Below are 55,501 nucleotides of genomic sequence, written 5' to 3' on the forward strand. Positions count from 1 at the left end.
CGGCATCGTGGCCTGCGCCGTCGCCGCCGGAGTCCTGGCCGCCGTCGTGCTGCCGGAGCGCAACGCCGGCATCGGGACGGCCCTGGTGTTCGCGGCGATCGCCGGCACCGTGCTCGGGGCGCGAGCGTGGCGCTCCCGTGGCGCGTCACCCGTCGACGCCACCAGACCGGGCGAGGTCGGTGCAGGCGGCTCCGTGGCAGCCCACGGGCGGCGGTGGAGTCGGCTCGACACGCTCGACGCCGGGCTCGTGGGCCTGCTGATCGCCACCCTGTTCGTCCGCGACGCCCACTGGATCACCATCCTGTGCCTGCTCGCGGGCCTCGCCCTCGTGGCGGTCAACTCGACCCGGGCGGCCTCGGTCCTGGCGCTGCTGGCGACGGCTGCGGCGGTGCCGCTCGCCGCCATACGGGGTCTGCCCTGGCTGGGGCGCACCCTCAAGCCGCGCAGCAGCATCCAGACGTGGATCCCCGCTGCCCGGGCGACGGCGCTCTCGATCGTGCTGCTCCTCGTCTTCGGGGCACTCTTCGCCTCCGCGGACGCGCTGTTCGCCTCGTGGGTCGACGCGATCACACCCGACATCACGTGGAACGACCTGCCGGCCCGGTTCGTCCTGGCGGTCTTCACCGCGTCCGGCACCCTCGCCGCGGCCTTCGTGAGCCTCGCCCCGCCGGCTGTCGACCGGGTCCGCCTGCCGGGAGCGCCGAGCCGCCGCACGTTCGAGTGGCTCGCGCCGGTCATGGCCGTCAATGCCATGTTCGCGCTGTTCCTCATCGCCCAGGCGACCGCGCTGTTCGGTGGGCACGACTACCTCCAGCGCACCACCGGGCTGACCTACGCCGACTACGTGCACCAGGGCTTCGGGCAGCTCACGGTCGCCACCATCCTGACCCTGACGGTGGTCGGCTGGGCAGCGCGCAAGGCCGCTCCGGGCCGGGTCCGCGACCTCGCCCTCGGCGCCCTGTGCGCGATGACGATCGTCGTCGTCGTGTCGGCCCTGCACCGGATGAGCCTGTACGAGGAGGCCTACGGCTTCACCCGCCTGCGCCTGCTGGTGTCGGTGTTCGAGGGCTGGCTCGGGGTCGTGGTCCTGCTCGTCATGGCCGCGGGTGTCGTGCGCGCCCGCGGCTGGCTCGTCCCCGTGGCGGTGCGGCTCGGCGCGGTCGGCCTGCTCGGCCTCGCGGTGTTCAACCCCGACCTCTACATCGCGGAGCACAACCTGGCCCGCGACACCTCGACCGTCGGGATCGACTGGCAGTACCTCGGCGACCTGTCGACCGACGCCTACCCGGCCATCTGGCAGCTCGGCGACACCGAGTTCGCGTGCGTGACGCGGTTCCGCGACGCGGGGTCGAGGGACGACTGGCTGGAGTGGAACCTCTCGCGCGACCGCGCCGCCGACCTCGTCGCCAGCCGTCCGCCGGCGGGCCGGAGCGGTGACCCGACCACAGTCGCCTGCCCTGGCACCGGCGGCTGACGCCGGATGCCGCTACGCGTCTCCCAGTCCCGCGCGAGCGGCGGCGATGGCGGCGAACTCGCTGATCCCGAGCTGCTCGCCGCGGGTCCGGGGGTCGATCCCGGCCGCGCGCAGGCACTCCTCGGCCCGGGGCGCCGACCCGGCCCAGCCCGACAACGCGGCACGCAGGGTCTTGCGCCGCTGGGCGAACGCGGCGTCGATGCAGGTGAAGGTGTCGCGCCGGCTCGCCGTCGTGTCGGGCAGCGCCCGGCGCTCCATCAGCACGAGCCCGGACTCGACGTTCGGGACCGGCCAGAACACGCTGCGGGGCACGGTCCCCGCGAGCCGCACCGCGGCATACCAGGCGGCTTTGACGCTGGGCACGCCGTAGGCCTTCGACCCCGGCACCGCGGCCAGCCGTTCGGCCACCTCGAGCTGCACCATGACGAGGACCCGCTCGAGCGTCGGGAACGCCTCGAGGAACGACAGCACCACGGGCACGGAGACGTTGTACGGCAGGTTCGCGACCAGGGCCGTGGGTTGCGGGTCGGGCAGCTCGCGCACCTGCATCGCGTCCGCCTGCACGAGGGTGAGCCGTGAGGCGTATGCCGGGGCGAGCCTGGCCACCGTGCCCGGCAGCGCCGCCGCGAGGGTCGGGTCCACCTCCACCGCCGTGACGTGTCCGACCTCGGGGAGCAGGGCGAGGGTGAGGGACCCCAGCCCGGGGCCGACCTCGACCACGCTGTCGTGCGGTCCCACACCGGCGAGCCGCACGATCCGCTTGACGGTGTTGGCGTCGACGACGAAGTTCTGGCCCCACTGCTTGGTGGGTCGCACGCCCAGCGCGGCCGCGATCTCACGGATCTGGGCGGCGCCCAGGAAGCCGCTCGGCTCGTGCTCGGACATGGACGGAAGCCTAGGGCCCGGCGCGGCGACGCCCGGAGGAGGGCATGCGACGGCGCCCCGGACCGAGGTGGTCCGGGGCGCCGTCACGGTGCCGTCAGGCGAGGTCACGCAGCGTGCGCGCAACCCCAGGGGCCGAGGCCCGCCTTGGCGTAGTAGCGGTTGGCGACGGTGATCTGCTCGGCGCGCGACGCGAGGTCGGCGCGCGGGGCGAAGTCGGCGCCACCGTTGGCCAGCCAGGACGACGTCGCGAACTGCAGGCCGCCGTAGTAGCCGTTGCCGGTGTTGATCGACCAGTTGCCACCGGACTCGCACTGGGCGATGCGGTCCCACATCGCGGCGTTGGAGAGGTTGATGCCTGCGCCGGAGGTGTTGCCGGCGCTGGGGGCCGGGGTGCTCGGGCGCGACTTGGTGCCCACCGCGAGGACCCTGGCCACCGGCTGCTCGGTCACGGTGGAGCCGATCGCCTTCTTGCTCTCGACCTTGCCGTCGACCTTGATGATCTTGTAGGTCACGACCTTGGCGCCGTCGGAGCCGGCCTTGAGCGTCTTGGTCTGGCCCTTGTAGAGCGTCGAGTCGGACTTCCTGGTGACCGGGGCCGGGACGACCTGCGTCGCCTTGACCTGGGAGGCGGTCACGCGCTGGACGGCGATCTTGAGGCCGTCGGTGACCGCGGTCGTGAGGCCGGGCTTCACGCGGTCGTCGGAGTCCTGACGCACGCCGAGCTCGGTGAGGACGTCACCCACGGTGGCGCCGGTGGAGGTGCCGGTGAGGTTCTTGCCGTCCACCCGGACGACGACGTCCTTGGGGGTGGTCACGGAGAGGACCAGGCCCTGGCGGCCCAGCGTCTGCGAACGCGACGCGGAGAGCTTGGCGGAGTCGGCACGGATGCCGAGCTCCTGGAGGGCTGCGTCGACCGTCGTGGCAGTCGTCCAGTACTCACGGGTCGTGCCGTCGATGGTCACCGTCAGCTTGCGGCCGTAGCGGACGACGACCTTCTGGCCGTCCGACACCGCAGCGCCCGGGGCCGGGACGACGACGTCGTGCGAGCCGACGCGGATGTCCTGCTTGCTGAGGATGTCACCCACGGTGCTGCCGAAGGCGTGGACCGTGGAGGTCTTGCCATCGACGGACAGGGTGACGGACTTGTCGAGGTGCGAGACGCCGACGGCGCCGGCGACGAGGGTGGTCACCACAGCAGCCTGGGCGATACGCCTGACGGGACGATTGATCACGATGCTCCAGAGTTCGTGCTCCCCGGGCATCGGTTCGGGCGTCGTGTCCCATGCGGATGCGGCTCGGGCCGCTACATGGTGAGGGGGCGGATCAGGCCTGCCGTCGTGGCAGTCTGAGCGCCCCCGCTCACGTCGCCCGAGGTCTCCGACCCCGGCCAACAGTCATCAACCATGACGTGGTAGCGGACAAAGGTCAAATTTCGATAACGGAATCCCCAGTCCTTGGCCAAGTCCTGGCGTCCATCCGGTAGATGGTCGCCGCGGGGTCGCCGCGCCGGCGTCCGGCGGCGTCCGGCGGCGTCCGGCGGGCTCAGGAGCCCGTCACCAGGGCCCGTAGACCGCCTCGGAGTTGGCGCTGACCGCCTCGCACAGCGTCGGCACGGCGACCCCCATCACGCCGGCCATGGCCCGCACGGTGAGGGGCACGAGGTAGGGCGCGTTCGTGGCTCCCCGCCACGGCGCGGGGGTCAGGTAGGGGGCGTCGGTCTCGACCAGGACCCGGTCGAGCGGCGTGACCGACAGGGCGTCCCGCAGCCCGCGCGCGTTCTTGAACGTCACCGTGCCCGCGAACGACAGGAAGTAGCCGCGGTCCGCGCAGGTGCGGGCCATCGACACGTCGCCGGAGAAGCAGTGCATGACCGTCCGGTCGGGCGCCCCCTCCTCCTCGAGGATGCGCAGCACGTCGTCGTGCGAGTCGCGGTCGTGGATCTGCAGGGCCTTGCCGGTGCGCTTGGCGAGGTCGATGTGCCAGCGGAACGAATCCTGTTGCGCCCCAGCGCCCTCAGGGCCCGTGCGGTAGTAGTCCAACCCCGTCTCGCCGATGACCCGCACCCTGGGGTGGGCCGCCAGCACCTCGATCTCCGCGTAGGCCGCGTCGAGCTCCCCCCTCGCGGCGAGCCTGGGCGCCTCGTTGGGGTGGAGGGCCACGCCGCCCAGCATCGCCGGGTGCTGGTCCACCATCTCGACCGTGAACCGTGCGCCCGGCAGGTCGCACCCGATCTGGACGACGCGGTCGACGCCGACTGCCCTGGCTGCGGCGAGCGCGGCGGCCACGTCGGGGGCGTCCTCACCGTCGCGCGCGATGTCGAGGTGCGTATGGTTGTCGACGACCGGGATGGGCAGCGCGTCGGGGGCGTCGGGCACCCGCCCGTGACCGCTGCGGCCGCCGCTCTCCCTGCCCTGCTCCGGTGCCATCTCGTCCGCTCGCCAGCTCTGCTCGGGGGCCCCGGTCGTCAGCTCTGCTCGAGCCGGGCGAGCTCGTCCTCGACCACCGACTCGTCGAGCTTGGTGAAGATCGGTGTGGGCTTTACCACAGTGGCCCCGACGACGACCGGCACGGACGCCCACTGCGGGGTCCCGGAGTACTCGCCGGTGATGATCGGGTAGGTGCGCCCAGCGTCGGAGTCGTCGAGCCCCTGGACGTCGCGCAGCTCGGGCATGGGCATGAACCCGCCCTCGCCTCCGAACGCCGCATGCACCTGGTTGGACGAGTGGGGCAGGAACGGCGCCAGCACCCGGTTGAGGTCGGCCACGCACTGGGCCAGCGTGTGGAGGACCGTCGCCAGCCGCTCGCGCTGGTCGTCACCCTTGAGCTTGAACGGCTCGGTGTCGGTGACGTACTTGTTGACCTCGCCGACGGTGCGCATCGCCTCGGCGACCGCCGACTTGATCCGCTGCTTGGCCAGCAGGCCGCCGACCGTGTCGAAGGACGCGAGCACCTTGGCGCGCACCGCCTCGTCGACAGGCTCGAGCGCCCCGGGCTTCGGGACCTCGCCGAAGTTCTTGGCGATCATCGCGGCAGTGCGGTTGACGAGGTTGCCCCAGCCCGCGACGAGCTCGGAGTTGTTGCGCTGGACGAACTCCGCCCAGGTGAAGTTCGCGTCCTGGTTCTCCGGGCCCGCAGCGCAGATGTAGTAGCGGATCGCGTCCGGCCCGTATCGGTCGAGGACGTCGCGAATGTAGATGACGTAGCCGCGCGAGGTGGAGAACTGCTTGCCCTCCATCGTGAGGTACTCGCTCGACACGACCTCGGTCGGCAGGTTGAGCACCCCGAACTCACCGGGCTCTCCCCCACGACTGCCGCGACCGGCATACCCGAGGAGCTCTGCCGGCCAGATCTGGGAGTGGAAGGTGATGTTGTCCTTGCCCATGAAGTAGTAGGACAGGGCCTCGGGGTCGTTCCACCACTCGCGCCAGCGGTCGGGCTCGCCCTGGCGCCGAGCCCACTCGACCGACGCCGAGAGGTAGCCGATGACCGCGTCGAACCAGACATAGAGGCGTTTGGCCGGCTGGTCGACCCATCCCTCGAGCGGCACCGGGATGCCCCAGTCGATGTCGCGGGTCATCGCGCGCGGGCGGATCTCGTCGAGGATGTTGAGGCTGAACTTGATGACGTTGGGGCGCCACGTGCCCGACTCGGCGCGACCCTCGAGCCACTCGCGCAGCGCATCCGCGAGCGCCGGCAGGTCGAGGAAGAAGTGCTGGGTCTCGATGAACTCCGGGACCTCGCCGTTGACCTTGGACCTCGGGTTGATGAGGTCGGTCGGCTCGAGCTGGTTGCCGCAGTTGTCGCACTGGTCGCCGCGGGCCTCGGGGTAGTCGCAGATCGGGCAGGTGCCCTCGATGTAGCGGTCGGGCAGGGTGCGCCCGGTCGACGGCGAGATGGCTCCGCGCGTGGTCTGCTCGACCATGTAGCCGTTCTTCCAGACCTGGGTGAACAGCTCCTGCGCGACCGAGTAGTGGTTGGCCGTCGTGGTGCGCGTGTAGAGGTCGTAGGAGCAGCCCAGGTCGGCGAGCTCCGCCGCGATGATCGCGTGGTTCTTGTCGACGAGCTCCTGGGCGGTCACGCCCTCCTTGTCGGCGAGGACGAGGATCGGGGTGCCGTGCTCGTCCGACCCGCTGACCATGAGGACGTCGTTGCCTGCCATCCGCATGTACCGACTGAACACGTCGGAGGGCACGGCGAACCCGGCCACGTGGCCGAGGTGCCGCGGGCCGTTGGCGTACGGCCAGGYGACGGCGGAGAGGACCTTCATGGCTCGAATCCTAGGGGTGGGTGCCAAGCGGGTTTCCGGCCCGTCCGTATGCAGCCCACTCGCCGAGGTGCCGAAAGGAGCGTGTCGCGGCCGTGATCCACGTACCCTGTGACCGCCATACTCACGCCCCAGGGGGATCCACAGCCATGCCGCGCCACCGCCCGTCCCGCATCCTTGCCCTCGCGACGCTCGCAGCCGTCGCCACCGCCCTTGTCGCCGCACCGTCCCAGGCCGCGACCTCGAAGGGCTCGATGACCTCGACCGCCAGCGCCGACCAGCGGCGGGACTCGCTCGTCGCAGCGTCCGCGGCGGAGCCTGCCCTCGGCCGCCTCGGCGGCGCCAACCGCTACGCCACCGCAGTCGCGATCTCCAGCAGCGTCTGGGACGACGGCGCGGCCTACGGCCAGCACGTCTACGTGGCATCGGGCGAGAACTTCCCCGACGCCCTGGCTGGTGGGCCCGCGGCGGCGAGCCAGGGCGAGCCGCTGCTGCTGGTCCCGAGGAGCGGCACGCTGCCGACCGTGGTGGCGACCGAGCTGAAGCGGCTCAAGCCCAGCTACATCACGATCTTCGGCGGCACCGGCGCCGTCAGCGCGGGCATGGCCACCCAGCTCAAGGCCCTCGCGGACACCAAGGAGGTCTATCGCGAGGCCGGTGGCGACCGGTACGAGACCGCGATGCGCCTGGCGAACTACGCCACCACCTGGGTGGGTAACACCCCGAACTACCCCGACGTGGTCTACGTCGCGAACGGCGCGACCTTCGCCGACGCCCTGAGCGGTGGAGCAGCGGCAGCGCTCGACGGCGCACCGCTGCTGCTCACCCCGCGGGACCGGCTCAACGACTGGACCGCGGGCGCACTGGCCCAGATCAAGCCGGCCAAGATCGTCGCCCTCGGTGGGACGGGCGCGATCTCGACCGCGGCCTTCACCCAGCTCAAGGGGTACGCGCCGACCGTCGTCCGGATCGGCGGGGTGGACCGATACGACACCTCGGCGCGGCTGTCGAAGGCGTCGTTCCCGGTGGCCACCGATGCCACCGAGGTCTTCCTGACCAACGGGCTGTCCTACCCCGACGCGCTGGCTGCGACGCCGGCGGTGGGGGTCCTCGGGGACGTCTCGCTGCTGCTGACCCGGCCGACCTGCGTTCCCGCGAAGCCGTACGCCGAGGTCAACCGCATCCAGCCCGACTTCATCACCGCGATCGGCGGCAAGGCTGCGGTCTCCGACGACGCCCTCAGCGGGCGCCCCTGCTGACGGCGTCCCGCTCGGCTCACGTCGGTGCGCCTGGCCCACACCTCGGGGGATCGCCGACACGTTGTTGCGCACCGTCTTGGGTGCGAGGAACAGCTCGCTGGCGATCTGCCCGTTGGACCGGCCGGCGGCGATGAGGTCCAGCACCTCACGCTCACGCTCGGTCAGCATCGGGAACTGCGTGGCCTCCCGGGCGGCCGACGGCGCCAGCAGCTCACCGATCCGCGAGGCCAGCGAGGCCCCGAACACGACGCCCCCCGCGTGGACCGCGGTGATCGCCCGGGTGACCTCGTCCTGCGACGCTCCCTTGACGAGGTAGCCGCGGGCCCCGGCCCGCATCGCGGACAGCAGGGTGCCGTCGTCCTCGCCCATGGTGAACACCAGGATGCCGACCCCCGGCTGGCTCGCCACGATCTGCCGGGTCGCCTCGATCCCGTTGAGGTTCGGCATCTGGATGTCCATCACCACCACGTCGGGGTGGACCGACGCGGCCAGCGCGACCGCCTCGACCCCGTCTGCCGCGCGACCGACGACCTCGATGTCGGGGTGCGGTTCGAGCAGCGTGGCCAGCCCGTCGCGGAAGACGGGGTGGTCGTCGGCGACCAGCACGCGGATCGGCCCGCCGTTCATGCCCTGCCCTGCGCCATCGGCAACCACGCCCTCACTGTCGTCCCACCCTGCGGCGGGCACACCACGTCATACCGTCCGCCGAGCTCGTCGACCCGCTCACGCATCGACCGCAACCCGACCCCTGCCACCACATCCTCCGCGATGCCGCCGCCGTCGTCACGCACCTGCACGGCCAGCTCTCCGTCGACCACCCGCAGGGTGACCGTGCACGCGGCGGCGGCTGCGTGCCGCCCCACGTTCGTGAGGGCCTCCGACACGATCCGGTATGCCGCGACCTCCACGGCCGCGGGCAGCCCCGAGACCTCGTCGGCCTCGACCCGTACGTCCAGGCCCGACGTGCGCAGCCGCTCGGCCTGCTGCTGGACGGCCGCGAGCAGGCCGAGGTCGTCGAGGGCCGGGGGCCGCAGCCCGTGGACCAGCCGTCGCACGTCGGCGAGCGCCTCGGTGATCTCGGCGCGCGACTGCAGGACCAGCCGGCGGGCGGTCTCGGGGTCGCTGTCGACGGCGTTGCCCGCGGCGTCCAGCCGCATCGCCACCCCGCCGAGGACCGGGCCGAGCCCGTCGTGCAGGTCCCGGCGGATCCGTCGGCGGTCGTCCTCGCGGGCGAGCACGAGCTGTTCGCGCGACTCCTGGAGGTCGCGAGCCAGCAGGCTGCTGCGCACGGCGATGGCGGCCTGCCGGACGACGTCGACGAGGAGCACCTGGTCGCGGCGCGACAGCATCCCCCGGATGCCGCCGTCGGGCAGCTCGATCGACCCGATCCGCTCGCCGCGGTACGAGATCGGGAACGACCGGGTCGCCGACGGGGTGCTGCCGTGCGTCGCCGCGACCCCCTCCCCGCCGCGGCCGAGGACCTCGACCCTGACCCAGGGCACCCGGAAGGCCTCCGCCACGGCCGTCGCCAGGGTCGGCAGCTGCTCCTCCAGCCCACCGGACTGCTCGAGCCGCTCGGCCAGTGCCGACACCACCTCGTACCGCTGGCCGCGTCGACCGAGCACCCGCCGGCGCACCTGCGCGGTGAGCCACGACCGCAGCGGGCCGTAGGCCGCCACGGCCAGCACGAGGACGAGCACGGTGACCTGCCGCTCCTCGAACCGGTCCCCGAGCAGCGCGGCGGCACCGGCGAGGACCAGCAGGTCGAGCACCACGAACCCGGCCGCGATGCCGCCGTAGACGAGCGTGCCCCCGACGAGCGCGTCGATGTCCCCCGTCTGGGGCCGCACCACGCCGATCACGAGGGAGACACTGGTGGCGACGAGGGCCAGCACCAGGGCGGCGAACCCGACCGGCCCGTTCACGTCGAGGAGCATCACGCCGCCGGCCAGTAGGCAGACGATCGCCGCCCAGAGCAGCCAGCGCAGCTGGGTCCGCTCCTCCCCGGTCGACCGCGCGTGCCGGGCGAAGACGACCGCGGCGGCCAGCGGCATCGCCAGCATCGTGAGCACCTGGCCGACCCGGATGGTCACGACGGCGGCGGCGTCCGACAGGGGCAGCGCCACCCCGGGCAGCAGCGCCACCACGTCGTCGGGCAGCCTCCCGTCGTAGATCGCGCTGTCGGGCGCGAGCACCAGGCTGAGCGGCAGCGCGAGCGACATCGCGAGGGCAGCCACGCCCACGGGGCGCCAGCGCCCCTCGGGAAGCCGGCCGCTCGGGTAGAGCACGAGCAGCACGGGCAACGCGACGAGGAGGAACGACCCCGCCTCCGAGACGACCCAGAAGGCCAGCCCACTCAGGGGCAGCACCGGCCGCTCGTGCAGGCCCACCACGGCATACGACTCGCACAGTCCGTCGACCGCCCAGAAGGCGCCGGTCGCGGCGAGGACGACCCCCACGACGTGCCGCGGCCGGAAGGCGAGGATCGCCGCTCCGCAGAGCCCCACGAACGCACCGATCGACCCGCTGACGGCCCCGCGCTCGGACACGTAGGTCGCCCGCTGCGCGTCGGTGGCCATCGCGTCCAGGACGAGACAGCCGACCACGACCCCGAGGAGGCCGGCGACCAGGAGCGTCGGCACCAGGCGGCCGCGCACCCGCAGCGCCGATGCGGGCGCGACGAGGTCGGTGGCAGCGGTCACCGCGCCAGTCTGCCCGCGAGGCTGTCCCGTCGTCAGGGGATTGCCGTCCCGACCTCACGGGACACGACGACGGGACGAGATCAGGGACACCGCTCCCTGACTCCCGGGCCGGCGGGCGCCGGACAGTTCTGGTCAGCGGCACCGACCGGGTGCCGAGAACCGTTCGAGGAGAACACCATGTCGCTCACCCAGACCCCGGCTCCGGCCCGCTCGGACCTGGCCACCCCCACGACGTCCGGCCGCCCCGGGCGCACCTACCCGTACCGCGTCCACGGCACCATCCTCACCGCCGGCGCCGTCGCGTGGTCGATCGCCATCGCCCTGTTCGGCGCCGACCCCGGCGACAAGACCGTGCCACTCGTCGGGTTCGCGATCGGCTCCGGCTTCTTCCAGCTCGGCGTCATGGCGCTGCTCCGCGTGCTGTGGCGCTCGCAGGCACTCGGCTCCGGCCGCCTGGCCCGCTTCTTCCTGCGCGCCGAGGCCGTCGTCCTCAGCCTGGCGATCGGCTCGACCACCGTCGACGCGCTGCGTCTGTCGGACCTGACCCAGCCCGGCTGGCTGATGTTGGACCTGTGCTGGCCGCTGTCGATGCTCGGCATGTTCGCGATCGGCGTCCGGATCGCCATCGCCGGTCGCTGGCAGGGCGTCTCGCGGTTCTGGCCGATGGTCGCCGAGAGCTGGGCCGTCGTCACCGTGCCGTCCCTCGCGATCGGTGGCCCGTCGCTCGCCCGCGTCGTGGGAGCCCTGCACCTGCTCGTCGGCTACTCGGTGCTCGGCCAGATCGTCGCCCGCAAGCGTGGTGACGCCTGAGCTGGAGTGCCAGCCAAGACCCAGACAGAGGTGTGCCGGGTGCGGACGTGCGCACCCTCGGTGATGATCCCGTCGACGCCCCACGAGATGCCGCGGCTCATGTCGCCACCGAAGTTCACGGTCCAGACGTGGGTCTGCATCCCCAGCTCGTGGATGCGGTCGACCATCGCCTCGTTCATGTTGCCCAGGGCCGGGTTGAAGGCGTCCAGCCACAGGCTGCCGGCCACCAGCTCCTCGTCGGTCGGGACCCCGTAGTGCAGCAGCGCGACGGGCACGTCGGGTGCCAGGTCGTGGTACGCCCTGAGCCAGGGCTGGTCCCCGGCCTGCATGAGGACCCGACCGGACGCGAGCGCCTTGCCGAACGCGGGGATGGAGCGCAGCTCCTTGTCGATGTCGCGCTCGATGCCGGGGAAGGCCCACGGGTCCTTGGCCTCCAGCAGCATGCTGGCGCGGCCACCGATCGCCTCGACCCACTCGCGCAGCGTCAGGATCCGCTGTCCGGCGTACGCCGAGCTGAACCACGACCCCGCGTCGAGCTGCTTGATCTCGGCCAGCGTGAAGTCGGCGACGTTCCACGGCGCGCGGTCGGGGAAGACCTGCTCGACGTCGGTGGTGCGGGTGAGCTGCCGGTCGTGCGTGATGACCAGCGCGCCGTCCTTGGTGCGCATGATGTCGTTCTCGATGTAGTCGGCGCCCTGCTTGAGCGCCAGCTGCACCGAGGCGAGGGTGTTCTCGGGAGCCATGGCGCCGGAGCCGCGGTGGGCGATGACCGCGACGTCAGTGGAGCCGGAGCCTGCCCCGGATCCCGTCTGGGAGCCTGTCTGGGAGCGGTCACCGGAGTCGGCGGCGAGTGCCGACGGTGCGGCCCCGACCACCGCCAGCAGGCAGGCCACCAGGACGGCCAGGACACGTGGGGACGTCATCGAAGTTTCCTCCTCGAAATGCCGTGTGTGCGGACACAGCGGGATGTAAGCGGTTACATCGGACAGTCCACGACTCAAGCAGACTCGGCCGCCCGACGGGCCGGTAACCAGCACGCAATCGGTGAACGGTCCTGGCCGGGCTGCCCCGGCACTCCCTGCTCCCCCGCGCGGAACCCGGCACCGCGGCCCGGCGTCCAGTAGACATGTCTCGACAGGTGCACCGCACCACGACTGGAGGTGTCCGATGATCGCCGCACTGACCGGCATGGGGCTGTCCGCGGCAGCGGGGCTCAACGCCTACATCCCGTTCCTCATCGTGGCGCTGGTCGCGCGCTTCACCGACTTCCTCACGCTCCCCCAGTCGTACTCGTGGATCGAGTCGTGGTGGGCCATCGGCGCGGGGGCCGTCCTCCTGCTGACCGAGGTCGTCCTCGACAAGGTCCCTGCGGTCGACACCGTCAACGACGCCGTGCAGACGTTCATCCGCCCGAGCATGGGCGGGCTGATCTTCGCCGCCACCTCGGCTGCCGAAGGGCTCGACCACTCCACGTGGATGACCCAGAACCCCTGGGTCGGCGTCGTGCTCGGCATCATCACCTCCGGGCTCGTCCACACCGGCAAGACCGTCGCCCGCCCGGCGATCAACGCCGGGACCCTCGGCTTCGGCGCACCGATCGCCTCGACCGTCGAGGACGGCGCCTCGGTCGGCCTCAGCCTCGTGGCGCTGTTCATCCCGGTCCTCGTCGTGGTGGCGCTCGTCGCCCTCGCCTGGCTGCTCATCTGGCTCTGGTTCAAGGTCCGTCGCTGGCGTCGTCGACGGGACCAACGGGCCGCCCTCGCGTGAGCGGGTCAGCCGCCACCGCGACACTGGTCGCATGACGGTGCCCGTGTCCGCGCCCTCGCGGCGCACCCTGCTGGCCGAGACGGTGCTCGTGCTCGGGGTGAGCCTCGGCGCCTCGGCGGTCTGGTCGGTCCTGTCGATCGTCAACAAGCTCACCCAGAACGTCGCGCTCAACCAGCAGACGACGGGCATGAACAACTCGGTCACGCCGGACCGACCCTGGCTCGACCTCGCCTACCAGCTCGTGGGGATCGTGGTCGCGCTGGTGCCGGTCGCCCTCGCCCTGCACCTGATGACCCGAGACCGCCCGGACGCCCGGCACGCGATCGGGTTCGACTGGCGCCAGCCGGCCCGCGACCTGCTGCGTGGCGCCGCCCTCGCTGCGGCGGTGGGCCTGCCCGGGCTCGGTCTCTACGCGGCGGCCAAGGCCGCGGGCCTCAACACCACGATCGCCGCCGCCAACCTGACCGACCACTGGTGGACCATCCCGGTGCTGGTGCTGGCGGCCGCCCAGAACGCGGTCCTCGAGGAGGTCGTCATGGTCGGCTACCTGTTCTCGCGCTGGCTGCGCGCCGGCTGGTCCGTGCCGACCGTGATCGTCGTGTCAGCGCTGATCCGCGGCTCCTACCATCTCTACCAGGGCTTCGGCGGCTTCGCCGGCAACCTCGCGATGGGGCTGCTGTTCGGCTGGGTCTACACCCGCACGCGGCGCGTGGGTCCCCTCGTCGTGGCGCACACGCTGCTCGACGTGGTGGCCTTCGTGGGCTACGCCCTGCTCAAGGACCACCTCGGCTGGCTCACCTGAGGCGGCCAGCCTCCACGGCCGCGTCGTACAGCGCCTTCTTCGACAGGCCCGTGCTCGCCGCCACGTCGGACGCCACGTCCTTGAGCCGCTCGCCTGCCGCGACCCGCTCCCGTATGCCGGGCAGCGCCTCCTCGAGCGAGGTCGCCCTGGGCGTCGCCCCGGCGACCACGACGGTGATCTCACCGCGCACCCCCTCCGCGGCCCAGGTGGCCAGCTCGGCCACCGGGCCGCGGCGCACCTCCTCGTAGGTCTTGGTGAGCTCACGGCATACAGCCGCTCGCCGGTCAGGGCCGAACGCCTGCGCCATCGCCTCCAGGGTGGCGTCGATGCGGTGGGGCGCCTCGAAGAACACCATCGTCCGGCGCTCGTCGGCGAGGCCTGCGAGCATCCGCGCCTTCTCCCCCGGCTTGCGCGGCAGGAACCCCTCGAAGCAGAACCGGTCCACGGGCAGGCCCGAGACCGCGAGCGCCATCAGCACGGCGCTCGGGCCGGGCACGCACGTGACCCTCACCCCGGCGTCCACCGCCGCGGAGACCAGGCGGTAGCCAGGGTCGGACACCGACGGCATACCGGCGTCCGTCACGACCACGACCCGGTCACCGGCACGCAGCCGCTCGGCGAGCTCTGGTGTCCGGGAGGCCTCGTTGTGCTCGTGGTAGCTGAGGACCGTCCCACGTGGCTTCACGCCGAGGTCGGCGCACAGCCGCCGCAGCCGTCGCGTGTCCTCGGCGGCGACCACGTCCGCGGCCTCGATCTCGGCCGCGAGCCGGGGGGCCGCGTCCCGGGGGTCGCCGATCGGCGTCGCAGCCAGGACCAGGACGCCGGGGTCGGTACTCACCGGGCCATCCTGTCAGCAGTCGAGTGACCCCCACGGTGCCAGGGAGCCGTGTCACGCACACGACCTGCTCTCGCCACCGCGTCGTCCGGCCCCACCGCGGCGTTGCATACGATGGCGCGCATGACCCGGGTCGAGGAGCTGCGATCTCGGCTGCTCGGACTCCAACCCACGGATGCGCTCTGGGGCTGGCTCGGGCCGCTGTTCTTCGCGGTCGTCGGCGGGCTCATGAGGTTCTGGTCGCTGGGCCGGCCCCACCAGCTGGTCTTCGACGAGACGTACTACGTCAAGCAGGGCGTCTCGATGCTGGAGTACGGCGTCGAGATGCGGGTGCCCGGCACCCTCAAGAAGCCCGACGAGCTCTTCACCGCCGGCACACCCGATGTCTTCGGCACCGAGGGCGACCTGGTCGTGCACCCGCCGGTCGGCAAGTGGGTCATCGCCGCCGGAGAGCAGCTGTTCGGGCAGACGTCGTCGGTCGGCTGGCGGTTCTCGGTGTGCGTGCTGGGGACGCTGTCGATCCTCATGATCGGCCGCGCGGCGAGGCGGATGTTCGGCTCGACGCTGCTCGGGACGCTGGCCGCGTTCCTCGTCGCGTTCGAGGGCCACCACTTCGTCCAGTCACGGACGGGGCTGCTGGACCTCATCGTCATGTTCTGGGCCCTCGCCGCCTTCTGCGCCCTCCTGATCGACCGAGACCGGTCCCGGGCGATCCTCGCCGAGCGGGTCGCCGCCCTGCCACCGGCCGACCTCACCCGCCGGTTCGGTCCGTCGATGGGGCTGCGGCCGTGGCGCTGGGTTGCGGGCGTCTGCCTCGGCCTGTGCGCCGGCACGAAGTGGTCGGGGCTGTTCTTCCTCGTCGCGTTCGGCCTGATGACGGTGCTGTGGGACCTCGGCGCCAGACGGGCCGTCGGCGTGCGGCACTGGTTCTGGGCGATGATCCTGCGCGACGGGCTGCCCGCGGCCATCGTCATGTGCGGCCTGGCCCTGGTCACGTATGTCGGGTCGTGGGTGGGATGGTTCCTGTCCAGCACCGGGTACGACCGGCAGTGGGGCGCCATCCACCCGTCCCGCGACACACCATGGGTCCCGGACGCGCTGCGGTCCCTGTGGCACTACCACCAGGAGATCCTGAAGTTCCACGTCAGCCTGCACGACAACCACCCGTACCGGACCAACCCGTGGTCGTGGGTGGTGCAGGGCCGGCCGACGTCGTTCTTCTACGAGGGGCCCAAGCGCGGTGCCGACGGGTGCATGGTGGAGCAGTGCTCCAAGGCGATCACCTCGATCGGCACGGTCACGACGTGGTGGCTCGGCGCGGTGGCGATCGTGTTCGTGCTCTTCTGGTGGGCCGCGCGGCGCGACTGGCGAGCGGGCGCGATCCTCGCGGGGCTCGCCGGGGGCTACCTGCCGTGGTTCAGCCTCGAGGAGCGCACCATCTACTCCTTCTACACGGTGGCGTTCGAGCCGTGGGTCATCCTCGCGGTCGTCTTCCTCCTGGGCCTGGTGCTCGGGAAGCGCACCGACCCGTGGCGGCGCCGTGAGCTCGGCCTCTACGTCGTGGGCGGCTACTGCCTCCTCACGCTCGCCGTGTTCGCGTTCTTCTGGCCGGTCTACACCGCGCAGGTGATCCCGCAGAGCCAGTGGCACCTGCGGATGTGGTTCCCCAGCTGGGTCTGACCCAGCCGGGGAACCACACGCCATACGGCGCCCTGTGGTGGGCGCCCAGTGGTGGGCGCGAGCGGCCGTCAGGCCTTGACGGCGAACCCGCCCGTCCAGCCGACCTTCTCGGCGGCGGCCAGGGTGATCTGCAGGAAACCGAGCGACTCGAGCTCACGAGCGCGCCGCAACGAGCCGGAGTCGGTCGCCACGAGGCCACCAGCGGTCACGATCTCGGCGAGCGACGCCTTCGCGTCGGCGTCGTCACCGGCGATGAGGACGGTCGTGGCCGCGTCGCCGACGGTGCCCGACGACAGGGTGGCGGCGAAGTTGGTGTTGAACGCCTTGAGGACGTGCGAGGTCGGCAGCGCGGCGGCGATCTCAGCTGCGGCCGAGGAGTCTGGCGCGACCGTGAGCGAGTCGAAGGTCTCGAAGTCCAGCGGGTTGGTGATGTCGACGACGATCTTGCCGGCGAGCTGGTCGGCCCGCTGCGTCAGCACGTCCTTGACGACGGGGTACGGCACGGCCAGCACGACGACGTCGCCGGTCACGGGCTTGTCGGTGTCCTTGCTGTCGAACGACTCCGCGACGTTGCCGCCCCGCTCGACGATGCCTGCGATCGCGGTGCCCATGGTGCCCTTGCCGAGGATGCTCACGGTGGTCATGTCGTACTCCTTGTGTCTGGGGGTTTAGTTGATGCTTCAAGTAACGCTAGCACAGGATTAGTTGTTCCGACAACCGATGTGGGATCATGGTCGGATGGACACGAGATGGCTGACCCAGCGGGAGCTGGCTGCCTGGGTGCGGCTCGCCGCCGTGGTGGAGCTGCTGCCCGGGGTGCTGGACTCCCAGCTGCGCCGCGACGCGGAGCTCACGAACTTCGACTACTACGTGTTGGCCATGCTGTCCGAGGCCCCGAGCCGGACGCTGCGCATGACGGCGCTGGCCGGGCAGACCAACGCGACGCTGCCCCGGCTATCGCACGTGGTCAAGCGGCTCGAGGACCGCGGCCTGGTCGAGCGGTTCCCCTGCCCGCAGGACGGGCGTGCCACCAACGCCCGGCTCACGGCGTCGGGGTGGCGCAAGGTCGTCGCCGCCGCGCCAGGCCACGTCGAGGCGGTGCGTGAGCACGTCATCGACGCCCTCACCCCGGAGCAGATCGGACAGCTGACGGAGATCGCCGACGCCGTCCTCGGCCGACTCGACCCGAACGGGACCATGACGGCGATGTACCGCCGCCACGACCAGCCGCAGGTCGGCTAGCGGCCCGCGCCGGTGAGCTCGGGATGGCTGCCGGGGTCGGTGATCACGGCCTGCGCGACCTCGCCCAGACGGTGGTGGTTGTTGCGGGCATAGCGCCGCATGACCTCGAACGCGGTGCCGACGTCGACGCCGAGCATCCTGGCCAAGGCTCCCTTGGCCTGCTCGATCATGATCCTGCTGTTGAGCGCGCTCTGCAGCTGCTCGGTGAGCACCTCACCGCTGCGGATGGTGCGCTCCTGCAGCAAGGCGATGGTCGCGATGTCCGCCAATGCCTGGATGACCCGGGCGTCCTGGGCGTCGAGGGGCCCGGTGTCCCTGCTGAAGAGGTTGAGGGCACCGATCACCTTGCGCTGGTGCCGCAGCGGGAAGGCGTGGACGGACTGGAAGCCGGCGTCCAGGGCGTGCGGGGCGAACAGCGGCCACTGCGCGGTCGCCGAACGGAGGTCGGCGTTGACCACGGGTTGACCGGTCCGGAAGCAGTCCAGGCAGGGGCCCTCGTGGTGCTGGAGCTGGAAGAGCTCCAGCAGCTTGACGGACTCGGCCGAGGACGCCATGTACTGGAGCTGACCGCTCGGGCTGGCCAGGAGCAGGCCGGCGAACGCAGCGCTGCTGACCTGCGCCGTGTGGTGCGTGAGGGTCTCGAGGAACTCGACGACGTCGAAGTCGTCGACCAAGGTGTCGGCGGCGTCGAGGAAGATCTCGGCAAGGCGCTCAGCGGCGATCATCGTGCGATCCCTTCCGGCCCGGGCCCGGCCGTGGTGCCCGTGACCTGTCACAGCTGGTCACGGCTCGTCCCGAGTCAGTCTCAGGCTACCCGCGACGATGTCGGCGGCGACATCGTTCAGGGTGCGTTCGTTGGCAAAGGCGTGGGCCCGGAGGACCGCCATGGCCTCCTCGATGCTCACGCCGAGGTCGACCATGACCATGCCCTGGGCGTGGTAGACCTCGAGGCGGTAGGCCAGCGCGTCGTCCAGGTCGGTGTGGGTGTGTCCGTCCCTGGCCACGGCCTGGTTGTCGAGCAGCAACCGCATGGCGATCTCGGCGAACGTCTCCGCCTGGGCGAACGCCACGGTCGTGAGCGAGCCCGGCTCGTCCCTGTAGATGTCGAGGGCTCCTGCGCGGGCAGCCCCGATCTGCAACGGGAAGGCGAACACTGCCCGGACCCCCTCCTGGTGCGCCGCGGCCGCATAGCCGGGCCAGCGCCGGACCCCGTGGCCGACGAGGTCCGGCTCGAGGACGGGCTTTCGCGAGGCGTAGGCGTCGATGCAGGGCCCCTCCCCCAAGGTGAACTGGAGCTCTTCGAGCCGGCGGCTGCCCGCGCCGTGCGCCGCCACGGTGCCACCGCGATAGCTGTCACCGGTCAGCACGCTGACCCCCGCGCCTGACGCCGGCAGGTTCCGGGTCAGGGCCGAGCAGAGTCGTTGCATCCGCCCGAAGACCCCCGTCGCGCCCGTGGGCGACTCGGGTTCGGCGTCGATCAGCCGGTTGGCACTGTCGACCCGTCTCTCTGCCTCACCCATGACATGGTGCCCTTCGCTGGACGGTCGGCTTCACGCGCGTGAACGCACCAGCGCCTCCGAGCGTGGTGGTCGTTCAGTGCCAGCCTAGTCGCCCGACCGCGGGGAGGCCGGGGCATGGCGACAGTGACCACTGCCCAGGGGTGGCCCCTTTGAGCCAGTGTGCTCGGCCTCCGTCAGGCGTAGGCTGGCTCTGCTCGGCCGCCCCGGACCCGGTGGTTCACTGCGAACCGGGGAGCCCAGGATGAACCAGCCCGATGCACATGACCGCCCCTCGCTGACGGTGGTCCCACGTCTGCAGGCCTCGCCAACGCCCGCCCGCGACCCCATGCGCGAACGGAGAGCGTCAATGTCCGAGCGCCCTAACCTCCTGACCGTCACGCATCGCGACGAGGGTTCGGTGTGGGTGGTCGAGCTCGCAGGAGAAGCCGACCTCAGCACGCAGTCCACGGTGGAGCGTGCGCTCAACCTGGCCCTGACGCACCACCGCACCGCTGTCGTCGTCGACGTCTCCCGGCTCACGTTCTGCGACTCGACGTGCGTTTCCGCGATGCTCGACGCCAACCGGGAAGGCTGCCTGGTGCTGGCCGGTGACCAGGGGATCGTCAGCCGCGTCTTCGACCTGCTCGACCCGGACCAGCAGATCGCCCGCAAGGCCTGACCCAGGCCACGTCGCGCAGCCGCTGGACCCCCTCCCTGATGACGGCGAGGGGGTCCGTGGCGGTGCTCAGGGGGTGGTCGTCGCCACGCGGGGCACCAGCCTGCTCCCTGCGGGGACCGGGAACGGATGGCCGAGGACGGCGAGCCGACCGCGCACCTGGTTCTGTGCCTGGCAGTCAGTGGTGCACGTGGTCGGCGGGTTGGCGACCTCGGTCGCATCCTCACCGGTGACGAAGCCCAGGCGACCGCCGCTCGCGACGTCCCATACCGACATACCGCCGCAGTGCCGGACGCTTGGACTCACCGGGGTGGCCGTGTTGCACGCCGACTGGGGCACGCGGGTGGCGACCTGGGCACTGTCCCGGGCTACGAAGCGGGGCGACAGGTCGTTGGCGATGTTGACCCGCGGGGTCACCTGGACGCAGAACTGTCCGGGGGGGCCGGTCGTGACGCTGGTGCAGCCCGAGCCCAGGAACTGGCCGGCCCGCGACCGGCAGTTCGGGTTGTCGAAGTAGAAGGGCGTGAGCCCGGCGACCGACGACGAGGCCAAGGTGTGGGTGACGCGCGTGGTGGTGCGGTCGCCGCGCTCGGGTTCCATCTGGAAGATCCCGCCCTGGGCGCAGTCCTTGGCCTGGATCTTCATCGACAGATCCGTTCCGGTGCGCTGCAGGGCCGGGCCGAGGTGTCTGGCGCCTAGCCCTCGATGCCCGTCGCCTCGTGCGACTCCCCCACCGGCTTGGACTCAGGGGACCCGCGCTCTCGCAGGTAGATGCTCAGCACCACCATGCTGCCGACGGCGAGGAACTCCGACTGCCAGTTCTGGAAGGTGCGGTTCCAGAAGTCGGCCGCGTGCAGGTAGCCACCCCACCCCAGCGGCTCCTGGAGGTCGTTCAGCTGTTCGGCGTTGTAGGCGCTGCGCCCGGCGACCAGCTGGGCACCCCAGGAACCGGCGAAGATCACACCCATGGTGAGCCCCAGCGAGCGCGAGTACACCGCCGTGACCCAGCCGCCGACCTTCGCCAGGCGCGGAGACCGTGCGTCCGCGTAGCGGCCGACCTTCTGGTCCTTGTCCGACTCGCGTCCTGCCTTGTCGAGGGGCTTGGACTCCGGCGAGCCCTTCTGCACCAGCCACACCGTCAGCAGGATGTAGAGCAGGAACTGCAGGTACTCCGACTGCCAGTTCTCGGCGACGTCGACGGCGAACTGCGACGACGTGAGGTACTCGCCCAGCCCGAGGCCGGGCAGGCCCGCGTCGAGGGCGGACTCGTTGTAGGACGCCTGCCCCGTCAGGGCCTGGCCGACGAGGGCCACCACGAGCAGGACGCTGAAGGCGAGGGTGAGGCTGTTGCCGCGAACCCAGGCCTTCACCGGTGCAGCACCCCCATCGTGACGCAGAAGGTGAGCCCGGCGGCGATGAACAGCAGGTAGCCGATGAACAGTGGTCGCACGTCAGGCTCCCTTGACCTTGCAGTCGTACGGGCGGCCGGCCTCTCGCGCGGTGCAGCCCGCCGCGGTCACCCGCCAGCCGTCCCGGAACCTCGCGAGGAAGATCGTGTCGGTGGACAGGTGGACGATGGCGGCCTTGCCGTAGACCTCCGTCGACCGTGGCGCACCGGTCGAGGCCTTGACCTCGTCGGGCACCTCGTCGGGCAGGGCGTCGGGCAGGGCACCGGCACAGGCACCATCGGTGGCCTCGAGCTCCTCGAGCGTCTGGGGTGCCAGCAGGCCGCAGGCCGTCTGGGGCGCGGTGCCGACGGACCGGCTGAACTCGACAGCGGCAGCACCCGCGTTCTCGTCCTCCACGCTGCCCTGACCGCTGCACGCGCCCACGAGCAGCACAGCGGCCACCAGGCCGACCACCCTCCAGCGCAGTCTCGGCTGCTCGCCCACGATCACGAGAGCGCACTCTAGCCCCGGTTCTCTTCGAGCGCCGACTCGCATCGTTGCTGGTCACGGGCTTGCCCCTTGCGCTGCCGTGGTTGACGATGGCCCGATGGCCTTCCTGACCCGGTACACCGACGACCCTTCGACACCGCGGGTCGGGTCGGCGGTTCGCGACCTGTTCGTGCGGGCCGTGGCACCGGCCGTCGCGCTCTGGGCGGCGATCGTCGGGATCGGGCTGTTCATCCGGGGTCCGCTCAACGGCATCCCGTCCGAGGACGACCTGAGCAAGGACGTCCAGAAGACGCGGACCCCGACCTGGGACAGCGTGACGATGGTCTGGTCCCACATCGGCAACACCGAGATCGTCATCGGCGTCTGCGTCCTGGCGGTTGCCCTCCTCTGGTGGCGCACGCGCCAGTGGTGGGTGGCCGTCATACCGGCGATCGCGATCGCCCTCCAGGCCACGGTCTTCGTGATCGCGACAGCGGTCGTCGGCAGAGGCAGGCCGCACGTCGCCCACCTCGACCCGGCCCCGCCGACGTCCAGCTACCCGAGCGGGCACGTCGGCGCCGCCACGGCGCTCTACGTCAGCTTTGCCCTACTGGCACAACGGATCCAGTCAGCGCTGGTGCGCCGCGTGGTGACGACCCTCTTCCTGCTGGTGCCGTTCCTGGTGGCGTGGGGACGCCTCTATCGCGGCATGCACCACCTCAGCGACATCGGAGTGGGCGCCTTGAACGGCCTGGCCTGTGCGCTCCTCGCGTGGGCCTACCTGAGCCGCCGGGCGCGACGCGCCGACTGACGGGAGACAGGGCCGGTCAGGCCCGGACGACGCGGAGGCTGGCGAGCGTCGGGTCTGACGCGTAGGCGATGCGCACCCCCGCGTCCCGCGCCTGGTGCAGTGCCGCGACGGCAGGCGCCGTGACCTCCTCGCCCGGAGCGATGACGGGGATGCCGGGCGGGTACGGCGCGATGAGCTCGGCACTCACGCGCTCCATCGCGTCGCCGAGGGCGACGGTCTCTGCCGCAGCGAAGAAGGCGTGCCGCGGTGGGACGGCGATGACAGGGTCGACCCGGTAGGACGCCGCCGCGACGACGGGACGCGGCCTGCCGCGGTGGCGTGCGATCGAGCGTGTCGTCGCGGTCGCCAGCCGGTCGAGGGTGTCCGGCGTGTCGGCCAGCGAGACGACGGCGATGAGCACGTCCCGGTCAGCCGACTCGACCGCCAGCCCTTCCGCGAGCAGGTCCAGCTCGACGAGGTTCCCGTCGGCGCCGGTGCCGGGCAGCACGAGGACGAGCTTCAGCGGGTCGACCCCGGGGCCGTCGAGCACCGTCAGCCCGTCGACGGCACGCAGCCGCTCGCGAGCGACGGTCGTCGCGGCGAGCGCCCCGGCGAGCAACGCCTCCCCCTCGCGCTCGAGCAGGGCACGGGAGGCGTCGATGCTGGCGAGGATGGCCCCGGCCGGGCTGGTCGTGGCCGTCGCCTCGACCCCCGCGTCGAGCCGAGCAGCGTCGATCCGCTCAGTGCGTGCGAGGACGAGTGCGGCCTGGCTCCAGGCAGGCAGCGTCTTGTGGGCACTGGTCACCATGGCGTCGGCGCCGAGCTGGAGCGCGTGCGCCGGCAGGTCCGGGTGGAAGCCGAAGTGCGCGGCCCAGGCCGCGTCCACAACGAGCGGTATGCCGTGTGCGTGCGCCGCGTCGGCGAGCCCGGCGATGTCGCCGACCGTCCCGACGTACGAAGGGTCACCGACGAAGACGGCTCGCGCGCGGGGATGCGCCTCCAGGGCGGCACGCACCGTGGCAGGCGCGACACCGAGCGGCAGACCCGTGGCCGCGTCGACCTCGGGCCTGACCCACACCGGCGTGAGACCCGCCAGCACCAGGCCGAGGAGCATCGAGCGGTGCAGGGTGCGGCTCACGACGACCTCGTCGCCGTCCCCCGCCACCGCCAGCGCGAGTGCCTGGTTGGCATGGGTGGCCCCGCCGGTGGAGAAGCGGCAGACGTCCGCACCCCAGAGCCGGGCAGCCCTCGACTCGGCTTCGGCGAGGACACCGGCCGTCAGCTTCATCGTGTCGAGGCCCGCATAGAGCGGGACGTCGCCCGCCACGACGTCACCCACGAGGTCGTGCCGCTGCTTGTGGCCGGGGATGGTGAACGGCGTCTGGGCTGACTCCTGGAAGCGCAGCCACGCGTCGAGCAGTGGCGCGTCGCCCCGCAGGTCCCGGGGGTCAGTCGGCATCAGGCACCCAGGTCGACAGGACCGTGGCGAGCGCAGCCGTAAAGGCACGCACCTGATCGAGGTCGACCCACTCGTCGACGGCGTGGAGCCCTCCGCCGGTCGGGCCGCAGATCAGGGTGGGGCAGACCGCCTGCCACAGCGGCGCCTCCATCCAGTAGGGCGCGTCGAAGGTCGGTCCCGTCCCGAGTTCCGCGCCGAGCAGTGCCGCGAGGTCGGCCGCGGGACCGGTGGTGTCGAGGCGCCACCCGTCACGCGAGGCAGCGAGCTCTGCGTGGGCGAACCACTCGGGCAGCAGCAGCGCAGTCACCTCGCGGAGGGCCTCGGCGCCCTCGGTGTCGGGCGCCGTCCGGAGCTCGACGCTGCACTCGGCGGCGTCCGGGACGACGAACGGGGACGACCCACCACGCGCGACCGTGACCATGAGGTCACCCCCGCCCTCGTGGACGGCGCGTGAGCGCTCGTCGACCGCGTGGAGGAACCTGCCGAGGTGGGTCAGGGCGTTGACGCCGAGGTGGGGCTGCGAGCTGTGCGCCGCCCGGCCCGGGAAGGTCACGGTCACGACGCCGAACCCGCGCAGCGATCGACACAGCTCGAGCCCCGTCGGCTCGGCGACCAGGCAGGCAACCGGCCGGATCCCGAGTCCTGCCAACGCGGCAATGACGGTCTCGCTGCCCAGGCTGGCGTCCTCCTCGTCGGCCACGAGCGCGAGGACCGGTCGGACTCGCGCACCACTGGCGGCGAGCTGCTCGGCTGCGACGACCATGGCCGCGACGCCGCCCTTCATGTCGGCGGCACCGCGGGCCGCGAGGCGGTTGCCGTCGACATGTGGCGTGAAGGGGTCGGTCATGCCGGCCACCCCGACGGTGTCGAGGTGCCCGTTGAGGATGACCGTGGGCGCATCCTCCGGACCGGGACCGACCGCGACGAGACTGGGACGGTCGGGCCGGTCCACCGGGCACAGCACCGTCGTCGCGAAGCCGGACCGCTCCAGCCGCGAGCGCAGCCGCTCGACGATCGCCACCTCACCGGCCGCGCCCTCGACGAGGCCGGGGTTCACGCTGTCGATCCCGACCAGCTCGGAGAGCAGCTCCACGGCCTGCGCCTCGAGCCCGGGAGAGCTGGTCATGCGCGCAGCCTACGGTCGGCCCCGCTGGCCGCGACGCACTACCCGCCGACCTGCTGGGGGTACACGACCGACTTGAGGCTGTCGGGGTCCTGGTCGGACTCCAGCGCCTCGGCCGCGTGGGCGAGGTCGAACCTGCCGGTGACCAGGGAGTCGAGGTCGACCTGGCCACTGGCGACCAGGTGGATCGCGGCCGGCCAGGTGTCGGTGTACCGGAAGATGCCCGTGACCGTGATCTCGAGGTTCTGGATGTGCTCGATGGGCAAGGTCATCTCCGAGGCCCCCAGTCCGACGAGGACCGCAGCGCCGGCCGGGCGGACGGCCTTGATCCCGCTGACCACGGCCCGGGGCGAGCCGGTCGCGTCGATGAAGGCGTTCACGTCCAGGCCGGCCTCGGCCACGTCGACCTCGACGGGGTCGACCACGCGAGTGGCGCCATAGTGCAGGGCGCGCTCGCGGCGCTCCGCGACCAAGTCGGTCACGATGACCTCCGAGGCCCCGAACGCCTTGGCCGCCTGCGCGCAGATGATGCCGATGGGTCCCGCGCCCGCGATGAGGACGCTCGAGCCGGGGACGATGCCGGCCTTGCGCATCGCGCTGATCGCCACCGAGAGCGGCTCCAGCAGTGCGGCCGCCTCGTCCGAGATCGAGTCCGGTATGCGGTGCGCGAACTCCGTGCGGATCGCCGCGTACTGCGCGAAGGCCCCGTCGACGGGCGGGGTCGCGTAGAACTCCATGTCGGGGCAGAGGTTGTAGCGGCCGGCGCGGCACTCGCGGCAGCGGCGGCAGTTGCGCTGTGGCTCGACGGCGACGCGCTCCCCGATGCGCGAGCCGGGGACGTCGGCTCCGACCGCGACGATGGTGCCCGAGCACTCGTGGCCGAGGATCAGTGGCGCGTCCACGACGAACCCGCCGATCCTCCCGTGCCGGTAGTAGTGGGTGTCCGAGCCGCAGACACCGACCGCGGCGACCTGCACGAGGACCTCGTCGTCGGCGACCGACGGCACGGGCACCTGCTCGACCCCGAGCGACCTGGCGCTCGTGAGGACGCTGGCCTGCATGCTTTCCGGTACCTCGAACGGGGTCGTGGTCGTGGTCATGACGCTCACCTTCCTGACGCTGGACTGGCCGGTCCGCGCCATACTCTCCCGCCTGCCGGCAAAAGGCATCCGGCACTCCAACCCTTGGGCGGGAGCATCCCCGGGTGTGCTGGACACCGAAGTGGGGTAGTCCTTGCACAACACAACGGAAGGCTCGTCGATGAGGTCGTGGCGCAAGTCCGAGGCCGGCTCACTCACCAGGTTCTCCGCCTGGCTCGTGGTCACCCTCCGCTGGTTCGTCGTCGTGGGCTGGGCCGCCGGTCTGCTGGCGGCCGGCGTGTGGCTCCCGGCCACGGTCCCCAACGCCGACCTGGGCGGGTTCGCACCCCCCAACAGCCGCGCCATCGCGACCGAGACCGCCTCCGCCAAGGCCTTCGGGTTTCCGGTCCTGTCCCGCACCATGCTCGTGCAACGCGACGACCAGGGCCTGTCGCCGGCGGCGCAGCAGAGGGCGGTGGAGCGCGCTGTCGCGGTGGCCAAGGGCAAGGCCGGTGACATCGGCCCCGTCGTGGGCGTGGTTCCCGTCATCAACGCGCAGGGCGCCTTCCCGGCGTCGTCGGAACAGGGCACCACGGCGCTGAGCTACGTCTTCTTCAAGCCGGGCACCAAGTTCGGCGCCGAGGTCGCGGCTGCGAGCAGGTTCGGCCGGGAGCACGTGGACCAGCCGGACGACCACCTCGTCGGGGTGACCGGGACGGTCCCCGCACAGATCGCGCAGTCGAAGATCCTCTACGGACACCTGATGCTCCTCGAGGGCGCCACCCTGGCGGTCGTCATCGGGATCGTCGCCCTCAAGTTCCGGTCGGTCGTGGCTCCGCTCGTGGCCCTGTTGACCGCCGCCCTGTCGTACTTCATGGCCGTGCGGGTGACCAACTACGCGGGCGGCTTCGTGAAGGGCGGGGTACCGGATGAGCTGAAGCCGCTGGTGCTCGCGCTGGTCCTGGGCATCGTCACCGACTACGCCATCTTCTACCTGTCCAGCATGCGCACGGGCCTGGCGGACGGCCTCGACAAGCTGGAGGCGGCCAAGGCCTCGGCAGCGCAGACCAGCCGGATCGTGCTCGTCGCGGGGATCGCGGTGGCGGCAGGCAGCGCGGCGATGCTGGTCGCCCGGTCGCCGTTCTTCCGCGCCTTCGGTCCGGTGCTCTCGCTGTCGGTGCTCTGCGCGGTCGTCGTCTCAGTGACGTTGCTGCCGGCGCTGCTGGCCATCCTCGGTCGCGTGCTGTTCTGGCCGACCCGACCGCACGGGAGCGGCATCCCTGTCCTGGCACGGGTCGCCGCGCGCGTGATCACCGTGCGGGTGGTGGCGCTGGTCCTCGGAGGAGCCTGCGTCGTCGGGCTCGCGGCGCTGGGCGCCAACGCCGACCGCCTCCGCCTCGAGGTGTCCTTCGTCGCCGCGCTGCCTGCAGACAGTGAGCCGCACGCCGCCGCCGACGCGGCGGCCTCGGGTTTCGCGCCGGGGATCGTCGCGCCGACGGAGCTGTTGCTCCAGGGCGCTGGCGTCGGCAGCGACCGGGACAAGCTCACCCGCCTCGGCCGTGAGCTGGAGAAGCAGCCGGGGGTCGCCGGAGTCGTGAGCCCCAGCATGCTGCCGGACGAGGTGGTGCGGGGAGCACTGGTCACCCGCACCGGCGACGCAGCGCGGCTGCTCGTCATCCTCGACCACGACCCCCTGGGCGCCACGGCCATCCATGATCTGGACCGGCTCGGCTCGACCATGCCCACCCTGCTCCAGCGCGTCGGGTTCGACGACGCCCGCTTCGGACTGGCCGGCGACACCGCCCTGGCCGGCGAGCTCGTGGATGCCACCAACTCCGACCTGCGGCGCATCGCGGTCGCGGTGCTGGTCGTGAACCTGGTCCTGCTGCTGGGGTTCCTGCGGGCCCTTGTCGCGCCGGTGCTCCTGCTGGGCTGCAGCGTGCTCGCCCTCGCCGCAGCACTCGGTTGCCTGACGCTCGTCTTCCAGGACGTGCTCGGGCACGGGGGCGTCGCCTTCTACGTCCCGTTCGCTGCCTCCGTCCTGCTCCTGTCCCTCGGGTCCGACTACAACATCTACGGGGTCGGCCACGTCTGGACCCGCGCCAACCACACGACCCTGCGCAAGGCGATCGCGGAGCGCGTCCCGGAGACGTCCGGCGCCATCACCGCGGCCGGCATCACGTTGGCGGCCAGCTTCGGGATGCTGGCCCTGGTGCCGCTGCGGCAGTTCCGCGAGCTGGCGTTCGTCATGGGGCTCGGTGTCCTCCTCGACGCCTTGGTCGTGCGTTCGGTCCTGGTGCCGGCCCTGCTCACGCTCCTGGGTGGCTTCAGCGCCTGGCCGCGAAAGCTCAAGGGTGCCCAGGTCGAACGGGAGGCCGCCGAACGAGAGGCCGCCGAACGGGAGGCCGCCGAACGGGAGGCCGCCGAGCGCGCCTCGTGAGCTGACCCGCCCTCGCCATCCCCCTGTGGCGTCCGCCGCCGGTCAGGGCAGGTGCCGGTCCAGACGTCGCAGCAGCGGTCCGACCACCGGCCAGTCCTGGGCTCCGGCACGCATCACCCGACCCCGCACCGCCGCGACGGTGCGACGTACCGCGGCGCCCGGCGTCCGCCGACCGGAGTCAGAGGCGGAGCGCGCGCGGCGGTGCAGCCACTGGGCGCACCCGGCACACACCCCGACCTCCGGTCGGGTGCCCAGCCGGGTCAGGTCCTGCTCGTCGAAACCGTTGCCGCAGCACCAACAGAAGAGTCGGTCGACCTGCTCGTGCTCCACCGCCACCGATGCCGTCATGACCCCATCGTCTCCCCGTGGCGCCGACATGACCAGAGGTCAGCACCGCACTTCACCCGCAGCAGCCGCCAGTTCCCTGAGGTGTCACGTCCGCCAGTCCAAGTGCCGTTCGCTGCCCGGTCACGACGGCTCCGACGGCGAGCTCGGCGTCGGACAGCGCGTTGCTCGAGGAGCACACCCCGGTCTCGGGCAGGACGAGCTGGACCTCGTCGGCCGAGGCGTCGTCACCGGCCAGGTGAGCCACGATGGACCGGACCTGCTCGTTGCCCGTCGTGACGAGGAACGTCGGCGCCCGCCCGTACGACTTCATCCCGACCACGAAGAAGCCGGGCTCGTTCTCGTGCGCGAGCTCGCGCCAGCCGTGCGGGGCGACCGTCCCGCACGAGTGGAAGGCTGGGTCGATGAGCGGACCGAGGACCCGGGGCGCCTGCACGCCCGGGTCGAGGTCCAGCTGGAGCTCGGAAAGCACGGTCAGGTCGGGGCGGAACCCGGTCGCTGCGGCGATGTTGTGCACGCCGGCGATGACGCGCTCGCCGTCGGCGGTGCCACCGACGACCGAGGCCGTCTGGCCGTCGCCGTCGATCGTGACCCGGCTCGTCGCGAAGCCAGTGACGTACTCCAGCGCCCCCGAGGCCACCAGGTCCTGAAGATCCGAGCCGAGGCGCCCGCGGTCGGCCAGCTGGTCCTGGGACCCCCCGCCGAACACCCGCCGCGCGGAGGTGCGGCGAATGGCCCACACGATGCGCGTCCCTGGCACCTCGCGAGCCAGCTGGGCGAGCGCCACGAGGGTGTTCGCCGCCGAGTGGCCCATGCCGACGACGAGGGTGGTGCGGCCGGCGAACCGCTCTCGGTCCACCCCGAGGACGTCGGGGAGTGGGCCCACGAGGAAACCGGCTGCGCGAGCCTCTTCCTCTCCCAGTGCGGGCAGGCCCGACGATCCGAGGGGGTTGTGCTGCGCCCAGGTGCCTGAGGCGTCGATGACGGCGCGGGCCCGCAGGTCCTCGACCGCACCGTCGGCGCGCTGGACGCGAACCACGAACGGGCGATCGGCCCGCCCCACTCCGCCGGAGCGGTCGAGTCCGTCGCGGGCGACCGCGAGGACTCGGGCGCCAGTGTGGACCATCTCCGGGCCCAGTGCGCCGGCCAGCGGCCGCAGGTACCGGTCCACGATGTCGGCCCCGGTAGGCGACTGCCGCTCGGCCGGACGGGTCCACCCCGTCGGGGCCAGGACCTTCTCCGCGGTCTCGTCGACGATGTACTGCCACGGGGTGAAGGTGCGGATGTGCCCCCACTCGCTCATGGCGGCACCCACCGCGTCGCCGGCCTCGAGGACGAGGACGGGCAGGTCACGCTGGACGAGGTGCGCAGCCGCGGCCAGCCCGACGGGCCCGGCACCGACGACGACGACGGGCAGGTTTCCGCGGCCGGTGGTGGTGGATGGGGCGGTGTTGCTCATCAAGGTCTCCCTCGGGGTCGCGGGCGGCTCGCCGGATTTGATCGACGAACGTCTATGTCCTGAGGATGGCGGCAACATAGACCGTTGTCAATATGAATCCTGGACGTCTGCTTCAGGCGCCGAACTGGGACCGCGTCAGGCCGTGACGGGTTCCACGCCGAGCTCGTCGAGCAGCCCGATGATGCGGCGCTTGATCTCGTCGCGGATCGGTCGCACCGACTCGACGCCCTTGCCTGCCGGGTCCTCGAGCTCCCAGTCCTCGTAGCGCTTGCCCGGATAGAACGGACAGGTGTCGCCGCAGCCCATCGTCACGACGACATCGGAGGCCTCGACGGCCTCGTTGGTCAGGACCTTGGGCTTCTCGGTGTGGATGTCGATGCCCTCCTCGGCCATGGCCTCGACGGCGGACGGGTTCACCGTCTCGGCCGGGGCGGAGCCTGCCGACCGGACCTCGACGGCGCCGCCGGACAGGTGGTGCAGGTACGCGGCGGCCATCTGGGACCGGCCGGCGTTGTGCACGCAGACGAACAGCACGCTGGGTTTGTCACTCACGGCACGGGCCGCCTTCCATGGGAGGTGTCGTCAGGCAGGTCACGGGTGGCGGCCGACATGCACGGCCTCCGGGAGGTCGAGCGGCACGGAGGACCCGGGCCGCGGGAACAGGAACCCGGTCAGCACAGCACCGAGGAGGGCGCCGACGACCTGGGCGAGGACGAAACCCGGCACGCTGGCCGGAGCGATGCCGGTGAACGTGTCGGAGGTGGACCGGGCCAGCGCCACGGCCGGGTTCGCGAACGAGGTCGAGGACGTGAAGAAGTACGCGGCGCCGATCCATGCCGGGACCAGCACCGGCCCGAGGTGGCCCCGGCCGGTGCGGGTGATGGCTCCGATGGTGAAGAGCAGCCCGGCGGTGGCAACGACCTCACCGAGCCACAAGGCCGGCCCACTGCGCTCGTGCGCCGACGCGTGCCATGCGGGCAGCTCGAACATCAGGTTGGCCACGGCCGCGCCGAGCAGCCCACCGCCGACCTGGGCGAGCACGTAGCCGGCAGCCTCCGCGGGCGCCATGTCGCGCCGGGCCGCCTCGACGAGGGTGACCGCCGGGTTGAAGTGGGCCCCAGACAACGGGCCGAGAGTGGCGATGAGGACCCCGAGGGCAGCCACGGTCGCGAGCGCGTTGACGAGGAGCTGCAGGGCAACGTCGTCGGTGAGGTTGGTGGCCATGATCCCCGAGCCGATGACCGTGGCCACGAGGACGGCTGTCCCGGTGAGCTCGGCCACCAGGCGACGCACGAGTGGCAGGGAGAACGGCATGATGAGCGACGAGCCTTTCCAGTGTTCAGGAGACGTCCTCGACAGTGACAGGCTGCATCGACGCATGTCAACATAGGCCGTAGTCGATTCACCGAGTGTTCACCAGGGAGCGTCATGACGGGTACGAACCTGCTCGCCGAGCAGCCCGCGCAGGAAGCCGACGCGTGCGAGTGCGCACCCACGCCGGCGACGGCGATGTCGCGCGAGGACGCCGACGAGCGAGCCGGCCTGCTCAAGGCGGTCGCCGACCCGGTGCGGCTGCAGCTGTTGTCCATCGTGGCGAGCGCGCCTCGACAGGAGGCCTGCGTGTGTGACATGACCGAGGTCGTCGGGGTGTCGCAGCCGACCGTGTCTCACCACCTCAAGGTGCTGGTCGAGGCGGGCATCCTGACCCGGGAGCGGCGCGGCACCTGGGCCTGGTTCACGCTGGTGCCCGGGCGACTCGAGGAGATCACCCGGATCTTCGGCTGAGCCCGCCCGCTTCGGGTGCAGCCCGCCCGCTTCGGGTGCAGTCCGCCCGCTTACGGTGCAGCTCGCCCGCTTCCGGTGCAGCTCGCCCGCCGACCTACTCCAGTGGCCTGATGTTGGTCCAGCCGGTCCAGCCCCGCTCCTCCAGGAGCTCGAGCAGCCGCGTGGCGCACGGGAAGGACTCGACGAACGCCGCGTCCAGCAGGGCCACCAGGTCCTCGCTGACCGGGTGCTCCTCCTCGAGCCCCTCCGCCTCGGCCGCGGCCGCCGCGATGAAGGCGGCAACCCGGTCCGCCAAAGCCGGCAGCCGCGGGTCGTCGGGACCGCAGTCGACGAGCTCCCCGACGTCGAGGTACAGGTTGCGCAGTGACTCGTGCTCGATCTGGGTGCGCTTGATGGCCATCAGGTCCGGCACCGCCTCCGGCATCTGGGCGGCGATGAGGATCCAGCTGTCACGCTCGACCTCGATGAGCCGCTGCCGGAACCCCAGCTCACGCATCCGGTCGAGGTAGGTGGTCACCTCGGGCGGCAGGGCCAGGCTGTCGCCCGCCGCGAGCTTGGCGATGCGCTCGCGGTGCCGTTGGCGCTCACGGATCTCGGCCCGCAGGCGGCGGTCGATCTCCTCGACCGCCCCTGCGAACTGCGAGTCACCGGCCGTCAGGAGCTCGCGCACCCGTGACAACGGCACGCCGGCGTCGGCCAGGGTGCGGATCTTGACGAGCTCGACGACCGCTGCGGCGTCGTAGCGCCGGTAGCCGGAGTGGTCGCGTTCGGGCTCGGGCAGCAGGCCCTTAGCGTGGTAGTGGCGGACCGCGCGCACCGTCACCCCTGCATACGAGGCGATCTGGCTGATCGTCAGCATGGCGACATTCTCCTGTGTGCCGTCGAGGGTATGGCGGCCAGCCGCCCGGGCGGGCGGTCGGCCGGTTCACCGGTGGGCCGGGTTGGCCGGCCGGTCCGGCGCGTGGTCGGTCGTCAGGCGATCTTGCTGCTGTAGGTGCGCATTGCGAGGGCGTACGCGACCAGCAGCAGTCCGACACACCAGCCGAGCGCCGTCCAGCCCTCGGAGCCGACCGACTGCTCGGCATAGAGGTTGCGGATGGTGTTCACGATCGAGGTGACGGGCTGGTGCTCGGCGAACCAGCGCACCGGGCCGGGCATGCCGGCGGTCGGCACGAAGACCGAGCTGACGAACGGCAGGAAGATCAGCGGGTAGGAGAACCCGCTGACGCCGTCGACCGACTTGGCGGTCAGCCCGGGGATCACGGCGAGCCAGGTGAGAGCCAGGGTGAACAGCACCAGGATGCCGAGCACCGCCAGCCAGGCGAGCACCCCCGCACCCGACCGGAACCCCATGGCCAGGGCCACGAGGACGACGAGCACCAGCGAGGTCAGGTTGGCCACGACCGACGTCAGCACATGGCTCCACAGCACGGCCGACCGGGCGATGGGCATGGACTGGAACCGTTCGAAGACGCCGCCGGACACGTCGGTGAAGAGCCGGAACGCGGTGTAGGCGATGCCGGAGGCGACGCTGATGAGCAGGATCCCGGGCAGGAGGTAGTTCACGTAGTTCCCGTCGCCGGCCTGGATCGCGCCGCCGAAGACGTAGACGAACAGCAGCAGCATGGCGATCGGCGTCACCGCGGTGGTGATGATCGTGTCGGGACTGCGCAGGATGTGGCGCAGCGAGCGCTTGAGCAGGACGACGGTGTCGTGGACGAAGTAGGTGGTCATCGGTGACTCCTCAGTGGTCGACGCGGTCATGGTCAGCGCGGTCATGGCCGACCCGGTCATGGTCAGCGCGGTCATGGTCAGCGCGGTCATGGTCAGCGCGGTCATGGTCAGCGCGGTCATGGTCAGCGCGGTCATGGGCGACGCGGTCGTGGCCCACGATCGCGAGGAAGATGTCTTCGAGGGACGGCTGCTTCTCGACGTACTCGACCGTGGCCGGTGGCAGCAGCTGCTTGAGCTCGTCGAGGGTTCCGTCGGCGATGATCCGGCCCTCGTGGAGCACCGCGATCCGGTCGGCGAGGTGCTCGGCCTCGTCGAGGTACTGCGTGGTGAGCAGCACCGTCGTGCCCTGGCCGGCGAGCTCACGGAGGGTCTTCCACACCTCGAGCCGGGACTGCGGGTCCAGGCCCGTCGTGGGCTCGTCGAGGAACAGCACGGGCGGGTTGCCGATCAGGCTCATCGCGATGTCGAGGCGACGCCGCATTCCTCCTGAGTAGGTCGCCGCTCGCCGTCCGCCGGCCTCGGTCAGGTCGAAGCGGGCAAGCAGGTCGTCAGCGATCGCGCCCGCCTCAGGCATGCGTCGCAGCTGCGCGACCAGGACGAGGTTCTCGCGACCGGTGAGGACGTCGTCGACGGCCGCGAACTGCCCGGTGAGGCTGATCGACTCGCGGACCCGGTCGGCCTCCGCCACGACGTCGTGCCCGTTGACGGTGGCGGTCCCACCGTCCGGCTTGAGCAGCGTCGACAGGATCCGCACCGTCGTCGTCTTGCCTGCACCGTTGGAGCCCAGCAGGGCGAAGACGGTCCCCGCGGGCACGCTCAGGTCGACGCCCCTGAGCACTGGTTGGTCGCCGAAGGACTTGGTCAGTCCGTTGATCTCGATGGCTTGTCTCTGGGTCATGGACACAGCGTGCAACCCTGACCCAGCGTCAAGGTCAAGCGCCGTTTCTCACCGCTGCAAACGTATCCAGCCCACCTTCACACCCTGGGAACCCGTCACCTCCCGCTGGTCGGCCCGAGGACGTCGGCCATGAAACGCCGGTAGCGACGGCGGCCAACCAGCCGCCATACGGCTTTGACCGGTCCGGGCAGGCCGGCGAGCATCCGGGCGGCCTCGGGAGGAGTCGCCACGGCGAGCATCTCGCCCATGGCGGTGAAGCGCTGCTTCGGCGTGAACTTGCTGAACGCGACCTTTCCCCCGTGGTCCCACTCGTCCTGGGTGATGTGGGCGGCGATCAGCGGCACGACATCACGCTCCTCCTCGGTGAGGTGCTCGGAGAGCCGGTCGGCCACGGCGCCCAACGCCGTCGCGAGTGCTGCCGATCTCTCGGTGGTGGGTGAGGCCTCCCACGCGGACAGCTCCTTCCGTGTCGTGACGAGGGCGTCGTGTGCCATGGCGAGGACTGTCAAGACCCCGCAGCGGACCCGGCGAGAGCGTGCCGCGGCGACGCGGGAGCGCGTGATCCGGTGTGCCATCGAGGTGTTCACTGAAGCCGGTTACGTCGGAGCACGGATGAACGACATCGCCGACCGCGCCGGAGTGGCAGTCCAGACGGTGTACTTCACCTTTCACACGAAGGCTGAGCTGCTGCAGGCCTGCTTCGACTTCGCGGTGCTCGGGCCGGACCGACTCCCACCCATGGAACAACCGTTCTTTGCCGACCTCCTCGCTGCACGCTCCGGCCGAGCGGCGCTCGCCGCATTCGTTCGCGGCAACACGGCGATCCTGGGACGCTCGGCGGCCATCAAGGAGGTCGCAGAATCGGCGCCGCACGAGCCCGAGGCGGTCGCGGTGGTCGACCGCGGTGAGCGCTTGCGCCGCGAGGGCCTCGCCGAGGTCGTCCGGCTGGTCCACGAGCGGTTCGGCCTGCGGGCGGGAATGGCCGTCGACGATGCCACCGACCTGCTCCTGATGCTGACCTCGTCCGGGACCTACCTGACGCTTCGGCGCTACGGCTGGAGCGAGGAGAAGTACGTGGGGTGGCTGACCGACGCGCTCGCCAAGCAGCTGCTCGCACAGCCGGGGCGTGCCACGCCGCGGGAAGCCTCTCCACGCTGAGCTCCGTCTGGACACCACCTGTGCACGTGACGAAGTGCCGCAGGTCGGGGGTCGTGGTCTGCTTGGGTCATGGGATCGCTCTGGCTGGATCCGCCCCCCTCGCCGCAGACCGACGTCCTGGTACCGGGGCGCGCGCATGACGTGATCGTGGTCGGCGCAGGCCTGACCGGCCTCGCGACCGCGCTCCTGCTCGCCCGGGCCGGGCGCAGCGTGCTCGTCCTCGAAGGCGACGAGGTCGGCCACGGCACCACGGGCCACACCACCGGCAAGGTAAGCCTTCTCCAGGGAACGGTGCTGAGCGGCATACGGGCCCGCGCCTCCGACGCGGAGCTCAAGGCCTATGTGGCGGCGAACCGGGCCGGGCAGGAGTGGCTGGTCGAGTTCATGAGCGCCGCCGGCGGGCGCGTGGACACGCGCGACGCCTGGACGTATGCCGTGTCGGGCGAGGGCCGTGACGCGGTCACCCTCGAGTTGGAGGCAGCCCGCGACGCAGGCCTGTCGGTGGAGGAGACCTCCCAGACGGAGCTCCCGTTCGCGGTGAGCGGTGCCATCAGGCTTGCCGACCAGGCCCAGCTCCACGCCGGTGAGCTGCTTCGGCTGCTGGCCGAGAGCCTGCGTGCTGCCGGCGGCACGCTGGTCACGGGCGCGCGGGTGACCGGCGTCAGCATGGGCTCACCACCCGTCGTCACCATCCGGACGCAGGTCCCTGGTCCCGGCACCGCCGAGGACACCTCGATGTCGGCCAGCCATGTCGTGCTCGCCACGGGCACACCGATCCTCGACCGCGCACTGCACTTCGCCAGGCTCGAGCCGCTGCGCTCGTACGGCCTCGCCTTCCGCGTGCCCGGCCCGGTGCCGGCGGGCATGTACCTCTCCGCCGACCAGCCCTCCCGGTCACTGCGCACTGCGACCAGCAACGGCGAGAGGCTTCTCGTGGTCGGCGGCGAGGGGCACGTCGTCGGTCGTGGCGGCCCGACCCAACCTCGAGTCGACCGGCTCGTCGAATGGACGCAGGCGCACTTCCCGGACGCGGAGCCGACGCACCAGTGGTCCGCGCAGGACTACCGCAGCACACCTCGCCTCCCGCTGGTCGGGCCGCTGCCCGGCAGCAGTGGGGCCGTCCTCGTCGCCACCGGCTTCGCCAAGTGGGGCATGACGAATGCGACCGCCGCCGCCCTCGCCATCTCAGGCTGGGTGACCGAGGCGCCGGCAGAGTGGTCGGCGGAGCTCTACGGCCACACCCCGGGGCTCACCGAGGTCGTCGACGCCACGAAGCTCAACGCAGCCGTGGCGGCGCAGCTCGCCCGTGGATGGGCTCACGGCTTGGCCACGACGGCGTCGACCGTGCCCAGCGAGGGGGTCGGCGTCGTCGGTCGCCGTGACGGCGTCCCCGTTGCCGTGAGCACCGTGGACGGGACCACGTGTGCCGTGTCGGCGGTGTGCAGCCACCTCGGCGGGGTGGTTGCCTGGAACGACGCGGAGCGGACGTGGGACTGCCCGCTGCACGGGTCGCGGTTCACCTGGGACGGGCGCCGGCTCGAGGGCCCCGCCGTCGACGACCTGCGCCGTCTTGACTCCCCACCTGGCGCGTCCTGAGCCTCACGATGGCTCTGGTGGACGAGGCCGTCCGTGGGACAGCGGCGGCTTCCTTGCCTCGTCGTCGAGAAGCTCCAGCCGGCCGTCCATCTGGCCGTCCAGCGGGCCGTCCAGCGGCCGTGGCCGATCCGGCGCCGGCTCCGAGAACCCCGCCACCATCCGCGCAGCCAGCGCCGCCAGCTTGAGGTTGTGCTGGTTGGAGTACGTCCGAAGGAGCCCGAACGCGACATCCGCATCGACACCGAAGCGCATCATCAGCGCACCCTTGGCCTGTTCGATCGCCGCTCGGTGCGCGGCCGAGGCCGCGACCGCCTCGCGAGCGTGCTCCACCAAGGGTTCCGTGACGTCGACCACGATGCCCGTCAGCCGCTTGACCGTGCCGGCGACAGCCTCGCTCTGCCCGACGAACATGACCCTGCGAACCTGACCTTGCGGGTCCCTCAGCCGGTACACACACGAGTACGGCCCCTCGTGCTCGAGGTGGTGTCGGAACCGCGCCAGCATCTCGGGCCGGTCCTCCTCGACCATGCGGCTCAGGATGAGCTCGGTCGTGGGCACCTGGTGCTCACCGACTCCGTGCAAGGCATGCAGCCCACCCGACCAGGACCAGCGCCGCCCCTCGACCTGGTACTCGAACAGCATCACCTGACCGTCGGCCAGCTGCTCAGGGAGAGCCACAGCAACCTCCTTCACGACGACCCAGAGGGCCACCCGGAGAGGGACGGCTACTTCTCAACCTTGCCCAACTACACGTCGATTTTGCCTCCCGCTCCAGCGGTTCGCAAGCACCCCGAGCCGTGAGGATTGGGCGGGGCACCCTGTGGGTAGCAAGCAGGTCACACTCTCGAGGAAGGAGCCCGCCGTGTCGAAGGACCTGAGCGACAGCGAGAACCGCAAGAAGCTCAAGAAGTCGTCGTTCGCGTTGCCGGAGGAGGAGAAGTACCCGATCCCTGACATCGAGCACGCGCGCAACGCCTTGGCCAGGGTGGCCCAACACGGGTCGGAGGCCGAGCAGAAGAAGGTCCGGGCAGCGGTGGAGAAGAAGTACCCCAGCCTGAAGAAGGACAACTGAGAACTCCGCCACCAGCCCGTCAGAGGAGGGCGCTCCCATGACCGACCGCATCGCGGACATCTGGGGCGAGAGGACCCCGCACGCGAAGGGGACGGCCTGGCCGGCCCGCGTCGACGTGCACCTCGACGGAGGCATCGGGGAGGACGAGGTCGACCGCTGGGTCCAGTCCGCGTGCCTGTTGTGCAGCAACGGGTGCGGCTGCGAGATCGCGGTCAAGGACGGTCGGATGGTCGGTGTCCGCGGCCGGGCTGGTGACGTGGTCAACCACGGACGCCTGGGACCCAAGGGATTGTACGGAAGTACCGCCTGGGCCTCGTCCCCAGACCGGTTGACCACCCCACGGATCCGGCGTGGCGGGACCCTGGTGGAGACCGACTGGGACACGGCGATGGGGCGCATCGTCGAGGAGTCCAGGCGACTCCTCGACGCCAAGGGCCCACTGTCCCACGGCTTCTACACCTCAGGGCAGCTGTTCATCGAGGAGTACTACACCCTCGCCGTCATCGGCAAGGCGGCCTTGGGCACGCCACACATGGACGGGAACACCCGGTTGTGCACTGCCACCGCTGCGGCGGCGTTCAAGGAGTCCTTCGGTGCGGACGGCCAGCCGGGCTCCTACACCGACATCGAGCACGCGGACGCGATCTTCCTGTTCGGGCACAACATGCCCGAGACGCAGACGGTGCTGTGGATGCGTGTCCTGGACCGGACGCGAGGAGGCGACCCGCCGAAGGTGGTCTGCGTCGACCCACGCAGGACACTCGTGGCGCAGGAAGCCGAACGCACCGGCGGGGTTCACCTCGCCCCGCGCGTGGGCACCAACCTCGCGCTCATGAACGGGCTGACCCGAGAGCTCTTCGTCAACGACTGGGTGGACCACGACTGGGTCAGCGCCCACACCATCGGCCTCGACGAGCTCCGCAAGACCGTCGGGCCCTACACGCCGGAGGAGGTCGAACGGATCTGCGCCGTCCCGGCCGACGCGCTGCGCCGCGCCGCTCAGATCTTCGGGGAGAGCGAGGCGGTCCTCTCGACCGTGCTCCAAGGCTTCTACCAGTCACACCAGGCCACCGCTGCCTCCGTCGCCGTCAACAACCTGCACCTGCTTCGTGGGCTCATCGGCCGCCCCGGCGCGGGCGTGCTGCAGATGAACGGTCAGCCCACCGCCCAGAACAACCGCGAATGCGGTGCTGACGGAGACCTGCCCGGGTTCCGGAACTGGGGCAACGCTGCCCATGTGCAGGAGCTCGCGCGGCTGTGGAACATCGACCCGATGACGATCCCGCACTGGGCTCCGCCCACCGATGCGATGCAGATGTTCTCCTACGCCGAGCACGGGTCCATCGGCCTGCTGTGGATCTCGGCCACGAACCCGGCGGTCTCCATGCCGGAGTCGGCACGGATCCGCAAGATCCTGTCGGGCGACACGTGCTTCGTCGTGGTGCAGGACCTCTTCCTGACCGAGACAGCGGAGCTGGCTGACGTCGTCCTGCCCGCGGCGGGTTGGGGAGAGAAGACCGGGACGTTCACCAACGTCAACCGCACCGTCCACCTGTCGGAGAAGGCGGTGGAGCCGCCAGGAGAAGCCAAGAGCGACCTGGACATCTTCCTGATGTACGCGCGGGCCATGGGCTTCGTCGACGCGGACGGCGCCCCCATGCCGGCGTGGGAGACCCCGGAGGCTGCGTTCGACGCCTGGCGCGAGGCCACCCGAGGGCGACCAGTGGACTACACCGGCTTGTCCTATGACAAGCTGCGCGGGCCCACCGGCATCCCCTGGCCCGTCAACGACGAGGCACCGGACGGCACCGACCGCTTGTACGTCGACGGCGTCTTCCCCACCGACACCGACTACTGCGAGACGTGGGGCCACGACCTGCTAACCGGGGGTGCGGTCAGCGAGACCGAGCACCGGGCCAAGGCTCCCGCGGGTCGGGCCTTCCTGAAGGGGGCTGCACACACCCCGGCCCACGAGCTGCCCTCGCCGGACTTCCCGCTGCTCTATACGACCGGCAGGACGGTCTACCAGTTCCACACCCGGACCAAGACAGGGCGCTCGAAGTCCTTGAATCACGCGGCCCCCGACGCCTGGGCCGAGCTGTCGACCCACGACGCCGAGTCGCTGGGCATCCTCGAGGGAGACGTGGTCCGCGTCGAGTCGCCGAGAGGTGCCATCGAGGTCAAGGCGCGCGTCGGTGACGTCATGCCCGGTACGGTGTTCGCGCCATTCCACTACGGGTCGTGGGACCTCGACGGGGTGACACCCGAAGGGCAGTCACGACAGGCCAACGAGCTGACCATGACGGTCTGGGACCCGGTCTCCAAGCAGCCCTACTTCAAGACCGCGGCCTGTCGGGTCACGAAGGTTCGGCCCGGCGACGGGCCTTCGCCGGCTCCCACCACCGCGGCGTCCGCACCCGTCGGCTCCGAGGTGCCGGCAACCCGGGGCGGCGAACCCGCCCGGTCCCAGGTGCTCGCCGAGACCCCCGACTACCCGCTCGACCCGTCGCGACACCCGCCCGGGCGTGCCTCGGCGACTGGTGGTGAGGGCTGATGCCCCACCTGTCCACTTACGTCGCCCTCGCCGATCACAGTGAGCAGATCCTGGCCCAGTCGTTCCGCACGCTGGCCGACGGCCGACCGGACGTGCACGACGTCTTCCACATGTGCCAGACCCTCGCCACGATGAGCGACACCCATCGCGAGGCGCTTCGACCGGTCGCGGCTCGATACGGCGAGGACCCCGATGTCGACGAACCCGAACGGCTCCGCGCGACGGGTGTGGGCACGGTCCGCGAGGGCGAGGTCGGGCTCTTGCGCGACTTGCAGGACCTCCACCTGTTGGCCACGCTGGTGAAGTCGACGTGGATGGTGGTCAGCCAAGGCGCGCAGGGCCTGCGCGACCGGCAGCTGCTGGCGATCGCTCAAGAGTCCATGGCCGACACCGGGCGCCAGCTCACCTGGCTCGAGACGCGTATGAAGGCCGCAGCTCCACAAGCACTCATCGTGGCTCCGTGACCGGCGCTGGCCGGGCGGCGTCGGGACCCTCCCGACGCCTTCGCCGAGGCCGCTGACGAGCTGGCGCCGGCCCATCAGGACCTCAGTCCCCCACGAACGGAAGAGAGCCATGGCAGATCTGGACATCCAACTCGGGCAGGGAGTCGACTGGACCCTCCAGGACCCCGACCCGCTGGGCACCAACACGCCGGACCTGGGTGCGACCACGACACTGAAGTCCGGTGCGCTGTTCCTGGTCACCCAGACGTCTGGGGACATGCCGGCGCAGTCGTCCCGAACAGGCCGCCACGGACTCGGCCTGTACTTCCACGACACCCGCTTCCTCGACGAGAAGCGCATGCGGCTCAACGGCCGGCCGATGACCTTGCTCTTCGAGTCCGCCGACCTCGGCGACCGATGCACCCGCGAGCTGACCAATCCCGAGCTCAAGCTCGGTGACGGCGGCGTCCTCCACAAGGAGACGATCGGGCTGCACGTCGACACCACCCTCGATGGGGAGATGAGGGAGGTGCTGACGTTCCGGAACTTCGGTCGCGAGCCCCTCCAGGTGACGTTGACCCTGGCCTACGGTTCGGGCTTCGACGACATCTTCACCGTTCGCGGGATGACGCCGGGCGAGAGGGGCCAGCTGGGTGACGCGGAGAGCGCGGGCGATGTGCTGCGCCTGGGGTACATGGGCGCAGACGATCGCCGTCGCACGACAGAGATCAGCTTCGACCCGCCTCCGGAGAGCCTGCGTGGGAACTGCGCCACGTACCGCCTGGAGCTCGCCCCGGGGGGTTCGCAGCGAGTCGAGGTGGCCATCCGGCTCGAGGACGTGCCGGCAGCGGGGACCGACGACGGCCTGGAGAGCTCGCCGGCGCGGGTGGAACGCGCAGCCGCGTCCGGCGCCGACCGGGTCGGCCTGCCTTCGGGCGAGGTGCGCCTGACGACGAGCAACGAGCTGTTCAACCGAGTCCTGCGCCGTTCGTTCCTCGACCTGGCCATGCTCGACACGCGTCAGGGCGACGACCGGTTCTTCGCCGCCGGCGTTCCTTGGTACGTGGCGCTCTTCGGCCGCGACTCGATCATCACCGCCCTGCAGACCTTGGCCTTCGCCCCAGATCTCGGCCGCGCGACGCTTGACCTCCTGGCCCGCCACCAGGGCCGCGAGCACGACCCCGATCGTGACGAGGAGCCGGGCAAGATCCTCCACGAGCTGAGGGTGGGCGAGCGGGCGCGGTTGCGGGAGGTGCCCTTCACTCCGTACTACGGCACGGTCGATGCGACGCCACTGTTCCTCGTGCTGCTGGGCGAGTACCTCCAGTGGACGGGCGACCTCGACTACTTCGACACCCTGCGACCACACGTCGATGCCGCACTGGAGTGGCTGGACCGCGACGGCGACCTCGATGGTGACGGCCTCTTCGAGTACGCGTCGCGAGCCAGCGACGGGTTGGCGAACCAGGGGTGGAAGGACTCGTACAACGCCATCGTGCATGCGGACGGCTCGTTGGCAACGCCGCCCATCGCCCTGGTCGAGGTGCAGGGGTATGCCTTCCGCGCCTTTCGGGCCGTGGCGAACGTCTGTCACGCGGCCGGCGACAAGGAACGCGCGATCCGTCTGGAGAGCCGTGCCGCGCAGCTCCAACGCCGGTTCGAGGAGTCCTTCTGGTGCCCCGAGCTCGGCAACTACGCCTTGGCCCTGTACGGCGACTCCCCCGCGAAGCAGCGGGCGGAGGTCGAGGCATCCAACCAGGGGCAGGCCCTGTGGGGAGGCATTGCCTCGACGGCCCACGCGACTGCGGTACGAGACAGCGTGATGGACCCGGAGCGGCTCAATGCGGGCTGGGGGGTCCGGACGCTGTCCAAGGCCGCTGTCGCGTACAACCCGTTCGACTACCAGACCGGGGCGATCTGGCCCCACGACAGTGCCATGGTGGCGGTGGGCCTGCGCACCTATGGCTTCGACGACGACGCGCTCGCGATCCTCACCGGCCTGTACGAGGCCGCCACCCAGTTCGACCTGTACCGACTCCCGGAGCTGTTCGCCGGTTTCGACCGGGCCACCTACGGCCGGCCGGTGCGGTACCCCGTGGCGTGCAGCCCGCAAGCCTGGGCGGCCGGAAGCCTGCCGTACCTCCTGGTTGCCGTCCTCGGCATCGTCCCTGATGCCTTTGCCCGGACGATGCAGGTCATCCGACCACGTTTGCCGGTATGGCTCGACTGGGTAGAGGTCAAGGGGTTGGCGATCGGCGCCAGCCGCGTCGACCTTCGCTTCGAACGATCTGGCGACCTGACCCTCGCGGCCGTCACCTCCAAGTCCGGCGATGTGCACGTGAAGATCGAGTACTGAGTCCGCGCTCTCCATCCCGACTCGGGCTGGCGGCCGGCGATGGAGGTAGCGCACCATGAGGATCGCCCAGATCGCCCCGCTGACCGAGCCAGTCCCACCGCAGCTGTATGGCGGGACCGAACGAGTCGTGTCCCTGCTCACCGAGGAGCTGGTCAGGCGTGGACACGAGGTGACGCTGTTCGCCAGCGGCGACTCGGAGACGGATGCGCGACTGGTGTCGGTGACCCGTGAGGCGTTGCGGCTCAGCCCCGAGGACGTCGACCCGAACCTGCACCTGATGCTCGAGCTCAGCCAGGTCTTCGAGCGCGCACACCAGTTCGATGTGATCCACAGCCACGTCGACTTCTACGCGCTGCCGTTCGCCCGGCTGGTCAAGACGCCCGTGGTGACCACGCTGCACGGGCGGCTGGACCTGGGAGGTCTTCAGGCGGTGTTCGAGCGGTTCAGCGATGCTCCCCTCGTCTCGATCAGCGACAACCAGCGAGGGCCCATTCCTGGCGCCAACTGGGCCGCGACGGTCTACAACGGCACAGATCTCGAGGAGTTCACCTTCAACGAGGCCGGTGGTGACGACTTCGTCTTCGTCGGCCGGATCTGCCCCGAGAAGAACATCGAGGGTGCCATCGCGATCGCCCGGCGCAGCGGGGTGCCGCTGCGCATCGCCGCGAAGATCGACCCGGTGGACGTCGAGTACTACGAGTCGGTGATCAAGCCCCTCATCGACGGCCAGCAGGTGGAGTACCTCGGCGAGCTCGGCGGAGCGGACAAGGACCAGCTCCTGGGTTCGGCGCGCGCCCTGCTCTTCCCGGTTGACTGGCCCGAGCCGTTCGGCTTGGCGATGACGGAGGCGATGGCCTGCGGCACGCCCGTCCTGGCCCTGCGGAGGGGCTCGGTCCCGGAGGTCGTCGAGGACGGTGTCACAGGCCTCGTCCGGGACACCGAGGACGAGCTGGTCGCTGCCGTCGACGAGGTGGTCCACCTCTCCCGGCGGGCCTGCCGCGACAGGGTCGAACGCCTCTTCAGCGTCGCGGTCATGACCGACGGCTACGAGTCCGTCTACGAGTCCCTCACCGGGTGACGGCGGCAACGACGCGACGGGCAGTGCCGGCCGCAGAGGCCCCCTCGGATGCCGAGGGGGCCTCTGCTGGCTCACGCCAGCCGGTCCGCGTGCCTCATGAGGTCGGGATCGTCAGGCGTTCCTGCGACTAGCGACGCGCTCAGGCGTCGTGGTCGTCGTTGGTGTTGCCGCGGGTGCCGGACTTGGCCAGGCCGCGCGCGACCATGTACCCGATGGTGAGGAAGGTGATGAAGCGCAGCGCCTGCTCGGCGCTGAACGGGTCGGCACCGCCGTCGCCACCGTCGCCCACGACCAGAGCCGTGAGGGCAACCGCGACCACGGCCGCGATGTAGGCCATGAGCTCGGTGGTCCTGGTGGCCGGGCGGGTCTCGGTGAGCAGCTGGCGGCGGGTGCCCCGAGCAGTGGTGACGTCGTTGTTCGTGGTGGTAGCCATGAGGACTCCTGTGTACTCCGAGTTGATCGGAGATCGAGATCGAATCCGCGCAATGGCCCTCTGTTAGACACTCGACACCTCAGAATGAGGGGGCGGCGACCAGCCTCGATGGGCGGCCACGTCATGCGGTGGTGCAACACTGTCGGACTCTCCGAGCCAAGTCAATTCGGCATCACTGCAGGTCAGGGGGCTACTTGCCGATGCCGTCCGTGAGACCCCTGAGGAACTGGCGCTGACCGATCAGGAACAGGACGATCATCGGCAACGCGGCCATGGTCAGCCCGGCGAACTGGACGGGCCAGTCGGTCAGCAGGCGGCTCTGCATGTCCATCAGCCCCACAGGCAGCGTCTTCAGGTCGCCCGTGCTGATGAAGACCAGCGCGAAAACGAACTCGTTCCAGGCAAAGAGCGCCTGCAGCAAGGCCGCGCTGACGAGGATCGGTCGACACATCGGCAGGATCACCTGCCAGAACGCCTGGGTGGGTGAGCAGCCGTCCAGCGTTGCGGCCTCGTCGACCTCCGAGGGGATGTCGATCATGTACGCCCGGATGAGGAAGGTCGTGAAGGGGATGCGGAACGCGGTGTACAGCACGATGAGCGCCCAGTAGCTGTCGTAGATGTGCAGCTGCTGCAGCAGGCCGAAGAGAGGAATGAGGGCCACCGTCGGTGCGAGCATCAGTCCCCCGAGCAGGAGTCCGAGAATGGTTCCGCCGAAGGGCACTCGCAGGCGCACCAGCCCGTACGCCGCCCAGGCGCTGAGCAGGACGGTCGTGAGGATGGAGGCCGACGTCACCAGCACGCTGTTGACGAAGTAGCGGACGACCCCAGCGCTGCCGGCCTTGCCGAAGTTCTCCCAGCGCAGCTCGCCCGGCATGCCCCACGGACTCGCGAAGACCTCCTGGTTGCTCTTGAAGCTGCTGAAGACCATCCACAACAACGGGTAGAGGACCGCGACGACGAGCACCCCGAGACCGATCCACAGGGTCAGACGCCCTGCGATGCGCGCGATGCGACGTCCCGCACCCATCTGCCAGCCGTCTGCCTTGCGGTTCGCCGGCGTGGCGACCGTGGCACTGGAAGGCTTCGCACGGGTGGGGCTGGAGGCAGACATCACCATTGGATCCTCCGTCGACGGCTCACGATGATCTGGACGGCGCCGATCGTGAGGGTGATCAGGAAGATCACCGTGGCGATGGCGGAGGCGTAGCCCATGTCGTCGTTCAGGAAGGCGTTGCGGTAGAGCCACGTGCCGAGCACCTGGCTGGAGTTCGAGGGCCCACCCGCTGTCATGACCATCACCTCGTTGAACACGAGGAAGGCTCCGGAGATGGTGAGGATGATGACGAGCGTCGTCATCTCGCGGACCATGGGCACGGTCACGGAGAAGAACCTTCGGATCGGCCCTGCGCCGTCGACCTTCGCAGCCTCGTGGAACTCCTTGGGAATCCGCTGGATCCCGACCACGAACAGGATCGCCGTGTAGCCGATGGACTGCCACTGACTCATCGCGATGATGCTGCCCATGGCCGTGCCCGGCTCCCCCAGCCACGAGTGCCGCCAGCTCTCGAGGCCCACGGCTTCGAGCAGGCGGTTCACGAGGCCGATCTGGGGGTTGTAGAGGAACGAGAACAGGATGCCCGCGACCGTGATCGAGATGACGGCGGGGATGAAGTAGATCGTGCGCAGGATGCCGCGCAGTCGCTCGTGCACGAACTCCTCGAGGAGGGCCGCCAGGACGAGCGAGAACCCGACCTGGCAGACCAGCGACACGATCGCGAAGACCGTGTTGTTGCGCAGGGCGGTCCAGAAGATCGGGTCGTGGAACGCCGTGCGGTAGTTGTCGAGGCCGACGAACGTCGGTGCCACCGAGAACGCGTTCCACGAGAACAGGCTCAGCCGCAGGTTGTCGACGATGGGGTAGTAGACGAAGACCAGCAGCAGGACCAGCGCGGGCAGGACCCAGGCCAGGGATCGCCATCGCATCAACGTGGTGCTCATGTCATGCCCTCCTCGGGTGGGCGTTGGTCGGTCGACGTTGACCGACCGTGTCGAGGTCGGACCAGGTGGTCCTCGGTCAGTGGGGCGGGCAGGTTCCATGGTCCGCCCGCCCCACCGCGGGGTGAAGTCAGCCGGCCTGCTTCTTGGCCTTGGCGGCAGCCTCCTGGACGCCGGTCAGGACGTCCTTGCTCGTCTTCGAGCCGGAGATCACGCCCTCGACACCGGAGAGGTAGGCGTTGGCCACCTCCGCGTTGGTCACCGTGTCGAGCCAGATGGCGAACTGGTTGGCCTTGCTGATGTCGGCGAGTGCGCTCTGGAGCTGCGGGAACGAGTTCTCTGCGGTCGCAGACCCCTGCACCGGGCTGAGCCAGCCGATGTCAGCCGTGAGCTTCGCGGCGTTCTGCTGGTTGGTCATGAACTTGAGGAAGTCGACAGCCAAGGCAGCGTTCTTGCTCTGGGCGTTGACCATGAACCCGTCCGGGGCACCGGTCAGGGCTCCGGCGTCACCGGCCGCGCCCTGTGGTGCGGGCAGCCGCATGAAGTCCCAGTTGTCCGCGAGCTCCTTCGGCGCACCACCCTTGGCGGTCAGCACCTGGAACTCGACCGACTCCAGGTAGTGCATGGCGGCCTTGCCGTTGAGGAAGTTCGCCTGCCCGGCCTCGTGCGAGACACCATTGGCATCCTTGCTGGAACAGTGCGTGACGATGTCCTTGAACTGGTCGACCGCCTTGACGTAGCCGGGATCCGTGAACGCACCCGTGGCCGGGTCGTAGTCCTTGGCGAGCGTGTCCGGCGCGACGTTGTAGGCGTTGAGCTGGGTGATGTAGTGGATGGCCGGCCAGCCGTACTGGTTGCCGAACGCGATGGGCGTGTAGCCCGCCGACTTCAGCTTGTCGCACGCGCCGAGCAGCTCCTCGAGGGTGGACGGGGCGCCGTTCACGCCGGCCTTGGCGAAGGCGGCCTTGTTGTAGGCCAGGTACTTCGCATCGAGGTCGATCGGCACGCCGTAGTTCTTGTCCTTGGTCTCGAAGGCCTTCAGGGCAGCCGGGGAGAACGTCTTGCCCCATTCGGTGTCGGCTCCGATGACGGAGGTCAGGTCGGCGGCGAGCCCGGCGCGGACGAACTTGTTCGCGAAGTCACCGGCCCACGAGAAGTAGATGTCGGGCAGCTGCTTGGACGCCGAGAGCACCCGGATCTTGTCCTTGTAGGGCTGATCCCCGACCTGCTCGAGCTTGATGGTGACCTTGGGGTTGGCCTGTTCGTAGGCCTTGGCCACGCTCTCGAAGTACGGCGCGTACTTGGGGTCGGCGAACTTGGTGACCATGGTGATGGTGCCCGACTTCTCGGCCGGTGAGGTGAGGCTCGGCTTGCCTCCTCCCGAGCCGCTGTCGGCCGTCCCGGGCGCGCCGCAGGCGGCCAAGGTCACCGCGGCCGCGGTGGCGAGCACGGCGAAGGATGCGCTGCGTGTGGTGTGCTTCATGACAGGTCCACTCCTTTGTGGATGGGGTTGAGCGGTGCAGTGAGCCCCTCGAGTGAGGTCTCGTACCCGAAAGCGCCGAACGTGGCGCAGGTGTGTGATGCGTATGCCGTCGCGGCGCCGAGGAGGTCCGTGAGCGGCACTTCGGCGATGAGGCCGGTGAGCAACCGGGCGATGAAGGCATCCCCGGCTCCGAGGGTGTCGACGACGTCCGTGGCTGGCGCCGGGGCGTGCACCACCAGCTCGCCCTGGACAGCCACCGCTCCCCCGGCGCCCATGGTGACCGCGACGAGGCCAGGGCCCAGGGCCTGGATGCGCCGAGCCTCGCTCAGGGCGTCGTCGACCGACGCGGAGGGCAGTGAGCGGATGGCGATGTCGACGAGTGGTGCGTACTCGGCGACGTAGTCGTCGGGACGCTCCGAGAAGTCGAAGGAGAGCCGTGACGCCGCCGCCGAGAGGTCGGCCAGCTGGTCCTCGACCATGGAGCACTCACCCGTGTGCACGACGCTCGCTGCCGCGACGGCTGCGAAGTCGGCGGACGTGAGCACGACGTTGGACACCCCCGGGTCCCCGTGGTCGAAGACCCGGTTGCCGTCGACGACCCGCACGTCCGCTGAGGCGTTCGGGCCCTCCACGACCCGCAGCATCGAGGTGTCCACCCCCTCGGCCACCAGGGCGTCGAGGACCGTGCGGCCCGCGAGATCGGTGCCCACCGCGCCGATGTATGCCGTGCCGGCGCCGCAACGACGACCGTGGACTGCCACGTTGACGGCGTTTCCTCCGGGGTAGAGCACCCCCCGTTCGAGGTACCGGTCGACGACGTTGTCGCCGACGGTGAGCAGGGTGACGTTCATGGGGTGTCCTCAGTACGCCATACGGCGGTAGTAGCGGCGGGTCGTCAACGGGTGGTCGCGCATCACCTCGAGGTGGGCGCTCACCCGCTCGAGCAGGGCAGCCAGGATCACTGGGGACACGAGTGCACGGGTGGCCCGCGAGATCCCGGGCAGCTCCACGTCGGCGGCGTCGAGCACCAGCAGCTTGTCGGTGAGTCCGGACGTGAAGCGCTCCACCCGGTCCGCAAGGGGTCGGGTCGGGTCCTCTCCCTTGAGGAGCAGGACRCTCACGTCCGGCTCGACCAGCTCGAGGGTGCCGTGGAAGAAGTCGGAGGCGTGGACCGGACGGGTCCGGATCCACTGCATCTCCTCGAGGATGCACATGCCGTAGTAGAAGGCCTGCGGCCAGGTGCTGCCCGACCCGGTGACGATGTGCCACTGGTCGGCCGCGATCGCCTCCGCGAGCTCGTGCGCTCGCGGCTCGAAGGCAGCCTTGGCGTCGAGCAGGAGCTGCGGTAGCCGCTTCAGCTCGGCGACGACCGTGGCGTGGTCCTCCAGCGTGTCGGTGCGCGCCATGATCGACAGCGCGAGCAGCAGCGACTGCAGGTAGAACGACTCGCAGGACGTGTCGTCCTCGGCGAAGTTCACCAGGGCGGTGTCGGCCTTGGCGCCCAGAGGGGTGTCCGCGTGGCCGGTGAGGACGAGCACCCGAGCGCCGCTCGCCTTGACGTGGTCGAGGGCGGCGATGCTCTCGGCCGTCGTGCCGGACAACGAGGGGATCACGACGAGGGTGTCACGACCCACGAGGGCCGAGCCGGTCTCGACCAGCTCGGCTGGCAGCACGACATCGGCGCGGAACGTCGAGTGGTCGCGCAGCAGGACGGCCGCGGGCTGCATGAGGATGCCCGCCCCGCCGGCCCCGGCGAAGACCACGTTGGTCACGCCGGAGCCGAGGGCGTCAGCCACTGCGGCGTCGATCTGGTCGGCCAGGCCAACCGCACCCGACTGGATGCGCAGGTAGCGCGCCGGGTCGAAGTTGAGCAGCTGAGAAGTCATGCTCAGTACTCGACCTTGAACATGTAGCGACGCGTCTCGAGGTCGTGACCGCGGACCGACTCGTAGTGCTGCGCGAGCCGGTTGGCCAGCGCCCCCACGACGATCGGCGAGATCTCGCCCCGGACGGACTCGGGGATGCCGGGCAGCTCGAGGTCGCGCACGTCGACGTACTGCGCCTTCTTGCAGTACTTGTCGAGGAACGCCCTGGCGCGCTCACCCATCGGCCGCGAGGCGTCGTCACCCACCCACAGCAGGACGGCCGTGTCGTCGTCGACCATCTCGAACGCGCCCTGGAAGAACTCACCGGAGTTGAAGGCCGCCGCGTGCTTCCACTGCATCTCCTGCAGGAAGCACATGGCCAGTCCGTAGGCCCACCCGTAGCTGGGGCCGGAACCAAGGACGTAGGTGATGGGCTCGTCCTTGAACGCCTCGGCGATGTCGGCCAGCTGCGGCTCGGCCTGCTCGACCGCGTGCCGCACGGCGGCAGGCAGGGCTGCCAGGGCCTGGTCCACGGCGTCGGCGTCGCGCTCGGCGCCAGTGGCGGCAAGCAGCTCGAAGGCGACGACGAGCTCGAACAGGTCGCTCTTGCCCGTGAAGGCCACGTCAGCCGCCTCGGCGAGCGGGCTGCCAGGCTTCGCGGCGGCGATGACCGTCGCGCCCGTGGCCTTGGCGGTCCTGGCGGCGGCCACCGTCTCCTTGGTCGTGCCCGTGTAGGAGGCAAGCACCACGAGCGAGCCCGGGCCCATGATCGCCGGGACCGACGTGTTGAGCTCGTCGCTCTGCAGCTGGAAGGCCGGGAACGACGCCTTCTGCTGGAGCAGGTAGTGGGCCGGGTAGCTGCAGATGATCGAGCCGCCCGCGCCGACGAAGTACACGTTGCGCAGCCCACGGTCGACGACGTCGCGCACCACGGTCGCGATCGCATCGCGCTCCGCGACGGTGGCCGTCAGCTTGTCGACGGTGTCGGCGTCGATCGGCTTGAGGGGAAGGGTTTCGGTCATCGGTGCTCCTGGTTCCAATCCGCGAGTGAATCGCTTTTGATAACGTTCTCAACCTGACGAGTGAGAACGTTCTCAACACATCCGTCGCCATGTCAAGGGGGTGTCCGAAAATTTCGTCCCCACCGGTCGGGGCGAGCCGATCGAGCACCGGCTAGGGTCGGGCCGAGAACTCGCCTGCGGAGGACGGCACCGGGGTCACCTGTGGCCAGGGGCGGGTCAGAGGCGGTCCCGCACCCAGCACCACCGGGGCCGTTGCCAAAACCGTTGTCACCACATGAGTTTCGAGGGAGTGCCGTGAGCAGGAGCGCCGAGCCGCGCGGCATCGCGACGGTCGACGACGTCGCGCGTGCAGCGGGCGTGTCCACCGCCACTGCGGCCAGGGCGCTGGGTGGCTACGGCTCGGTGCGAGAGAGCACGCGCGAGCGAGTGCTGGCGGCCGCGGAGCAGCTCGGCTATCGCGCCAACAGCCTGGCTCGCAGCATGATCACCGGTTCGACGCGCACCCTCGGCGTCGTCATGTCCGACATCGAGAACCCGTTCTTCCGGCGCTCCCTGCGCGGCATCGCCGACACCGCGCGGGCACAGGGGTTCGAGGTGCTCCTGGCCAACACCGACGAAGAGCTCGACAAGGAGGAGACCGCGGTCAGGGTGATGACCGAGCGACGGGTCGACGGGCTGGTCGTGTGCCCGGCGGACGGCGGCGACAGGTCCCACCTGGGCGAAGTCATCGCCGCCGGCATCCCCGTGGTCCTCCTGGACCGGAGCGTGGCTGGCCTGCACGCCGACACCGTCGGCATCGACAACCGCAAGGCTGCCCGGGCTGCCACCGAGCACTTGCTGTCCCATGGCCACCGGGACATCGCGATCGTGACGGGTGGGACGCACGCGATGCTGGAGCGAATGCTGCGTCCCGACATGAAGGGCGTGGAGCGGGCTTCGGCCACCACGGTCGGCGCCCGTGCGGCTGGCTTCCGGGACGCCATGACCGCGGCGGGCCTCACGATCCGACCGGAGCTGATCTCCTCCGGCGGCTACCGACGCGAGGACGGGGAGGCCGAGACGGCCAGGTTGTTGGCCTTGGACGACCCTCCGACAGCGATCCTCACCTTCGACGCCATGCAGTCCCTGGGTGCGTTCCACGCCATCGCGCGGGCGGGGGTTCGTTGCCCCGAGGACGTGTCGCTGCTGGGCTTCGACGACACCGAGTGGGCCGACCTGGTGAGCCCGGCGCTGACCGTCATCGCCCAGCCGACGTACGAGATCGGGGTGGCGGCCTGCCGGTTGCTGCTGTCACGCATCGAGGGAGCAGGAGGCGCGGTGGCGCATCGCCGGTTGCCGACCAAGCTCATCGAGCGCGCGTCCGTCGGGCCTCGGCCGTCGCCCTGACCGACACCGCCGAGACCAGGCCGACCGACGCCGGCCTCGGCCCTGAGACGCCGTCAGTGGTGTCCACGGCCGTGGGCGTGCTGGGGACTCCGGCGCCGCACGACGCATCGAGCCACGCCTGCATCTGCGGCGACGGTGGCGGCAGCGCAGTGACCGGTTCACGCGCACCCAGGGGCCGAATTCCCTTGAGCAGCCGATGGGCTCGCGGTGCTCCGATGTCGTCGGCCTCGCGGTCGTCGTAGTCCACGAGCGTGACGACCTCGCGCCCCGTGAACAGGGTGAGCTCCTCGGAGACCATCCCGGCCGGCACCCCGAGCAGGGTCTCCTGGCCACAGACCGGCGTCGCCCACTGCGGGTCCCAGGCCCGCGTCGACAGGTCCACGGGTGACGTGCAGCCGCCCTCACCGAACAGCGGTGGAGCAGGGCACGGGCCGTACCAGGCGCTGACGTAGTAGGGCTCCCCGGGCGGGCCGGGGATCAGGTCGAAGAGGTCGTAGTCCCCTGCGGTCTCGCCCAGCCAGTAGAACGGATGCCCGGCCTGTTCCGCGAGGCTGACGGCCGCGGCCCGTCGAGCCTCCCCCACGTGCCCGGCCGACGGGAGGCCGAGCGACCCACAGCCGGAGACCAACGTGACCAACACCGAGAGGGCCACCGTGCCGGTGAGCAGGTGCAGCGCGCGATGGCCGATCGCTGCGCCGACCTCCCGGGCGAGGGACCGCGTCTCGGACACCTGGAACGCGTGGTGCACGGTGTGCCTCACCACCCCGGCGACGAGCGCCAGGATCGCCGAGACCACGACCACCGGGCCGAGGGCGGCGGCCGAAGGTGCGCGGTGCAGGAGCTCTGCGGCGACGACGCCGGCGAGGGCGAGCCAGACCAGTGCATGCGCCGAGCCTGCGAGTGTCCGCACGGCCGAAGGGACGACCACCCTCGAGCGACCGTCGAACTTGCCCGGTGCCCGGTCACCGGTGAAGAACGTCTTCCAGGTCTCGATGGAGGCGACCGCTGCCCCACCGGCCGCGAGCCCCAGCACCAGCACGTCATCAGTCCGCGGGGACAACACGACCGCCCACGCCGTCGCGATCGCCGGGCTGCGCAGGAACTTCCAGCCGCTGAAACCCTCGATCGGGGCGTCCTTCCATGCCCCGCCGACGGCCGTCGCCCACCCCGCGCCCCCGCCACACGCGGCAACCAGCAACCACCACGGGACGACGCCCGAGGACTGCCCCAGCCGCACCGCCAGCCCGGCGCCGACGATCGCTGCGAGCAGGAGCCCGCCCGCGGCATACCGGAGACCACGATGGTCGACTGTCCGCCCACGGATGCCGAGGCGCATGGGGATGGTGAACGCGCTCTGGTCGTCCTCGCGCACGATCGCCTTCCAACCCTCGGTCGCCAGCCTCTCGAGGGCATAGACGACCAGTGCCACGAGCACCAGGTCGCCGCCAGCCGCCAGGGGCGTGAGACCGACGACCGCGACCGCGATCAGGGCCGCCAGTACCACGCTGCGGACCCCGCTCGTCCAGCGAAACCCCTCGAACGGGGAGTCCTTGTAGGCGCCCCACGACGCCGCGTGAACGCCCGCCAGTCCCCCGACCGCTGCCCAGCCGATGATCGACATGACCTCCGCCTCTCGATTTCGTTGGCCTGCAATGGTTGCCGGCTCGTGGTCCAGAGTTCCGTCGCCCCGTCGATCGGGCAGCGGGCGCGGGACACCACCGGCCGGGGATCTCTACCCGGGGCGACCGGACGGCGTCCCGGCGCCGTCGGGCAACGTTCCCGGTCGATCCGGGACGACCGACCTGCAGACACGGCCACCCCGCCGGGCGGACACTGAGGCGGAGGTGATGGCCGTGGTCGCAAGCAGCGGAGTGGTGCGGCACCTCGGTCTGCCCGGGAAGGCACACTCCGAGCCACCCGGCGTGGGTCCGCGACGGCTGCGTCCCTGGGCCGTCATCACGACCCGAGTCCTGGCCGTGACCGCCGCCCTGCTCACGGCTGCCGCTGTGGCGCTCGCGCTCGCCTTGCGGGACGACCCCGGCAACGCGCACACCCACGTCGCCGTCGTGCCCGCACTCCTCCTGGTCGTCGGAACGGGCGTGCTGGTCGCGTGGTCCAAGCCCCGCAACGCGATCGGATGGCTGCTCCTGGCCGTCGCGACCCTTCAGGCCATCTC

General features: G+C 70.7%; 53 protein-coding genes and 1 pseudogene (1 of these 54 cut by a window edge). 20 read left to right on the forward strand and 34 right to left on the reverse strand.

Features of this window, described 5'->3' with window-relative positions:
* Positions 1-1,474: DUF4153 domain-containing protein (locus AC1DV7_RS10875; RefSeq protein WP_477597140.1), on the forward strand; the 1,474-nt coding region annotated here is incomplete at its 5' end.
* A 12-nt stretch (positions 1,475-1,486) separates the two neighbouring features.
* Here the strand turns inward: AC1DV7_RS10875 and rsmA are convergent.
* From rsmA to metG, 4 genes are all read right to left on the reverse strand, one after another.
* Positions 1,487-2,359: a 16S rRNA (adenine(1518)-N(6)/adenine(1519)-N(6))-dimethyltransferase RsmA gene (gene rsmA / locus AC1DV7_RS10880; RefSeq protein WP_477597141.1), complete on the reverse strand. Its 873-nt coding sequence runs from the start codon at positions 2,357-2,359 to the stop codon at positions 1,487-1,489.
* 104 nt (positions 2,360-2,463) lie between these two features.
* Positions 2,464-3,549: a ubiquitin-like domain-containing protein gene (locus tag AC1DV7_RS10885; protein ID WP_477597142.1), complete on the reverse strand. Its 1,086-nt coding sequence runs from the start codon at positions 3,547-3,549 to the stop codon at positions 2,464-2,466.
* Between the two features lie 363 nt (positions 3,550-3,912).
* Positions 3,913-4,785, reverse strand: coding sequence for a TatD family hydrolase (locus AC1DV7_RS10890; protein ID WP_477597143.1), 873 nt, complete (start codon positions 4,783-4,785; stop codon positions 3,913-3,915).
* A 38-nt stretch (positions 4,786-4,823) separates the two neighbouring features.
* Complete coding sequence (gene metG, locus AC1DV7_RS10895) at positions 4,824-6,626, reverse strand: methionine--tRNA ligase (protein WP_477597144.1); 1,803 nt, start codon at positions 6,624-6,626, stop codon at positions 4,824-4,826.
* A gap of 146 nt (positions 6,627-6,772) precedes the next feature.
* Here metG and AC1DV7_RS10900 point away from each other — a divergent pair, with 146 nt between their 5' ends.
* Positions 6,773-7,882, forward strand: a complete 1,110-nt coding sequence (locus AC1DV7_RS10900) for a cell wall-binding repeat-containing protein (RefSeq protein WP_477597145.1) — start codon at positions 6,773-6,775, stop codon at positions 7,880-7,882.
* Between the two features lie 60 nt (positions 7,883-7,942).
* Here the strand turns inward: AC1DV7_RS10900 and AC1DV7_RS10905 are convergent.
* Both AC1DV7_RS10905 and AC1DV7_RS10910 read right to left on the reverse strand, forming a co-directional pair.
* Positions 7,943-8,509, reverse strand: a pseudogene (locus AC1DV7_RS10905) (response regulator); the annotation flags it as partial.
* The gene (locus tag AC1DV7_RS10910; RefSeq protein ID WP_477597146.1) at positions 8,506-10,584 is read right to left on the reverse strand and encodes a sensor histidine kinase; all 2,079 of its coding nucleotides are present in this window, start codon (positions 10,582-10,584) and stop codon (positions 8,506-8,508) included. The gene AC1DV7_RS10910 and the pseudogene AC1DV7_RS10905, both read right to left, overlap by 4 nt.
* A gap of 177 nt (positions 10,585-10,761) precedes the next feature.
* Between AC1DV7_RS10910 and AC1DV7_RS10915 the strand changes: the two genes are divergently transcribed.
* Complete coding sequence (locus AC1DV7_RS10915) at positions 10,762-11,394, forward strand: hypothetical protein (protein ID WP_477597147.1); 633 nt, start codon at positions 10,762-10,764, stop codon at positions 11,392-11,394.
* Here AC1DV7_RS10915 and AC1DV7_RS10920 read toward each other — a convergent pair.
* Complete coding sequence (locus AC1DV7_RS10920) at positions 11,346-12,317, reverse strand: glycerophosphodiester phosphodiesterase family protein (protein ID WP_477597148.1); 972 nt, start codon at positions 12,315-12,317, stop codon at positions 11,346-11,348. The two genes, AC1DV7_RS10915 and AC1DV7_RS10920, sit on opposite strands and share 49 nt — an antisense overlap.
* A 244-nt stretch (positions 12,318-12,561) precedes the next feature.
* On the opposite strand from AC1DV7_RS10920, the gene AC1DV7_RS10925 reads away from it, so the two are divergent.
* Both AC1DV7_RS10925 and AC1DV7_RS10930 read left to right on the forward strand, forming a co-directional pair.
* Positions 12,562-13,161, forward strand: a complete 600-nt coding sequence (locus AC1DV7_RS10925; protein ID WP_477597149.1) for a DUF4126 domain-containing protein — start codon at positions 12,562-12,564, stop codon at positions 13,159-13,161.
* A gap of 31 nt (positions 13,162-13,192) precedes the next feature.
* Positions 13,193-13,963 carry a CPBP family intramembrane glutamic endopeptidase gene (locus AC1DV7_RS10930; RefSeq protein ID WP_477597150.1) on the forward strand — a complete coding sequence of 257 codons (771 nt, stop codon included), beginning with the start codon at positions 13,193-13,195 and terminating at the stop codon, positions 13,961-13,963.
* Here the strand turns inward: AC1DV7_RS10930 and rsmI are convergent.
* Positions 13,956-14,801 carry a 16S rRNA (cytidine(1402)-2'-O)-methyltransferase gene (gene rsmI / locus AC1DV7_RS10935; RefSeq protein WP_477597151.1) on the reverse strand — a complete coding sequence of 282 codons (846 nt, stop codon included), beginning with the start codon at positions 14,799-14,801 and terminating at the stop codon, positions 13,956-13,958. The two genes, AC1DV7_RS10930 and rsmI, sit on opposite strands and share 8 nt — an antisense overlap.
* Before the next feature lie 120 nt (positions 14,802-14,921).
* Here rsmI and AC1DV7_RS10940 point away from each other — a divergent pair, with 120 nt between their 5' ends.
* Entirely contained in the window at positions 14,922-16,478 is a 1,557-nt protein-coding gene (locus AC1DV7_RS10940) for a dolichyl-phosphate-mannose--protein mannosyltransferase (protein WP_477597152.1), read from the forward strand.
* Between the two features lie 68 nt (positions 16,479-16,546).
* Here the strand turns inward: AC1DV7_RS10940 and AC1DV7_RS10945 are convergent, their stop codons facing one another.
* The gene (locus AC1DV7_RS10945; protein WP_477597153.1) at positions 16,547-17,122 is read right to left on the reverse strand and encodes an NADPH-dependent F420 reductase; all 576 of its coding nucleotides are present in this window, start codon (positions 17,120-17,122) and stop codon (positions 16,547-16,549) included.
* A 94-nt stretch (positions 17,123-17,216) separates the two neighbouring features.
* Between AC1DV7_RS10945 and AC1DV7_RS10950 the strand changes: the two genes are divergently transcribed.
* Complete coding sequence (locus AC1DV7_RS10950) at positions 17,217-17,720, forward strand: MarR family winged helix-turn-helix transcriptional regulator (protein WP_477597154.1); 504 nt, start codon at positions 17,217-17,219, stop codon at positions 17,718-17,720.
* Here AC1DV7_RS10950 and AC1DV7_RS10955 read toward each other — a convergent pair.
* On the reverse strand, positions 17,717-18,445 hold the full coding sequence (locus AC1DV7_RS10955) for a GAF domain-containing protein (RefSeq protein ID WP_477597155.1): 729 nt from the start codon (positions 18,443-18,445) through the stop codon (positions 17,717-17,719). The genes AC1DV7_RS10950 and AC1DV7_RS10955 overlap by 4 nt on opposite strands.
* Positions 18,446-18,502: 57 nt before the next feature.
* Positions 18,503-19,240 carry a GAF and ANTAR domain-containing protein gene (locus AC1DV7_RS10960; RefSeq protein ID WP_477597156.1) on the reverse strand — a complete coding sequence of 246 codons (738 nt, stop codon included), beginning with the start codon at positions 19,238-19,240 and terminating at the stop codon, positions 18,503-18,505.
* A gap of 346 nt (positions 19,241-19,586) precedes the next feature.
* Between AC1DV7_RS10960 and AC1DV7_RS10965 the strand changes: the two genes are divergently transcribed.
* Complete coding sequence (locus AC1DV7_RS10965) at positions 19,587-19,898, forward strand: STAS domain-containing protein (RefSeq protein WP_477597157.1); 312 nt, start codon at positions 19,587-19,589, stop codon at positions 19,896-19,898.
* Positions 19,899-19,964: 66 nt separating this feature from the next.
* Here AC1DV7_RS10965 and AC1DV7_RS10970 read toward each other — a convergent pair whose 3' ends face one another.
* The 3 genes from AC1DV7_RS10970 to AC1DV7_RS10980 all read right to left on the reverse strand — a co-directional run bounded on the left by AC1DV7_RS10970 (position 19,965) and on the right by AC1DV7_RS10980 (position 21,793).
* On the reverse strand, positions 19,965-20,540 hold the full coding sequence (locus AC1DV7_RS10970) for a hypothetical protein (RefSeq protein ID WP_477597158.1): 576 nt from the start codon (positions 20,538-20,540) through the stop codon (positions 19,965-19,967).
* Between the two features lie 50 nt (positions 20,541-20,590).
* Entirely contained in the window at positions 20,591-21,265 is a 675-nt protein-coding gene (locus AC1DV7_RS10975; RefSeq protein ID WP_477597159.1) for a DUF6766 family protein, read from the reverse strand.
* A gap of 81 nt (positions 21,266-21,346) precedes the next feature.
* Positions 21,347-21,793: a hypothetical protein gene (locus tag AC1DV7_RS10980; RefSeq protein WP_477597160.1), complete on the reverse strand. Its 447-nt coding sequence runs from the start codon at positions 21,791-21,793 to the stop codon at positions 21,347-21,349.
* A 97-nt stretch (positions 21,794-21,890) separates the two neighbouring features.
* On the opposite strand from AC1DV7_RS10980, the gene AC1DV7_RS10985 reads away from it, so the two are divergent.
* Positions 21,891-22,583 carry a phosphatase PAP2 family protein gene (locus tag AC1DV7_RS10985; protein ID WP_477597161.1) on the forward strand — a complete coding sequence of 231 codons (693 nt, stop codon included), beginning with the start codon at positions 21,891-21,893 and terminating at the stop codon, positions 22,581-22,583.
* A 16-nt stretch (positions 22,584-22,599) separates the two neighbouring features.
* On the opposite strand, the gene AC1DV7_RS10990 is transcribed toward AC1DV7_RS10985, so the two are convergent.
* From AC1DV7_RS10990 to AC1DV7_RS11000, 3 genes are read right to left on the reverse strand one after another with little or no spacing between them, the layout of a single operon-like run.
* The gene (locus AC1DV7_RS10990) at positions 22,600-24,021 is read right to left on the reverse strand and encodes an aminotransferase class I/II-fold pyridoxal phosphate-dependent enzyme (protein WP_477597162.1); all 1,422 of its coding nucleotides are present in this window, start codon (positions 24,019-24,021) and stop codon (positions 22,600-22,602) included.
* Positions 24,011-25,147, reverse strand: a complete 1,137-nt coding sequence (locus AC1DV7_RS10995; protein ID WP_477597163.1) for a M20 family metallopeptidase — start codon at positions 25,145-25,147, stop codon at positions 24,011-24,013. Before AC1DV7_RS10995 ends, AC1DV7_RS10990 begins: the two co-directional genes overlap by 11 nt.
* 38 nt (positions 25,148-25,185) lie before the next feature.
* Positions 25,186-26,244 (reverse strand): NAD(P)-dependent alcohol dehydrogenase, encoded by a 1,059-nt coding sequence (locus AC1DV7_RS11000; RefSeq protein WP_477597164.1) that lies wholly within the window; start codon positions 26,242-26,244, stop codon positions 25,186-25,188.
* A 160-nt stretch (positions 26,245-26,404) separates the two neighbouring features.
* On the opposite strand from AC1DV7_RS11000, the gene AC1DV7_RS11005 reads away from it, so the two are divergent.
* Complete coding sequence (locus tag AC1DV7_RS11005; RefSeq protein ID WP_477597165.1) at positions 26,405-28,663, forward strand: MMPL family transporter; 2,259 nt, start codon at positions 26,405-26,407, stop codon at positions 28,661-28,663.
* Between the two features lie 42 nt (positions 28,664-28,705).
* On the opposite strand, the gene AC1DV7_RS11010 is transcribed toward AC1DV7_RS11005, so the two are convergent.
* The 4 genes from AC1DV7_RS11010 to AC1DV7_RS11025 all read right to left on the reverse strand — a co-directional run bounded on the left by AC1DV7_RS11010 (position 28,706) and on the right by AC1DV7_RS11025 (position 31,781).
* Positions 28,706-29,011: a hypothetical protein gene (locus tag AC1DV7_RS11010; RefSeq protein ID WP_477597166.1), complete on the reverse strand. Its 306-nt coding sequence runs from the start codon at positions 29,009-29,011 to the stop codon at positions 28,706-28,708.
* A gap of 52 nt (positions 29,012-29,063) precedes the next feature.
* Entirely contained in the window at positions 29,064-30,467 is a 1,404-nt protein-coding gene (locus AC1DV7_RS11015; protein WP_477597167.1) for an FAD-dependent oxidoreductase, read from the reverse strand.
* A gap of 135 nt (positions 30,468-30,602) precedes the next feature.
* Entirely contained in the window at positions 30,603-31,019 is a 417-nt protein-coding gene (locus AC1DV7_RS11020; RefSeq protein ID WP_477597168.1) for an arsenate reductase ArsC, read from the reverse strand.
* 39 nt (positions 31,020-31,058) lie between these two features.
* The gene (locus tag AC1DV7_RS11025; RefSeq protein ID WP_477597169.1) at positions 31,059-31,781 is read right to left on the reverse strand and encodes an aquaporin; all 723 of its coding nucleotides are present in this window, start codon (positions 31,779-31,781) and stop codon (positions 31,059-31,061) included.
* Positions 31,782-31,895: 114 nt separating this feature from the next.
* Between AC1DV7_RS11025 and AC1DV7_RS11030 the strand changes: the two genes are divergently transcribed.
* Positions 31,896-32,252 (forward strand): ArsR/SmtB family transcription factor, encoded by a 357-nt coding sequence (locus AC1DV7_RS11030; RefSeq protein WP_477597170.1) that lies wholly within the window; start codon positions 31,896-31,898, stop codon positions 32,250-32,252.
* A 94-nt stretch (positions 32,253-32,346) separates the two neighbouring features.
* On the opposite strand, the gene AC1DV7_RS11035 is transcribed toward AC1DV7_RS11030, so the two are convergent.
* The 4 genes from AC1DV7_RS11035 to AC1DV7_RS11050 form a co-directional block, all read right to left on the reverse strand.
* Positions 32,347-33,111, reverse strand: coding sequence for a MerR family transcriptional regulator (locus tag AC1DV7_RS11035; protein WP_477597171.1), 765 nt, complete (start codon positions 33,109-33,111; stop codon positions 32,347-32,349).
* Positions 33,112-33,224: 113 nt separating this feature from the next.
* On the reverse strand, positions 33,225-33,986 hold the full coding sequence (locus AC1DV7_RS11040; RefSeq protein WP_477597213.1) for an ABC transporter permease: 762 nt from the start codon (positions 33,984-33,986) through the stop codon (positions 33,225-33,227).
* A gap of 10 nt (positions 33,987-33,996) precedes the next feature.
* Positions 33,997-34,884, reverse strand: coding sequence for an ABC transporter ATP-binding protein (locus AC1DV7_RS11045; RefSeq protein WP_477597172.1), 888 nt, complete (start codon positions 34,882-34,884; stop codon positions 33,997-33,999).
* A 95-nt stretch (positions 34,885-34,979) separates the two neighbouring features.
* The gene (locus tag AC1DV7_RS11050; protein ID WP_477597173.1) at positions 34,980-35,378 is read right to left on the reverse strand and encodes a hypothetical protein; all 399 of its coding nucleotides are present in this window, start codon (positions 35,376-35,378) and stop codon (positions 34,980-34,982) included.
* Between AC1DV7_RS11050 and AC1DV7_RS11055 the strand changes: the two genes are divergently transcribed.
* Positions 35,377-36,042, forward strand: coding sequence for a TetR/AcrR family transcriptional regulator (locus tag AC1DV7_RS11055; protein ID WP_477597174.1), 666 nt, complete (start codon positions 35,377-35,379; stop codon positions 36,040-36,042). The two genes, AC1DV7_RS11050 and AC1DV7_RS11055, sit on opposite strands and share 2 nt — an antisense overlap.
* A 69-nt stretch (positions 36,043-36,111) precedes the next feature.
* Positions 36,112-37,638 (forward strand): FAD-dependent oxidoreductase, encoded by a 1,527-nt coding sequence (locus AC1DV7_RS11060; RefSeq protein WP_477597175.1) that lies wholly within the window; start codon positions 36,112-36,114, stop codon positions 37,636-37,638.
* Between the two features lie 3 nt (positions 37,639-37,641).
* On the opposite strand, the gene AC1DV7_RS11065 is transcribed toward AC1DV7_RS11060, so the two are convergent.
* Positions 37,642-38,316, reverse strand: coding sequence for an ANTAR domain-containing protein (locus AC1DV7_RS11065; protein ID WP_477597176.1), 675 nt, complete (start codon positions 38,314-38,316; stop codon positions 37,642-37,644).
* Between the two features lie 184 nt (positions 38,317-38,500).
* On the opposite strand from AC1DV7_RS11065, the gene AC1DV7_RS11070 reads away from it, so the two are divergent.
* From AC1DV7_RS11070 to AC1DV7_RS11090, 5 genes are all read left to right on the forward strand, one after another.
* Positions 38,501-38,710 (forward strand): DUF6582 domain-containing protein, encoded by a 210-nt coding sequence (locus AC1DV7_RS11070; protein WP_477597177.1) that lies wholly within the window; start codon positions 38,501-38,503, stop codon positions 38,708-38,710.
* A 37-nt stretch (positions 38,711-38,747) separates the two neighbouring features.
* Positions 38,748-41,264 carry a molybdopterin oxidoreductase family protein gene (locus tag AC1DV7_RS11075; RefSeq protein ID WP_477597178.1) on the forward strand — a complete coding sequence of 839 codons (2,517 nt, stop codon included), beginning with the start codon at positions 38,748-38,750 and terminating at the stop codon, positions 41,262-41,264.
* Positions 41,264-41,728, forward strand: a complete 465-nt coding sequence (locus AC1DV7_RS11080) for a hypothetical protein (protein ID WP_477597179.1) — start codon at positions 41,264-41,266, stop codon at positions 41,726-41,728. The genes AC1DV7_RS11075 and AC1DV7_RS11080 overlap by 1 nt, the downstream gene beginning before the upstream one ends.
* Positions 41,729-41,837: 109 nt before the next feature.
* Positions 41,838-44,063, forward strand: coding sequence for an amylo-alpha-1,6-glucosidase (locus AC1DV7_RS11085; RefSeq protein ID WP_477597180.1), 2,226 nt, complete (start codon positions 41,838-41,840; stop codon positions 44,061-44,063).
* Positions 44,064-44,118: 55 nt separating this feature from the next.
* Positions 44,119-45,141: a glycosyltransferase family 4 protein gene (locus tag AC1DV7_RS11090; protein WP_477597181.1), complete on the forward strand. Its 1,023-nt coding sequence runs from the start codon at positions 44,119-44,121 to the stop codon at positions 45,139-45,141.
* 139 nt (positions 45,142-45,280) lie between these two features.
* On the opposite strand, the gene AC1DV7_RS11095 is transcribed toward AC1DV7_RS11090, so the two are convergent.
* The 7 genes from AC1DV7_RS11095 to AC1DV7_RS11125 form a co-directional block, all read right to left on the reverse strand.
* Positions 45,281-45,574, reverse strand: a complete 294-nt coding sequence (locus tag AC1DV7_RS11095; protein WP_477597182.1) for a hypothetical protein — start codon at positions 45,572-45,574, stop codon at positions 45,281-45,283.
* Between the two features lie 190 nt (positions 45,575-45,764).
* Positions 45,765-46,685, reverse strand: coding sequence for a carbohydrate ABC transporter permease (locus tag AC1DV7_RS11100; protein ID WP_477597183.1), 921 nt, complete (start codon positions 46,683-46,685; stop codon positions 45,765-45,767).
* Positions 46,685-47,572, reverse strand: coding sequence for a carbohydrate ABC transporter permease (locus AC1DV7_RS11105; RefSeq protein WP_477597184.1), 888 nt, complete (start codon positions 47,570-47,572; stop codon positions 46,685-46,687). Before AC1DV7_RS11105 ends, AC1DV7_RS11100 begins: the two co-directional genes overlap by 1 nt.
* Before the next feature lie 127 nt (positions 47,573-47,699).
* The gene (locus AC1DV7_RS11110) at positions 47,700-49,052 is read right to left on the reverse strand and encodes an ABC transporter substrate-binding protein (protein ID WP_477597185.1); all 1,353 of its coding nucleotides are present in this window, start codon (positions 49,050-49,052) and stop codon (positions 47,700-47,702) included.
* Positions 49,049-49,903, reverse strand: coding sequence for a PfkB family carbohydrate kinase (locus AC1DV7_RS11115; protein ID WP_477597186.1), 855 nt, complete (start codon positions 49,901-49,903; stop codon positions 49,049-49,051). The genes AC1DV7_RS11110 and AC1DV7_RS11115 overlap by 4 nt, the downstream gene beginning before the upstream one ends.
* Positions 49,904-49,912: 9 nt before the next feature.
* Entirely contained in the window at positions 49,913-50,938 is a 1,026-nt protein-coding gene (locus AC1DV7_RS11120) for an SIS domain-containing protein (RefSeq protein WP_477597187.1), read from the reverse strand.
* A 2-nt stretch (positions 50,939-50,940) separates the two neighbouring features.
* Complete coding sequence (locus AC1DV7_RS11125) at positions 50,941-51,939, reverse strand: SIS domain-containing protein (protein WP_477597188.1); 999 nt, start codon at positions 51,937-51,939, stop codon at positions 50,941-50,943.
* A 294-nt stretch (positions 51,940-52,233) separates the two neighbouring features.
* On the opposite strand from AC1DV7_RS11125, the gene AC1DV7_RS11130 reads away from it, so the two are divergent.
* Complete coding sequence (locus AC1DV7_RS11130) at positions 52,234-53,325, forward strand: LacI family DNA-binding transcriptional regulator (RefSeq protein WP_477597189.1); 1,092 nt, start codon at positions 52,234-52,236, stop codon at positions 53,323-53,325.
* On the opposite strand, the gene AC1DV7_RS11135 is transcribed toward AC1DV7_RS11130, so the two are convergent.
* On the reverse strand, positions 53,285-54,946 hold the full coding sequence (locus AC1DV7_RS11135; protein ID WP_477597190.1) for a hypothetical protein: 1,662 nt from the start codon (positions 54,944-54,946) through the stop codon (positions 53,285-53,287). The genes AC1DV7_RS11130 and AC1DV7_RS11135 overlap by 41 nt on opposite strands.
* Positions 54,947-55,172: 226 nt before the next feature.
* Here AC1DV7_RS11135 and AC1DV7_RS11140 point away from each other — a divergent pair, with 226 nt between their 5' ends.
* Positions 55,173-55,501, forward strand: the 5' portion of a protein-coding gene (locus tag AC1DV7_RS11140) for a hypothetical protein (RefSeq protein ID WP_477597191.1). It continues 1,189 nt past the right edge of the window; 329 of the gene's 1,518 nt are visible here — the first part of the coding sequence; its start codon is at positions 55,173-55,175; its stop codon lies beyond the right edge, outside the window.

The organism is Pedococcus sp. P2_E4 (assembly GCF_056403935.1).

Coding starts and splice junctions, on each gene's coding strand:
- rsmA (WP_477597141.1), bottom strand. CDS start 2,359: ATGTCCGAGCACGAGCCGAGCGGCTTCCTGGGCGCCGCCCAGATCCGT.
- AC1DV7_RS10890 (WP_477597143.1), bottom strand. CDS start 4,785: ATGGCACCGGAGCAGGGCAGGGAGAGCGGCGGCCGCAGCGGTCACGGG.
- AC1DV7_RS10900 (WP_477597145.1), top strand. CDS start 6,773: ATGCCGCGCCACCGCCCGTCCCGCATCCTTGCCCTCGCGACGCTCGCA.
- AC1DV7_RS10915 (WP_477597147.1), top strand. CDS start 10,762: ATGTCGCTCACCCAGACCCCGGCTCCGGCCCGCTCGGACCTGGCCACC.
- AC1DV7_RS10920 (WP_477597148.1), bottom strand. CDS start 12,317: ATGACGTCCCCACGTGTCCTGGCCGTCCTGGTGGCCTGCCTGCTGGCG.
- AC1DV7_RS10925 (WP_477597149.1), top strand. CDS start 12,562: ATGATCGCCGCACTGACCGGCATGGGGCTGTCCGCGGCAGCGGGGCTC.
- AC1DV7_RS10930 (WP_477597150.1), top strand. CDS start 13,193: ATGACGGTGCCCGTGTCCGCGCCCTCGCGGCGCACCCTGCTGGCCGAG.
- AC1DV7_RS10940 (WP_477597152.1), top strand. CDS start 14,922: ATGACCCGGGTCGAGGAGCTGCGATCTCGGCTGCTCGGACTCCAACCC.
- AC1DV7_RS10945 (WP_477597153.1), bottom strand. CDS start 17,122: ATGACCACCGTGAGCATCCTCGGCAAGGGCACCATGGGCACCGCGATC.
- AC1DV7_RS10950 (WP_477597154.1), top strand. CDS start 17,217: ATGGACACGAGATGGCTGACCCAGCGGGAGCTGGCTGCCTGGGTGCGG.
- AC1DV7_RS10955 (WP_477597155.1), bottom strand. CDS start 18,445: ATGATCGCCGCTGAGCGCCTTGCCGAGATCTTCCTCGACGCCGCCGAC.
- AC1DV7_RS10960 (WP_477597156.1), bottom strand. CDS start 19,240: ATGGGTGAGGCAGAGAGACGGGTCGACAGTGCCAACCGGCTGATCGAC.
- AC1DV7_RS10965 (WP_477597157.1), top strand. CDS start 19,587: ATGTCCGAGCGCCCTAACCTCCTGACCGTCACGCATCGCGACGAGGGT.
- AC1DV7_RS10970 (WP_477597158.1), bottom strand. CDS start 20,540: ATGAAGATCCAGGCCAAGGACTGCGCCCAGGGCGGGATCTTCCAGATG.
- AC1DV7_RS10985 (WP_477597161.1), top strand. CDS start 21,891: ATGGCCTTCCTGACCCGGTACACCGACGACCCTTCGACACCGCGGGTC.
- AC1DV7_RS10990 (WP_477597162.1), bottom strand. CDS start 24,021: ATGCCGACTGACCCCCGGGACCTGCGGGGCGACGCGCCACTGCTCGAC.
- AC1DV7_RS10995 (WP_477597163.1), bottom strand. CDS start 25,147: ATGACCAGCTCTCCCGGGCTCGAGGCGCAGGCCGTGGAGCTGCTCTCC.
- AC1DV7_RS11000 (WP_477597164.1), bottom strand. CDS start 26,244: ATGACCACGACCACGACCCCGTTCGAGGTACCGGAAAGCATGCAGGCC.
- AC1DV7_RS11005 (WP_477597165.1), top strand. CDS start 26,405: ATGAGGTCGTGGCGCAAGTCCGAGGCCGGCTCACTCACCAGGTTCTCC.
- AC1DV7_RS11010 (WP_477597166.1), bottom strand. CDS start 29,011: ATGACGGCATCGGTGGCGGTGGAGCACGAGCAGGTCGACCGACTCTTC.
- AC1DV7_RS11015 (WP_477597167.1), bottom strand. CDS start 30,467: ATGAGCAACACCGCCCCATCCACCACCACCGGCCGCGGAAACCTGCCC.
- AC1DV7_RS11025 (WP_477597169.1), bottom strand. CDS start 31,781: ATGCCGTTCTCCCTGCCACTCGTGCGTCGCCTGGTGGCCGAGCTCACC.
- AC1DV7_RS11030 (WP_477597170.1), top strand. CDS start 31,896: ATGACGGGTACGAACCTGCTCGCCGAGCAGCCCGCGCAGGAAGCCGAC.
- AC1DV7_RS11035 (WP_477597171.1), bottom strand. CDS start 33,111: ATGCTGACGATCAGCCAGATCGCCTCGTATGCAGGGGTGACGGTGCGC.
- AC1DV7_RS11040 (WP_477597213.1), bottom strand. CDS start 33,986: ATGACCACCTACTTCGTCCACGACACCGTCGTCCTGCTCAAGCGCTCG.
- AC1DV7_RS11045 (WP_477597172.1), bottom strand. CDS start 34,884: ATGACCCAGAGACAAGCCATCGAGATCAACGGACTGACCAAGTCCTTC.
- AC1DV7_RS11055 (WP_477597174.1), top strand. CDS start 35,377: ATGGCGAGGACTGTCAAGACCCCGCAGCGGACCCGGCGAGAGCGTGCC.
- AC1DV7_RS11050 (WP_477597173.1), bottom strand. CDS start 35,378: ATGGCACACGACGCCCTCGTCACGACACGGAAGGAGCTGTCCGCGTGG.
- AC1DV7_RS11060 (WP_477597175.1), top strand. CDS start 36,112: ATGGGATCGCTCTGGCTGGATCCGCCCCCCTCGCCGCAGACCGACGTC.
- AC1DV7_RS11075 (WP_477597178.1), top strand. CDS start 38,748: ATGACCGACCGCATCGCGGACATCTGGGGCGAGAGGACCCCGCACGCG.
- AC1DV7_RS11080 (WP_477597179.1), top strand. CDS start 41,264: ATGCCCCACCTGTCCACTTACGTCGCCCTCGCCGATCACAGTGAGCAG.
- AC1DV7_RS11085 (WP_477597180.1), top strand. CDS start 41,838: ATGGCAGATCTGGACATCCAACTCGGGCAGGGAGTCGACTGGACCCTC.
- AC1DV7_RS11090 (WP_477597181.1), top strand. CDS start 44,119: ATGAGGATCGCCCAGATCGCCCCGCTGACCGAGCCAGTCCCACCGCAG.
- AC1DV7_RS11095 (WP_477597182.1), bottom strand. CDS start 45,574: ATGGCTACCACCACGAACAACGACGTCACCACTGCTCGGGGCACCCGC.
- AC1DV7_RS11100 (WP_477597183.1), bottom strand. CDS start 46,685: ATGTCTGCCTCCAGCCCCACCCGTGCGAAGCCTTCCAGTGCCACGGTC.
- AC1DV7_RS11105 (WP_477597184.1), bottom strand. CDS start 47,572: ATGAGCACCACGTTGATGCGATGGCGATCCCTGGCCTGGGTCCTGCCC.
- AC1DV7_RS11110 (WP_477597185.1), bottom strand. CDS start 49,052: ATGAAGCACACCACACGCAGCGCATCCTTCGCCGTGCTCGCCACCGCG.
- AC1DV7_RS11115 (WP_477597186.1), bottom strand. CDS start 49,903: ATGAACGTCACCCTGCTCACCGTCGGCGACAACGTCGTCGACCGGTAC.
- AC1DV7_RS11125 (WP_477597188.1), bottom strand. CDS start 51,939: ATGACCGAAACCCTTCCCCTCAAGCCGATCGACGCCGACACCGTCGAC.
- AC1DV7_RS11135 (WP_477597190.1), bottom strand. CDS start 54,946: ATGTCGATCATCGGCTGGGCAGCGGTCGGGGGACTGGCGGGCGTTCAC.